The following is a 45662-nucleotide window of genomic DNA, read 5'->3' as shown; positions in this document are numbered from 1 at the left end:
GCACCCTTGGCACACGACTTTGGTACAAAGTCTAGTGTGTTACACCTTTCCAGAGGTGTATACGTTCCTGAAATGCAAAAAGCCCCATACCCAACACCTTAACGGTGCGGACATGGGACTTGATGCTTCCTCGGCCTAGCCGGGTACTCCGTAACCAATCCTGACAGGCAGTTGCCGTGTCATTTTTCGAAAACTGTTTTACGGATACCCAGCAAGTGGGAACTTCCTGTTTTTCGTTGTTTGCATGATGAGCTTGTTCCGCCTGCCACGCGGCAAACTCCCTCTGGCCTTCCTCGCTGTTCCAGCAGGCAAGGATGGCCGGGTAGAATGCCCGCGCCAGACGGTCAATGACTTCATCGGGATAAGGGGAAGCATTTGTGGACTTTTTCTTTTTGTTCAAACGCACGCTCCTTTGACTGTCCCACTGTGGCAAAGTCGGGCGAGAAAATCAAAGTTCCAATTTCATATCAGGCGCAAGGGCGCGGATGCTTTCCGCCCTGCACTTGCGGCTGGTGGCTCGTTGATGGCTTACAAGTGCCTGTCGTTATGCGATTTTTTCATCGTTCAGCAGTTCTTCAAACTGTGCCATATATGCCTTATGCTGTTTGAGAATCTTCGTGGTCTCCACTTTCACATAGGCATCATCAGGCACCTTAGGGAGATACTTCATCAGGAAATCAACATCCTGCTGGATTCGCCGGACAGCAGCTTCCAGTGCAGAATAGTTGATTCCGTAGATTCGTTTCTGCGGAGCAGAGCGGACCTCCGGGTGCAGAATCTCGTGCACGATCTGCTTGCGGTTCGGAAAATCGGCTCTGGCAAGGCGGTGCATATCAGCATCACGAACTTTGAACTGCCCGGACAGGATTTTCTCCTGCATACCGGGCACCATCTGTTCCATGATCTCTACGCCGCGCATGAATTTTTCAGAACGGGCAACGTAGGATTCGCTGACATTGTTCCGCTCCGCAATCTGCTTGCGGATGCTCGCTTCCGCAGAGGTGGGAGGAATTGTGTCAATTTGACACAATTCCTCCGGTGTGCTTTTCTTGGAAGCAGCTGTGTGCTGGTTGTTGCCGTTTCCACCGGGCTTTCGATGTTCCACACTGTACTGTTTTCCAATGAGGAACTTCTTCTGCTCCGGCGTGAGATTGCGCCGCCCCAACTGGTTCTTACAAATCCAAGCGAGGACTTCTTCCCGGTTTTCAAACGGGAGCGGCATCGTGGAGAAATAAATCTCTGGGTGCTTTTGGAGGATTGCATAACGATTGTGTCCGTCAACAAGTGTGTTGTTCCACACGATCAAAGGAGAAATCAGCTTGCCTTCCTTGAGGATATTTTCTTCAAGCTGCTTAAATTCATCATCGGTCAGAGGAGGAATCTGGGACTGGAACTCCGGATCGATTTTCAGATTGATCATACGCACACTCCTTTATCTCTCCTGCTGCGCCGGTTCTTCCTCCCGGAAAAAGGACGCAACATTCTGCTTTGCGGTTTTCAGTTTGAGCAGTTCGGACTTGGCTTCCTTGTACTGCTCGTAGAACTTTGCCTTTTCGGATGCCTGCTGCGCATACTCGGCTTCCAGTTTTTTCGGGCTGGGCAGCTTTGTGATGTTGTTTGCTTTGAAATAGGCTGCTGCCGCCCGGTACGCTGCCAGCTCTGCACGATGCTGTTCCTCAAAAGCTGTTGAGCAATCTTTTTTGTATTTCTATAAATAACAATCAAGAGGGCGACAACTTTTGTTGCCGCCCTCTTGATTGTTATTTATTCCCACGTTTTGGCTTTTTGTCGGACAACTATAATTTGGATCTGGTACAGAATGCTGGGAATTGCAGAAACCAATGAAAAAATACCCAAGGCGAGAGAATGTTTGATAAGGGCAAACAGTGCAAACAGGAGTAGTAGGAATAGCCATGGGTTACGCAAGTTTCGGTAGTATTTTTCTTTATCGGCATAGGAGGTGTGGAGTTCAAAAGGCTTTCCGTCGTTTGCTTTTTCTACGATCAATAGTTCGCGGTTAAAAGTTGTTGCGTTTGTTGCAATATAACCGCCTATTTCCGCCCATGGACGCAATCGAACTTTTCCGACAGAATAGTTTAGATTGATATTCTTGAAAAATACCTTGTAGCCCATATCCTCCAAAAAGTTAGCATAGTCTGTTGCGTTATCTTTTGATTTTTCTCCGATAAACTCTACACAATAGGTCACTTCGTCAGGATTACATTTTTCGAATTCATAGAGCATTCTTCCTGTCCGGACAAGTCGATAACCTTTTTCGGACATTTTGTTTAACCATTTTGCCTGTGCATTTAGCAATCCACCAAAGAAGCGATAACATTTTTTACTCATACTGCACCTCCAATAATTTCACTTGCAATGCTTACAAGTTCGGTTAGTCTTGCAAGCTCTTTTTCTGCAATTTCTTTTCCCTGTGCTGTAATGTGGTATTCTTTTTTTCTTCCCTCACTATCGCCATAAGGTTCAATCCACTTCTTGTCCTGCAAAGAGTTTAATGCTCCATATAAAGTGCCTGCGCCTAGGGAAAGCCGTCCGTCTGTTTTTTCTTCAATAAACTGCATAACAGCGTATCCGTGTTTTGGCGTATAAAGAGAAAGCAAAATATAAAAGGTGACTTCTGTAAGCGCACCACCTTTTGCATTATCGCGCATGGTTTGCCTCCTTGTTACGGTTACTGTAATAAATATATCACTAACCGTAATATTCGTCAAGCAGATTCAGGAAAATTATATAATGGGTGTGTGAAAGAAGAACAGTCTGCTCTCTATTTGTTTTGTTGTTCGGCGTGTCGTGGTGCTGAGAATTGCTAGGAATCGGTTGAACATTTGTTTTGGTCATTGTACCTCCTGTCTGTTCGATAACTTCTCGGTGAAGTTATGTAAGCACGACACGCCGTTCTTTCGCACCGCAAGGTGCGAATATGAGCAGGGTTTGGGGTGGGACCGCGTTTGCGAAGCGCAGCGCAGCAATGAAAGCCCCAGTGGAGCTTTTAAGCGGCAGCGCGGTCTGCGACAGCAGATGGAGGGGCGTTGCCCCGACAAGCGCTACCCCAACAAGATCACATCAAAACTCGCAAGAGTTTGAGAAGTGAAGTCCCGGATGGACAGGAAATTTTCAAGAATTGAAAATTTGTGGCCACGGGACGGTTCTTGCCCTCTACCGCTGCGCTCAAAACTGTTTCTGGGTAATTGTTTCCGAATTGTTAAGGCGTAAAAATAAGTAGAGGTTATGCTGCTCATGTATGTGGGTCACCGTTTGCTCCGAACGAAGTTTCTGCCCCTGTTTATGCAGCGGCGTTGACTGGAAAGCCGATATCACGTTCGGACGGCTCATGAAATTTTCAAGGTGCAATCTTCCCTAGAAAAGAAAAATACCGCCCAAGCAGCGCAGCGATGGATTTTGTCGGGGTGAAACGGCGGCAAAATGAATCGGGTGTGTTGCGGGGCGGTAAATCTTTCAGGGATAATCCACGGTGAGGCAGTGTTCAAAATGAACACGACCACATCTTGTAGATGGTTCCAGACTAATCCACAAAATCAGTGGGATTTACAAGAAAAATACCACGGTATGTAGAATGCGTCAAGAGGCTTTTGAAAAATTTGTTGTGCAAAATCGAAAAAAGTACGACGCATTCAATCTTTCTGCTGCCTTTACAGGCCGCGTCTGCGAACTTCTGCAAGTGAGCATGACCGAAATGATCCTCCGTATCAAGCTGCAGCTAACAATGTTAAAATCCATTGCCAACGCCCTGCAAAAGCGGGTGGGCAGCAATTACCGCTTTGTGCTCAGCTTCAACTCAGCGCTCATCCTTCTGGGCGCACTGGGCATCCTGCCCCCTGCTACCAGTGCGATACTGCATAACCTTTCCACCCTTGGCATCAGTCTGCGCAGCATGACAGACCTGTTGGAGCAGAAGCCTTCCCTGTAAAAATGACAAATCATCCCAGCCAAAAGGAGGCTGCTGCACAAATACCGTGCGGCAGCCTCCTTTTTTAGCTCAGATAAACCGGCAGAAACCCAGCCAGCAGCCCAGCAGGAAGAAGAGCAGCGTCTTCGCCAGCACAGGCAGCCACAGGCTCTTGCACAAGGCAAGATCCCACCGGTGGATGTTCTGCTTGGGACAGGTGCCCACGCAGGCCTCACAGGCGATGCACTCCCCGCTGCGCAGGCTGCTTTCCTCCAGCTTCAGGCACACCGGGCACTGCTGCTTGCAGGCATTACAACCCGGGATGCAGCCATCGTTCTGCCGGTGCAGCCGCGCAAAAGGCAGCACCGGCAGCAGGGCAAACACCGCTCCCATGGGGCAGAGAAATTGACAGAAGAACCGGGGCTGCACTGCCATACCCAGCAAGATGAGCACAAACAGCCCGATGCCAACACCAAAGCCCTCCGGCGGCAGACGCAGAGCCGTCAGGCGGGAAAACACCTCCCACGGGCTTGCGCCGGTCAGCAGCTTTTCTTGCCGGGTCACATACAGCGCCACCAGCCCCGCCAGCAGCAGATATTTGACCTTCTGCCCCCAAAGCACCGCCCGCTCCGGCAGACAGAGCTGCTTTTTGCGGTGGAACAGCTTTTTCTGGATAAGCCCGGACAGCGCCCAGACGGCATCGCCCAAGCTGCCAAAGGCGCAGGCGTATCCGCAGAAAAAACGGTCGAACAGCAAAGTGAAGCCGCACAGCCCCAGCAGAGAAAGCGTGAAGCTGTCCGCTGTGAGTACCTCGCCTGCGCCGATGTGCAGAAAGATCTGTTTTACCCCGGAAAAACCGGCTACGAATGCGCCCGGCATGGTCACAAAGAAGAACAGCTGTACCCCGGCGCGCAGCCATGTGCGGCGCTTTTTGTCCAACTGACGCTGCTGCGCCGCCGTTAAAGGCTTTGCTTGTGTTTTTTCCATCATCCTGCCGCCTTTCCCAGTGCGTCCTCTACTGCACCGATAAGTCCTTCTGCCGTGAGGGTAGCGCCGGAAACAGTGTCCACCTCGGCAGACTGCACATCCAGTATCTCGTCCAGCAAAGGCAGCGCCTGTTTATAGTAGGGCTTATCCTCACCGGAGGCATCCAGCACCGCAATATCGGTCATTTTGCCGTTCTGGATGGTCACCGACACCCGGATGACATCGCCAAAACCAAAGGCGCTGCCCTCATAGGTGCCGTCCCGGTAGCCGTTTTGGGTCTGCTCTGCCTGCGCTGCGCTCTGCGCCTGTAAAACGGAAGCATTGTAGGCTTCCACCTCAGCGATCTCCTGCTTGCGCTGGCTCACCGCTGCTGCCCGGACCAGCGTCACCTGCTGGTATTGCCATAGTACCCCCAGAATCAGCAGCAGGTTCACCGCCCGGAGAAGAAAATTCTTGTATTTCATTCCGCTGCTCCTTCCGTTTCGGGTTCGGCTTCGGTCTCTTCCGGCGGCAGCACCGCTTCGGATGCCGACAGCACTTCCTCAGAAGATGCCGGTTCCGGTTCGGGGGATGCCGGTGCCTCTGCCGGGAAAAGCTGCTGCCATATTTCTTTGAGCCATGGAGGAACGGCGCTTTTTTCCTCCGGCTGCACCACCTCCACGGTGGGCGCAGCGACCGGCGTTTCCTCGGATCCTGCTGCTTCAGACGGTGCGGCGGCTTCTTCTGCCGCTTCTTCCGATGCTGCCTGCTCCGGGGCGGCTTCCTCTGCCGGAGCAACAGCCGCCTTTGCCAGTGCCAGCTTGACCGCGTTCAGGATGCCGGTGGAGGAGTAGGTGGCGCCGGAAACAGCATCCACGTTGGGACTTTGCCCTTCCAGAATGGCAGGGATGACCTGTTTTGCCCGGGAGAGATATTCCTCCTCATCCTCAGCGCTCAGAAGAGTGATATCGGTGATCTTATCCTCTGCCACCGTGACCTGCACCGTGATCTCGCCCTCAAAACCCATAGCTTCGGCAGTGTAGATGCCGTCCAGATAGGTAGAGGGCGCGGTAAATTCCTCCACCACCAGCGGTGCGGCGGGCTCCGGCTGCGGCGGCAGGGGGTTGTTGACTACCTCGCCGGTCAGGGCGTTCTGCACTGCGCCCAGAATGCCCCGGCTGGTGTAGGTGGCCTCGGAAACGGCATCCACTTCCCAGCTCTGGGCTTCCACCACGGTGGTCAGAAGCCGCTTGGCGCGCCGCAGAAACTGCCTGGTCTCGTGGGAAGCGTCCAAGATCTCGACCTCCGTGATGCTGCCGTTTTCCATGGTGACCTGCACCCGGACGGCACCGCCGTAGCCCCGGGAAGAGCCAACGTAAACTCCATCGGCATAGGGCAGCTTGGGCAGCGCTTCTTCCTCCGCTTCGGAGGAAGCGGCTTCTGCCGGCTGCTCCACCACAGCCGTCAGCCTTTCCGGCACGGCGGCCAGCACCGGCACGGTGCGGGGCAGGGCAAAAAGCACGGTTGCCGCTGCCGCCACCGCCGGGAGCAGCTGCACCAGTGGCAGCAGTGTGTTGCATCGTTTTTTGTTCATTCCAACTCCTCCTGACACGGAAAAGCAAGGCCGCCTGCATAAAGCGACCTTGCTTTTTTGGTGTTCTGTTTTTTGCCGGATCAGGCAGCTTTCAAGTTCTGCACGGCATCGGTCAGGTGGGTCACCTGCTCCAGTGCAGCGGCCTTATACAGGGTCTCGCGGCTCAAAAGCTCCACGCTCTCGGCCAGCTCGGTCTCCAGATTGGCATAGCTGTCGGCGGTGTAAGCGGCCTTTGCCTTGCTCTGTGCTTCGGCGACCACAGCCTGCAGGGCGGCGCGGTCGGCATCGCTTGCCAGCTCGTGCTTGGCAAGGTTCTCGGCAGTGGTCTGGAACTTGACCACCGTGTCGGCGTAGCCCAGTGCACGGATGGTGACGGTCCAGTAGCCAGTGCCATCAGTGCCCTCCGGCAGCTGGCAGCGGGCAGAATTACTCAGACCAAGCTGGATGCCCATGGACTTGTGCATCCAGTTGTCGGCTGCAAACTTGGTGCCGTAGGAGGCCTTGGCGTGGGTGTAGGTACTGTCATCGCCGTAGTAGGTCCACACCACAGACTGCATCCGGGAGCCCAGCTCGCCGTAGTTGCCGTTCAGGTCCACACGGATAAACTCGCCAAAGCTGCCTACATCGCTGCCGCTGCGCAGGTTCACGGTAAGACCATCCGCAGCCTTCTGGGCGGCTTCTGCCACGCCGGAACCGGTGCCGGTGTGCGCGGCAGAGAAAGTGTAGCCATCGCCGCTCTTGGTTGCGTACTTCAGGCCGTTGGTGTTTTCGTCCACCGCAGCCGTTAAGGTATAGGCGGTCAGGTTCTTTTCAGAGTAGCCGCCCACCAGCTGACCGCCATTTTCCACCACGGTGTACTTGGAGCAGAAATCTGCAAGGTCGCTGGTGGCCACGCGCACCGGCACATACTTGGTGCCCAGCACCTCGTAGTGATCCATCTGCACGGTAGAACCGTCGGCCTTGGTAATGGTGCCCCGGTTCCAGCCCACGGTGGTGCCATCGGCCAGATAGATGGTCTTACCATCCTCCGACCAGTGGGAAACGGTGTAGCTGCTGCCGTCCTTGGCGTAGATCACAGCAGTGCTCTGGAAGCTGCCGCGGTGCAGACCGTGGTTGACGGTAGCGCGGGAGACTGCATCAAATGCGCCAAGGTCGTGCTCCTCGTGGCTGTCCAGCTGTGCAGAGGCGGCAGCGTTTCCGGCAGCATAGACCTTCTCGTTTGCCCAGTACTCATCCCAAGTCAGGGCAGCATAGAGATAGGTGTACTTTTTGCCCAGCAGAAAATCGAAAAAGTCGTTCTCCTCCTCGGCGGGGGCTGCTGCAAAGGCGGTAGCGGTCAACAGAGTGAACGCCATAGCTGCCGACAGCAGCAGGGAAAGAAATTTCTTCAGTTTCATGCAAAGTGCTCCTTTCATCGCAATGGCAGAGAATCACTGCCACATAGTTAGTTGATCCTAACATTTCGCGCAAAAAAATCTGTGGGGTAATGCCCCTCAGATGGTTAGGTTGAACTAATTTGACGAAATTTAAAATAGCACGCATACAGGGGCTTGTCAAGAAAAAACAGGGATGTTTATAGAGGCTAATTTTTCGGCAAAAGGTGCCGACAGCACCCGCTATACCGCAAAGCCATTGACCTTTTTGCCGGAGCCATGCTGTATGTTGTGGTGGAGGAACTGATCCCAGAAATGTCGCAGGGATAGCACTCCAACGTCGGCACGGTGTTTTTTGCGGTGGGCTTCAGCGTGATGATGGTGCTGGATGTGGCACTGGGGTGACGGTTGGGGGTTCCCGAAAGCGAAATCTTTTTCAAAATCTCCGAAAATGCCTAAACTTCTTGACAGAGGAGACGGCAGGGCGTATTATTTTGGCAGAAGGACCGCTGAGAAGCGGCTTTTTATAGAATGAAAAGTTAGTATTGTCTAACTCAAAACTCTGCCCTATACGAAGGAATATATCTCTTCTATTTACAGGTGGAAAATAAATAGAGAAGGAGCGTATCAGGATGAAGATCTACCATTTTGGTGCAGAGGATGCCCCGGTGCTGTTGCTGCTGCCGGGCACCTGTTGCCATTGGAAAAGCAATTTCGGTGCCGTGATCCCGCTTCTGGCTGACAGCTTCCGGGTGCTGTGCGTCAGCTACGATGGCTTTGATGAGACTGAACAGACCGAATTTCCCACCATGCTGGAGGAGACCGAAAAGATCGAGGCCTACCTCAAGACCCACTGCGGCGGTCACATCCGGGCAGCCTACGGCTGTTCTCTGGGCGGTTCCTTCGTGGGGCTGCTGGCGGCGCGGCAGAACATCCACATGGACTACGGCATTCTGGGTAGCTCCGATTTGGATCAGGCATCGCCGTTGACGGCAAGCTTGCAGACTGATTTTCTGCTGCCATTGATCTACCCTGTGGTGCGGGACGGAAAGTTTAAGGCAAAATTTCTCCAAAAGCGTCTGGATAAGCGTGCCAGAGAGTCGGGGGATTATGTCAAAGCCTTTCTGAAAATGTTCGGTGAGGCCCGCCCTTATGTGACCATGCAGAGCTGTAAAAATCAGTTCTACTCCGATCTTATCACTCCGCTGCCGGATAAGATCCATGTGCCCGGTACCGAGATCCATATTTTTTACGCCCTGAAAATGGGCGCAAAATATCGTGCCCGGTATCAGCAGCATTTTGCACATCCTGTTCTCCATGAGCAGAACTTGCAGCACGAGGAATTGCTGGCCTGTCACCCGGAGCAGTGGGCGCATCTGGTAAAAAGTATTGCATTGTGAACGGTAAAACGTATCTGGAGCAAGCAGGCTTTGGCAGGGTTCAGAGTCACAAAAATAAAAAGGGCTGGCTGTGCGTCACAGCACAGAAATGAGGTGCGATCATGTCGAAAAAGGCAACGGAATTTCAAAGAAAAGCAATGAGCTGGATGTACCGGGGCAAGGAGATCTTCAAGCCTTTGAACACCGGCTGGATCGACGAGAATGTTGCCTGCGTGCGCGAATGGGTGGCTAACATCTTCTTCTACCGCAAAGGCGATACGACCATTATGATCGATGCGGGATATAACTACGACCGCCTTGCCGAAAAAATGGGCTGGCTTGAGATTGATCCGAAGTCGATACACCATATCCTTATCACCCATCAGGACACCGACCATGTGGGTGCGGTGGAAGCAGACAGTCCGGGGCTGTTCCGGAATGCGAAGCTGTACATCGGCGAGATCGAGAACCGGTATCTGATCGGAGAAGCACGCCGCAAGGTTATTTATCATCTCTATAAGCTGCCGCAAGTGACCATCTACAACGAAAAGCAGCTGCTTCACGATGGAGAGGTCTTTGATATTGACGGCGTCAGGATCGAGTGTTTTCTGGTTCCCGGTCATACATGGGGACATATGGTCTACCTCATTGACGATAAGTACCTTTTTACCGGCGATACCGTCTGGTTCGGCGCGGACGGTGGATACAGCTTTATTTCCGCATTGGCAGAGGACAACAAGCTGGCGGTGAAGTCCTTGGCATTGCTGGAGAAAAAGCTGAAAAAACGTGGGCTGCATCCGCTGTTCATTACCGGACACACCGGCTGGACGGACAACATGGAGTTTGCCTTTGCGCACAGAAATGAGTTGAGCTCACCGTTCAAGAAAAAAGTCCACGACCCATCGGCACCCTATGATGCCTACGACGAATCGGACGACACCGAAGAAAATGCAAAGAGCGGTTTTCTGAAAGGCGTGGGAAGATGAAGGACAGCGAATTACAAATTGACCGTAGCTGCCATGTGCTATATTCCAAACCCTGCAAAAAGGAAATTCTGGCGAAAATCACTCTGCACTATCCGGAGGTGGAGCGCGAGGTGGTCTGGGAGCAGGTGCAGCTGAGATACGCAGAGCTTCTTTCCAAGTGGCGCACCGACCTCGGCGGTAAAAAGAATTTTCACAACGGCGTAGGCGGCACCTACGACTGCATCGCCATCATGTGCTTTTACGATGTGTGCCGGGATGTGGTCACATTCCGCGAAATGGAAGAGATAGAAGAAAATCTGATCCTGCCGTCCTTCCGGAAGCTGCGATTCGTTGACATCAACAAGCCATTCTGGAAAAAGCTGATGTATCGGGCATTCAGCACCGCCCAAAAGCACTGTGACACATGGCATGATTACGAGATGGATGTTGCGCCTTACGAAAACAGCAAGCCCATCTATTATGAATTTACGGCGTGTCCGGCGGCGGAATTTGCCAAGCGGTTTGGATTTGCGGACATTATGCCCGCCCTGTGCAATGTGGACTATGCGTCCATGGAACTGCTCCATGCCAAGCTCGTGCGGACGACCACCTGCGTGGACGGCTGCCGATGCGACTATACCATCTGCGGCGATAAGGATCCATACGTAAAGGAACATCCCGAATACCGGGATGAAAACGGATACAGGAGGAATAAGTAATGCTTTTACAGGTGATTCTGGAAGGTCTTGGGCTGGGGGCACTGCTGGTTCTGGTCTGCGCTGCGGGCATCCGCAAAGGGGCTGTTGGGATGGTGCATCTTTACAGCCCGGCGGTGAAGCAGCGGTGCGTGAAGCTGGGACTTACAAGCCCGGAACGCATCCGACGCAACAGCCTGCTGTTCAAAGCAGTCTGCATTCCCGGCTATATCGGCTATGTGCTGGTCTGTGTCTATGGGATAAACGGTGCAAAGGGCTTTGTTCAGGGTTTCTGGCAGTTACTCGTTATCTTGTCCGTTATGAATCTCATGGACCGCCTGTTGGTTGACGGCTATTGGGTGGGGCATACGAACGCATGGACGATCCCCGGAACAGAGGATCTGAAGCCGTACATTACCGCAAAAGACAAGCAGAAAAAATGGCTTTTTGGTACGGTAGGCATGGCAGTCATAGCGGCGGTGCTGGCGGCAATTATGACTGTTTTTCTTTACTGAGGGAGGTGCCTATGAAATATAAAATCGAGAAAAACACCGTGCAGGAGACGCTGATCCTCCCGCTGTATTCCCGGAAGCTGTGTACGGAGCTGTACCCGAACCTTTACCGGGATGAAACCGCGGTTCGTCTGCTCGACCAGATCGACTACGATTTTTCAGGGGCGGAGAAAAGCTCCCGCAGTCTGATGCAGCGGTTCGGTGCGCTGGAGGTGGCCATGCGGCAGAACGACCTTACCTTTGAGGTGCGGGCATACCTGAAAACGCACCCCGGCGCAGCGGTGGTCAATCTGGGCTGCGGGCTGGACAACACCGGCAGAGCCTGCGACAACGGCAGCTGCAAGATCTACAATCTGGACTTTCCCGATGTCATTGCCTTGCGGCAGCAGCTGCTGCCCGCCGGGGAGCGGGAGCAAAACATTCCCTGCGACCTGAAAGACCCCGTATGGTTTGACAAGATCGATACCTCCGGCGGGGCGGTGTTCTTTGCCTCCGGGGTGTTCTATTACTTCCCGACCCAGCAGGTCCGGGAACTGGTGCGGGGGATGGCAGACGCTTTCCCCGGCGGTGTGCTGGTCTTTGATGCCGCCAACCGTACGGCGGTGAAGATGATCGCAAAAACATGGCTCAAGACTGCAAAGATCAAGGATGTGGGAGCATATTTCGCCGTTTCGGATGCCAAAAGTGAGCTTTCCCCATGGGACAGCCGTTTGCAAGTGTCCAGCCGGGGCTATATGCTGGGGTACAACGATTTGAAAGACCCTTCTGTCAGCAGCTTTTTCCGTTTTCTTGCAAAGGTCGGGGATAACGGGATGAAAATGCAGATCGTGAAGATCGGATTTGGAGGGAGAGCATGAAACACCTGCACTTTGATGTGGAACTCAATGGCTTTTACGGTGCGTATTGGGCGTGTGCCGGCGGTTCAGATTGTGCGGTCATCACGATGATCGGGGATGATCCGGAGGATCGGCTTGCGCGCTCGGCAGTGAAATGGCTTTGCGGGTGCGGTGTAAACGTGCTCACAATGTCGCCCGCGAAAAAAGATTACGGACATCATAATTACCCGCTTGAGCGTGTGGAGACGGCAATTTCATGGCTGAAAGCTAACGGTAACAGAAAGATCGGCGTTGCCGGTGCATCGACCACCGGAACGCTTGCGCTGACAGCGGCTGCCATGTTCCCGGATATCACCCTGACCATTGCCATGACACCCAGCGACTTCGTGTGGCAGGGCTTTCTGCAGGGCAAAAGGGACGGCTGCAAGGAATGGCCGGTCGAGGGCGAGTCGTTGTTCTCCTACCGGGGCAAGCCGCTGCCCTATATGCCGTTTTGCTATCAGCATCCCGACTATTGGCACTGCATCGCCGCCGAGAGCAAACGCACCGGCGATATGGTAAACTCCCGCAAGCTGTTTGACGATTCCGAGACAGCTCATCCGATCGAGCCGGAAGAATACATTCCCGTTGAAAACATCCGGGGAAAGCTGCTGCTGATCGGCGCGGAGGACGATGCGCTGTGGGACACCGCAAAGTATATCCGCCGGATGGAAAAGCGCCTTGCCGAAAAACCGCATGAATGCGAGATCGAGACGATGGTTTATGCCCACGGCACCCACTTCGTTTTCCCGGAGGGGATGCTGAAAATCATGCTGCCGGTTGGCTCCGGTCTATTTGTGAAGTTCGCGTTTCAGGCAGCAAAAAAATATCCGAAGGAATGCCGCCAGACCCGGATAGACATCGAGAAACGGATGTGCCGGGTGTTAGCGGAATGGAAAGGAGCAAAGTGAGATGCGTTGGATGGGAATGCCCATGGCCATGTGGGCGGTGTTTGCCAGATCGTTTCAGACGCAGCTGACGGCGGTACTGGGCTATGATGCAGCTACCGCAAAAGCCATCACGAAAAAGGCAAAGCAGCAATACCGGCAGATCATCCGCAGGCTGCCGGAGTTTGAAAAGGCCGACCGCTTCCAATTGAACATCATTGGCTGCGCCATGCTGGGGGCGTTCGTTCTCTGTATGCCGAAGCGGCCGGATACAGAGGCGCTGACGGTATACTATGAGAACGCTCAGATGACGCCGCTGATGAAGTGGTTCTGCCGCAAGAGCGGAAAAAGCAAATTTACCCCAAAGGATATTGCCGCTATGAAGGCAACCGCCGCTCTGAAAGCCGCCGACCGCAATCCCTATTCGTGGAACATGGAGTTTTACGAATACCCGGACGGCAGCGGCTACGAGGGACGCTTTACAAAATGCGGCATCTGCGTGCTGATGAAGGAACTGGGTCTGTACGACCTGACCCCCGCCCTGTGCCATCTGGACTACACCATGAGCGAAGCAGGCGGTGTGACAAATTTTATGCGGCAGTATACCCTTGCTTCCGGCGGACCCTACTGCGACTGCGGGTACAAAAAGAAAGGGTAACGGACGATGAAGAGGAAGGAAACCTATCTCTCCCGTGATTTTCGGGAGACTGCGGCACTGCGCTTTCCCGCGCAGGCAAAGGAACTGAACACCGCTTTCGATATGCGCCTGAGTGCGCTGCTGGCTGAAAACGTGGGTGCAAGCAAGGAAAAGCAATACCACCTCAAGCGGCAGATCTTGCCGGGCATTGCGGCCTACGAGACCTTGCAGCGGGTCATGCCGAAAGAGGAGGCACTGCAAACCGTTCACGGCTATGTGGAGCGCTTGGCGAGAACGAGCCACAAACAGCTTGCCGCCCTGCTGTACATACCGGGGCTTTACCGCCTTGTTCCCGGCGTTTTCGTCAAATCCACCCGGAGCGTTTTCGGCCCGGCGGCGGGCTTTGCCCCAAAAGAACTGCAGACCGGCAACGGCGTCTGGCGTGTGGATATGATGAAATGCCCGTATCATGACACCTGTGCAGAATACGGCTGCCCGGAGCTGTGCCGCTGCTTTTGCGACAGTGATGACATCAGCTATACCGGGCTGCATCCGAAGCTGATTTGGCATCGAACGAAAACGCTGGGGCGCGGCAATGACCGTTGCGATTTTTGCATGAAGGTCAGATAATAGCGGGGAGGCATATTGGCATGGAGATCAAATGATTCGGTACATGGTATTTCTGGCATACTTTCTTGTTTTGTATGAACCACGATGGAAGACGAAGGAAATGAGAGCATATGCCCGATTCGCACGCAGACTGAGAGGAGAAAAACAATGATCGTACTGCAACTGCTGCTTTATTGTCTGCTGTTTACCGCAATGGTAAAAATCGCTGTGATCGGTGGTGCTGTCAATGGACTGTACTTTTATCCCAAGGAGGTGCAGGATCGCGCCATCGAACTGGGACTGATCGACCGCAATACGATGAACCGGAAACGAAAATGCTTTATGATACCGTTCTTTATCGTGATGCTTGCTGCTCTTGTGCTGATCATCGGTTTGTGGAACGAGGCTTCCTCCTTTGGTGAGGCCTATTGGCAGGCGCTGCTGTTTCTTGAGGTCATGAATATCTATGACGGCGTTGTAATCGACAAGCTATGGGTCGGGCACAGCCAGTTTTGGGTGCTGCCAGGGCTTGAAGATGCGCCGTTCGTGCAGACCTGGAGGCAGGTGCTGAAAAAGCGAAGCATACTGGCGCTGATCTGGGTTGCGGGAGCGGCAATTGTCGGCGGTATTGTCCATTTGATCTTCTAAGAAGTTGGAAATTGCCCAAATGAAAAGCAGAATCATGAACTGCAATCGGAGGCAAAAAAGATGAAGACGGAGAAACCGAAAAAGCTGATTCGATGGTACATTCTCGGTGCGATCGGGGCAGTACTGACGATCCTGGCGGCAGGCATTGTGGTGCCCGCTTTGTCCTATCTGCTCAGCTTTGCCGCCGGAGCCATGCTGTATGTGGTGGTGGAGGAGCTGATCCCGGAAATGTCGCAGGGGCAGCACTCTAACGTCGGCACGGTGTTTTTGCGGTAGGCTTCAGCGTGATGATGGTACTGGATGTGGCACTGGGATAGCGCATGGTTGAGAAAATTGCGATGCAAGGGGCGAAGAAAGGAAAAACATGAAAGACAGAGATCTGCCAGTTGACCACAGCTGCCATTCCAAGCCCTGCAAAAGACGGATTGTGGAGATCGGATTGAATAAACAGTATGATTGATATCATTTTTCATGACAAAACGGGGGTCACTCCCTATAATCCCGGACAAACAGGCGGCTTTGAAAATGCGGCCGGAAGTGGAGAAATTCACTATTACCGGCTGTTTGATGGCGTGGGGATCATGCTGCTGCGGCTGGAGATGGAGACCTATACGGAAATCCGCACGCAGATCGGTATGATAGAGATCAATTTCTGCATCAATGGCCGTTTTGAAACCAGCTTTTCCATGCGTGATAGCGTTCTGCTAAAGCCGGGGGATATGGCCGTCAGCTGCTACGACGGACGGCATGGAACACGTTCAGAGTCACGGTTCCCGCTGGGCTGTTACGAAGGGCTGTGTCTGGAAGTTGATCCAGCAGCCGCTCAGAACTGGCTTGAGAAGAACGCACCGGGCTTTTCGGTGGATTTTGCGGTACTGAAGCAGAATCTTCTGGGAAACCGATGGTTCATGTTCGGTACGGCAGGACCCCGCTGTGAGCACGTTTTCCGGGAATTGTACGAAAATGCGCCCTACATGGATCTCCGGTTCCTGCGGCTCAAGGTGGTGGAGCTGTTGATGCTGCTGAGCCGCATTCCGCAGGAGGAAGGAACGGACTTGTACTGTTCTACCGAACAGACCGAACTGGCACACCATCTCCGGGATCACCTTCTGACAAACCGGGAGGGGTATGTCTCCCTTGCGCAGCTGGCAGAAGAACACGGGATCTCGGTTTCGCACCTGCAAAAAATGTTCAAACAGGTCTACGGTGTGCCAGTATACCACTATATCAAGGAATACCGTCTGGAACAGGCTGCCGTAGAGCTTGTCCGGAGCGCAAAACCCATTACGCAGATCGCACAGAATGCAGGATATGACAACGCCAGCAAGTTTTCGGAGGCTTTCCGGAAACGATATGGAACGACCCCGTCGCAGTACCGCACCCACGCAAATGGACTCGCAAAACGGAGCAGGGAAATCAGAATGGAGTAGTCCACGGCCGAAAAATATGCTAAAGTACAGAGCGGTTAGAATAAACTTACTTTAAAACCGGAGGTACTTTCATATGATGATGAAAAAGAAATTTGTTGCAGTGGCCTTGTCTGCGGTCTGCCTGCTGTCTGCTGTCAGCTGCGGCCAGCAGAGCGCAAGCACAGCGTCTTCGGCATCCAGCGTTTCCTCCTCGGTGGCTTCTTCGGCTTCCGCAAGTCAGGTAATGGATGCGGAGGATTATCTGTCTGGTATCAGCGGGACTTATGTGGAACTGTTCCCGGAGATGGCAAAGAGTGAATACCGGAATTTGTGGATCGACGCTGCGACTCCGCTGGTAGGCGAGGACAATGCGGAATCGGCTACGGATATGCTGCTGGGAATGTGCATGGCAGAGCCGTATGGCGAGGAGGCTGTTGAAAAATATGCAGCAGATCCGGACAGCACGGCGTTCAACTGCTATTTTCTGGGCGGCGTGGAAAAATTCGTGATGAATGGCGACACCATCACCGGTCTGGATGCGCAAGGACAGGAAGTGTTTGCACACACCTACCAGAAACTGGATGTGGACAATGAAAACAGCTTCCTCTTCTACCAGAGCGAGGATGCGGATTCCGGGGAGTTTACCTACTTTGCCTTTGCGCCTGATACGATGGAAACGACGTATCATCTGGAATTCCGCTATGCAGAGGATCTCGACGACCTGCAGAGCTGGTATGAAGGAAATTATGCTTATTGGAATGCTGCCGCCATCGCAGAGGACTATGATCAGGCAACTATGGAAAATGTCATTGAACTTTTCGTCACGGAAAATTTGTCTGAGGCAGAATAAACGGCACATGCGCACCCGATCATGTCAGGCGGTACGCATGGCAATATTACGGTAAGGATGTGATTTGATTGAAAAAACGATCGGACTTTTCCCGGCTGATGGGCTATGCAGGCGGACATCGGGTATTCACCTATGCTTCACTGGTGCTCTCCGCTGTCAGCGCACTGATGGCGCTGATCCCGTTCCTCTATATCTGGATGATCCTGCGGGATGTGTTGAACGCCGCGCCGGACTATGCGCAGGCGGTGAACATCCCCCATTACGGCTGGATGGCAGTGCTGTTTGCGGTGCTGGCTTACCTCATTTACATTGCGGCACTGATGTGCTCCCATCTGTCGGCGTTCCGGGTGGCGACCAATCTGCGGCTGGCGGTGTCGGAGCATTTGGCGGTGCTGCCGCTGGGCTTTGCCGAGAACTTCGGCAGCGGCAAGCTGCGCAAGATCATCCATGAGAGCACCGGAGCCGCCGAAACCTATCTGGCCCACCAGTTGCCAGACCAGTACAACGCCATCGCCACCCCGGTGGGGCTGCTGGTTTTGCTGCTGGCGTTCGACTGGCGGCTGGGGCTGCTGAGCCTTGCGCCGGTGGTGTTGGCGTTTCTCATCATGGCGACCATGACCGGCAAGCGGATGGCCGAAAAAATGCGGCAGTACGGCAACGCACTGGAATCCATGTCCAACGAGGCGGTGGAGTACGTCCGGGGTATCCCGGTGGTCAAGACCTTCGGGCAGTCGGTATTTTCCTTCAAAAAGTTCAAGACCACCATTGATGAGTATGAAAAGTGGGTCATCTCCTACACCAAAGACCTGCGTCTGCCCATGATGTTCTATACCGCTGCCGTCAACGGCGTGTTCGCCTTTTTGATCGCGGGCGGGCTGCTGTTCACGACCCACGGCGTCACCCCGGAGTTTCTGCTGAACCTGCTGTTCTATATCATCATCACCCCGGTGATCTCCCTGACTTTGACCCGCATGATGTACATGAGCGAGAACAAGATGGTGGTGGCGGATGCGCTGGCACGCATCGACTCGGTGCTGGAGGCGGCACCCATGCAGGTGCAGGCTGTTCCGCAGTACCCGAAGGATTCCTCTGTCACGTTGCGGAATGTGCATTTCAGCTATGACGGAAAAACCGAGGTCATCAAGGGCGTTTCGCTGGAGATTCAGCCGGGGCAGACCGTGGCTTTTGTAGGTCCCTCCGGCGGCGGCAAATCTACGCTGGCAAACCTTGTCTGCCGGTTCTTCGATGTGCAAAGTGGCAGCGTCCGGGTGGGCGGAGCGGATGTGCGAGATATCCCCAAGGAAGAGCTGATGGATACCATCTCCTTTGTGTTCCAGAACAGCCGCCTGCTCAAGGGCAGCATTCTGGATAACGTCCGTCTGGGCAGACCGCAGGCCACCGAAGCCGAGGTGCAGGCGGCGCTGAAAGCTGCACAGTGCATGGATATTGTGGAGAAATTTCCGGCGGGCATCCATACCGTCATCGGCACCAAGGGCGTGTATCTGTCCGGCGGCGAGCAGCAGCGCATTGCCATTGCCCGCGCCATGCTGAAAAATGCGCCCATCCTGATTCTGGACGAGGCCACCGCTTTTGCCGACCCGGACAATGAAGCTAAGGTGCAGGCAGCCTTTGCCCGGCTTGCCAAGGGCAAAACCGTGCTGATGATCGCGCACCGCCTGTCCACCGTCGCCAACGCCGACTGCATCTATGTGGTGCAGGATGGGCAGATTGCAGAATCCGGCACAAAGGACGAACTGTGCGCGCAGAACGGCCTGTTTGCCCGGATGTGGCAGGATTATCAGGCCTCGGTGCAGTGGAAGGTCGCAAAGGAGGGGTAAAGGATGATCGAAAAAATTCAACACGCCACGGCCAGCTCCCCGGAGGGCGCAAAGGGGCTTGTAAAGGGCGTTCTGGCCTGTGCGTTCCAGAATATAGCGTTCATGCTGCCCACCGGGCTGCTGTATCTCCTGGTAAAAGATCTGCTGGCAGGCTCCGCGAGCGGGAGAACCGCCTTTTATCTGCTGGGGTGTGCGGCCTGCTTTGCGCTGATCTTGCTGACCACATGGTTCCAGTACAACGGCACCTATTTTACGACCTATAAAGAGAGCGGCACCCGCCGCCTGACCCTTGCGGAGCGGCTGCGCAAGCTGCCCCTGTCCTTTTTCGGCAAGCGGGACCTTGCCGACCTGACCAGCACCATCATGGCGGACTGCGAGGTGTTGGAAAAGACCTGCTCTCACTTTATTCCCGGCCTGTTCGGTTCCTTGATCTCCACCGTGATTATTGCGCTGAGCCTGTTTGCGTTCGACTGGCGGATGGCACTGGCAGCTCTGTGGGTCATCCCGGTATCCGCTGCCATCGTGGTGGGCAGCTACCGGGTGCAGGACAAGGTGCAGGGCAGGACCATGGCGGCGAAAATGGCCTGTGCGGACGGCATTCAGGAGTACATCGAGACCCTCCGGGACCTGAAAGCCAGCAATGCGGAGCAGCGTTATCTGTCCGGCCTTTCCAAAAAGATTCGTGCGGTGGAAAAACAATCCGTTGCGGCAGAGCTGGAAACAGCGCTGTTCGTGTCCTCTGCGGGCATGGTGCTCAAGCTGGGCATTGCATCGGTGGCGCTCACTGGCTCGGTGTTGCTGGTACAGGGCAGCATCGACGTATTGACCCTGTTTCTGTTCCTGATGGCGGCATCCCGGATGTACGACCCCATGCAGGGCGCTTTGCAGAATCTGGCGGCGGTCATCGCCATGCGTACCAATGTGGGGCGGATGAATGAGATTCTGGACGCTCCCCTGCAGACCGGCAGCGAGCAGCTGACCAATCAGGGCTGCGATATCGTGTTCGACCATGTGGGCTTTGCCTATAACTCTGGCGAGACGGTTCTGCGGGATGTTTCCTTTACCGCAAAGCAGGGCGAGGTCACGGCACTGGTGGGACCCTCCGGCGGTGGCAAGACCACCGTTTCCCGACTGGCGGCACGGTTCTGGGACTACCAGAAGGGCAGCATCACCGTGGGCGGCATGGAGGTTTCCCAAATCGACCCGGAAAAGCTCATGAGCCTGTATTCCATCGTCTTTCAGGATGTGACCCTGTTTGACAACACGATCCTGGAAAACATCCGTCTGGGGCGCAAAGGTGCCACCGACGAGGAGGTTCTGGCAGCGGCAAAGCTGGCAAACTGCGAGGAATTTGCCGAAAAGCTGCCGGACAAATGGAACACGAACATCGGCGAGAATGGCTGTGCTCTTTCCGGCGGCGAGCGTCAGCGCATTTCCATTGCCCGCGCCTTCCTGAAGGATGCGCCCATCATTCTGTTAGACGAGGCCACCGCCAGTCTGGACGTGGAGAATGAAACTGCCATTCAGGAGGCTCTTTCGCGGCTCATAAAACACAAAACCGTCCTTATCATCGCCCACCGGATGCGCACCGTAGCCGGTGCGGATAAAATCGTGGTGCTGTCGGGCGGTATCGTGGCCGAGCAGGGCAGCCCGGCAGAGCTGTACGCCCGGAAGGGACTGTATGCCCACATGGTGGATCTGCAGTCGGCAAGCCAGAATTGGACGATCTGAGAATGATGGCGGCTTTTATTTGGGAAAAAGTCTTGATTTTCCTATCAAAACATGGTATATACATTATACGAAACATTGCTTTGAAAGAACGCTCCACCGTTCAATGATGTATAAATGGGAGGTGCTTGCCGTGACCGCCGTAATCTACGCCCGTTATTCCACTGACAGCCAGCGAGAAGAATCCATCGAAGGCCAGATCCGGGAATGCACGGCCTATGCGGAGAAGAACGGATTCACGGTGGTCAAGCATTATATCGACCGTGCCGTTTCTGCAAAAACGGACAACCGCCCGCAGTTCCAACAGATAATCAAGGACAGCGAGCGGGGAATCTTTGATGTCATCATTGTCTGGAAGCTCGACCGCTTTGCCCGGAACCGTTACGACAGCGCACGGTACAAGACTCAGCTGAAGCGAAACGGTGTGAAACTGGTATCGGCAACGGAAGTCATTTCGGCTGGCCCGGAGGGTATTATTCTGGAATCGGTGCTGGAAGGCTACGCCGAATACTACTCGGCTGACCTGTCCGAAAAGGTCGTGCGCGGCATGACCGAGAACGCTCTCAAGGGCATTTATAATGGTGGCACGATTCCGTTCGGCTACATGATCGATGAGACCCGGCATTACCAGCCTGACCCGCTGCTGGCCCCGTATGTGGAGCAGACGTTCCAGAAATATGCAGATGGCGCGACCATGACTGATCTGCGGGATTGGTTAAAGGCACACAACATTAAAAATTCGATGGGCGGGGAGATGACCTACAATACGATTCAGCGGATGCTGAGTAATCGCCGCTGCTGCTGCAATTGTGCTTTTTGTACTACGCACTGGCCTTTGCCGGCCTGAGCCTGGGCGTGATCCGCACCGGCATCATCGCGCTGGGCGTTTATACCGGTGCGTATATGGGCGAGGTCGTCCGTGCCGCCATTGAGGCGGTGCCCAAGGGTCAGTTCGAGGCCGCACAGGCACAGGGCTTCAACTATCTGCAGCGGATGGGCTTATATCATCCTGCCCCAGAGCATTCCGGTGATGCTGCCTCCCATGGTGAATCAGGTGGTCAACCTGTTCAAGAACACCTCCTGCCTGTACATCGTGGGCGGTGCCGACCTCATCAGCGTGACTTACAGCTTTGTCACCGGTGCTTCCACCGGCGGCGCGTATGCACCGGCCTATATCGTCTGCGGTCTGATCTTCTTTGTGGTGTGCTTCCCACTGTCCACGCTGGCCACCCGCTGGGAGGCCTCGCTCAAGGAGCGCAAGGGCAAGGCAGATCCGGCTCTGCGCGCGGTCAAGCGCACGGCTCTGAAGGAGGCGGCATGATATGAGCACTTTGGCTTCCAGCTTTTCGATCCTGACGCAGCCGGGTGTGTTCCTGTACCTGCTGCGCGGCGTGGCCTTTACCTGCATCCTCTCGGTGCTGGGTGTCATTCTGGGCCTGATCCTGGGCTCTCTGCTGGCGCTGGCCCGCACCTACTGTAAAAAGGGCCCGGCCCGCATTCTGGGGTGGTTCTCGGCGGCGTATATTGAGCTTTTCCGCAACACGCCCTATCTGCTCTGGATCTTCGTGTGCGTGGTCTTCTGTCCCTGCCCGGCATTCTTTGCCCGGAAAATGTTCGGCCTGACCAGCGTGGAAATGAAGCTGCTGTTCAAGGCCGCGCTGGCTCTGATCCTGTTCAACTCTTCGGTCATTGCGGAGATCGTCCGCGGCGGCCTGAACGGCGTGGCAAAGGGCCAGTTTGAAGCCGGGTATGCACAGGGCTTCAACACTGCGGAGGTGCTGCTGTACATCATCCTGCCGCAGGCCTACCGCAACATCGTGCCCACCCTGCTCAGCCAGGTCATCACCACCATCAAGGATTCCTCCTACCTTGCCAACGTGGCGACCATTGAGCTGATGGCACGGATCCGCCAGCTGCTGAGCGCCGCAGGCACCTACAACGGCCTTGGCACCGTGAATGTTTCGGATGTGATGGTGCTGTTCGGCGCGGCCTGCGTCATCTATTTTGTCATCAACTTCACCCTGAGCTGCATCGTCCGTTCGATGCAGGCCTGGCGGAAGAAGGCACTGGTCTTTGCCCCGGCAAAGGCCGCATAAAACTGAAGTTCTCCTTTATCTCCCCTTTCCTTCCTATTCCAAACCTTATGCACAGAAAGCCCGTGCCCGGCGGCTGAAACGGCTGCCGGGTGCGGGCTTTCTGCCCCGTTCCGGGGGCTTTTTTGTGTCCGGGAGGCAGCGTTTTCTGAAAACGCAGCCAAACTGCAAAAAAAGTTACAATTTTCTCATCAAAAAAGGCGGTTTCCCATTGACAGCCTTGTTATAATAGGAGTGTAAGATTTTTGAGCCAGCACTCTGCGGCTCTGATTGCTGAACGGCCCTTGCGGGCTTTTGGAAAAAGAAAGAGGCATACAGCATTATGACGAATATCGATATTTTCTCCGGCTTCCTGGGTGCCGGCAAGACGACTCTGATCAAGAAGCTCATCAAGGAATCCTTTGCGGGCCAGAAGGTGGTCCTGATCGAGAACGAGTTTGGTGAGATCGGCATCGACGGCGGCTTCCTGAAGGAGTCCGGCATCCAGATCAACGAGCTGAACGCAGGCTGCATCTGCTGCTCTCTGGTGGGCGATTTCCGTGCCGCTCTGCAGCAGGTGGTGGAGCAGTACCACCCCGACCGCATCGTCATCGAGCCCTCCGGTGTGGGCAAGCTGAGCGATGTTACCCGCGCTGTGGAGGGTGTGGCTGAGCATCTGGATGTGAAGCTGAACAGCTTTGTCACCGTGGCCGATGTCAACAAGGTCAAGATGTATATGAAGAACTTCGGTGAGTTCTATGATGATCAGATCAGCCACGCAAGCTGCATTATCCTGAGCCGCACCCAGACCGCCAGCGAGGAGAAGATCGCCGCTGCGGTCGCCATGCTGCGCGAGAAGAACCCCACCGCTACCATCGTGACCACCGCATGGGATTCCCTGACCGGTGAGCAGATCCTGAAGGCCATGTCCTCCAAGGACGATTTCAAGGCAGAGCTGATCGCCATGGCTGCCAAGGCCAATGAGAAGCACGCCGAGGAGGACGAGGAAGAAGAGCACGAGCATCATCACCATCATTACGATGAGAACGGTGTGTGCAGCTGCGGCCATCACCACCATGATCACGATGACGATGACGACGATGATGAGGACGAGCACGAGCATCACCACGACCACGAAGAGGATGACCATGACCATGATGAGCATGAGCATCATCACCACGATGAGGACGGCCACTGCTGCTGCGGCCATCACCACCACCATCACCACGATCACGATGCCGATGAGGTGTTCACCAGCTGGGGTGTCGAGACGGCCAAGAAGTTCAGCAAGGCAGACATCGAGCATGCACTGACCGAGCTGGACGGCGGCAAGTACGGCATGATCCTGCGCTCCAAGGGCATCGTGGACGGCGGTGCCGACGGCTGGCTGGAGTTCGATTACGTCCCCGGCGAGTGGGAAGTGCGTCAGCGCGGTGCCGACGTGGGCGGCAAGCTGGTCGTCATCGGCTCCAAGCTGGACGAAAAGGCCATTGCCGCACTGTTTGGCTGCTGAGCTGCAAGTTGTGTAAGGAGAAAAACCGATTATGGCAAACGAGATCCCGGTTTACCTGTTTGTGGGCTTCCTCGAAAGCGGCAAGACCAAGTTCATTCAGGAGACCTTTGAAGACCCCAATTTCGACTCCGGCGACAAGACCCTGCTGCTGGTCTGCGAAGAGGGCGAGGAAGAATATAACGAGAAGAAGTTCGCCTTCCCCGGCGTGACCCTGAAGGTCCTCGAGGATAAGGCGGAGCTGAACCCCCAGAATCTGGCCAGGCTCGAAAAAGAATCCGGCGCAGGCCGTGTGGTCATTGAGTACAACGGCATGTGGCTGCTGCAGGATCTGGCCAATAATCTGCCCGAAAACTGGATCGTCTACCAGTGCATCGCCACGGCCGACGGCACCACGGCCCTGACCTACGCCCGCGACAACTCCATGCGCTCTCTGCTGCTGGACAAGATCGCCCGCAGTGAGCTGATCGTGTTCAACCGCGCCGAGGCCGTGAACAACGATGCCGCCCGTCAGGAGCTGCACAAGCTGGTGCGTCAGGCTTCCCGCAAGTGCGATATCGCCTATGAGTTCGCCGACGGCAGCGTGGCATATGATGACATCCCCGACCCGCTGCCCTTTGATCTGAACGCCCCGATCGTCGAGATCGGTGAGGACGATTTCGGCATCTGGTATATGGACTGCCAGGACGAGCCCCAGAAGTATGTGGGCAAGACCGTCCGGTTCCTGGCGCAGGTCTGCCAGACCAACCGCGCGGGCAAAAACAGCTTTGTACCCGGCCGTTTTGCAATGACCTGCTGCGTGCAGGATATCCAGTTCGTGGGCTTCCCCTGCAGCTATGATGGCTACAAGGCACTGGAGCAGCGCGCCTGGGTCACTGTGACCGCCAAGGTCAATTACAAGTTCCACAACATCTACCGCGGCAAAGGCCCGGTGCTGACCGCCATCTCGGTGGAGCCCGCCGAAAAGCCGCAGAACGATGTCGTAACATTCTCTTAATCCTAACTTATACAGGGAGGACTTCACCATGAAAACTCTGTTCCGTGTTCTGGGTGCCGCTGCCGCTGTGGCTGTTACCGGTGCCGCCATCGTCGTGCTGGACAAAGTTCTGAACGACAAGGACCCGCTCCACGTCGAAAACGTGGAGTTCCCCGAGGAAGCTGAAAAGGACCCCGCCGAGGCTGAAAAGACTGCCGAAGCCTACGCCGAGGGCGAGGCCAAGGAGACCGCTCCCGGTGACGCATGGCCCCCTGCCTTTGAAAAGGCTCCTGCCGAGCCCGAGACTGCGCCCGCAGCCCCGGTGGTGGAAGCTGCCCGGGCAGAGGAGCCTGCCGAGGAAAAGCCTGCGGCAGAGGAAACGACCGTGAATCCTGTGGAGGCAGGCCCTGCCGTTGCCCCCAGGGATAAGAACGGCAAGTTCGATGCCACCAAGATCGCGGAGGCCAGCGATTTCACCGGCATCGAAGAGGAATCTGGCTGCAAGAGCTGAGCAAAGCAATAAAAGGACGCTGTGCCGCAGGGCACAGCGTCCTTTTTCTGTCTGGGTCATTTCCGCAGGGCTTTGGCGGCTTCGGTGCCTGCCACGGCACCCTCGTACACGGCCTTGGCGACCTGCAGCAGCCCGCCGGTGCAGTCTCCGGCGGCGTACAGGCCGGGCAGGGAGGTCTGCATGTGGTCATCCACCACGATCCGGCTGCCGTTCACCTCGGCCCCCAGCTTGCGGGCCAGGGCGGTGCTGCCCGCCACGCCCAGCGCCACGAACACGCCGGAGACTTCCAGTGTCCCGCCGTCTTTCAGCTGCACGCCGGTGACCCGCTCTTCACCGAGGATGGCTTCCACGGTTTCCGTCCGCACGGCCACCTCCGGCGGGAACTGTGCCGTCAGCGGGGCCCCGCCCGTGAGCAGGGTGACGCTGTGGGCCACAGGCAGCAGGGCCTGTACCTCATGCAGGGCGTACTCTCCGCTGCCCAGCACGGCCACATCCCTGCCGCGGTAGAAAAAGGCATCGCAGGTGGCACAGTAGCTCACGCCGTGGCCCTCCAGCCCGGCAAGGCCCGGAATGCGGGGCGCTGCCCGGGAAGCCCCCGTAGCCAGAATGACGGCATCAGCGGGGAAATCCCCGGCCAGCGTCTCCACGGTCAGCTTGTCGGTGTAGGTCAGGCCCACGGCTTCTGTGGTGACGAACTCCACCCCCACGGCCTTGGCACCCTCGATGCCCCGGCGTTCCAGCTCGGCACCGGTGATGGGTTCGGCAAAGCCGTAGTAGTTCTGGATGAGCTCGGCCCGGTCCAGTGCGCCGGGGCCCTTGGTCAGAACGGTGGTCTGCACCCCGGCGCGCGCGGCATACAATGCCGCCGAGACACCTGCGGGGCCGGAACCAATGATCACAATGTTAGACATGGCAGTTTCTCCTTATGGTAGGTTTGCTTTTGTCCAACCTCTCCGTCATTGCTTCGCAATGCCACCTCTCCTAGTAGGAGAGGCCTTGGCAAAGAGGCAAGGCTTTACGCAATGCCAAGGGCTCCCCTACTAGGGGAGCTGTCGAGCGGATGCGAGACTGAGAGGTTGAGGACTGTTTGATCTTATGATAACTATTATACCTCAACTCCCCGCACTTTTCATCTCCGACGAACTGTGCTATACTGAAAATATCGCAAGAATCGACACCATGGAGGGGAAAAACCTATGTCCAAGCAGCGCCTGCTTTTTATCACCACCGGCGGCACCATTGCCAGCGTGCGCACCGCACAGGGGCTCAAGCCTGTTCTGACCAGCGAGGAGCTGCTGGCCCATCTGCCGGAATTGCAGCAGCTCTGCTGCCCGGAAACGCTCAACCTGTGCAGCATCGACAGCACCGACCTTGGCCCGGAGCACTGGCTGATGATGGCCAAGGCCGTGCAGGAAAACTATGCGCTTTACGATGGCTTCATCATCTGCCACGGCACCGATACGCTGGCCTACTCGGCGGCGGCGCTGTCCTATCTTATCCAGAATGCGGACAAGCCCATCATCCTCACGGGTGCCCAGCAGCCCATTTCCAACGAGATCACCGATGCCAAGAAGAACCTGCGGGACAGCGTGATCTGCGCCCTTGATCCGGGCAGCCGGGGTGTGATGGTGGTGTTTGGCGGGCACGTCATTGCGGGCACCCGCGCCAAGAAGAACAAGACCATCAGCTACGATGCCTTTGCGTCGGTCAACTTCCCGGCGCTGGCGCTGGTGCAGGGCGACCGGCTGGTACGGTATGTGGCTTCTCCCTGGCCCACCGGCCCGGTGGAGTTTGGCCGGGCGCTGAACCCCAAAGTGTTCCTGCTCAAGCTGACCCCCGGCCTTGGGCCGGAACTTATCCCGGCCATTTTTCAACAATATGACTGCGTCATTGTGGAAAGCTTTGGCGTGGGCGGCATTCCCCAGCGGCTCATGGATGCCTTTGCCGAGGAGCTGGGCGATTACGACAAGACCCACAAGATCCTGATCCTGACCACGCAGGTCACTTATGAGGGCAGCGATGTGGGCATTTACGAGGTGGGCAAGCGGGTCAAGAACCGCTTCCGCTTCCTGGAGGCCCACGATATGACCATTGAGGCCGTTGTCACCAAGGTCATGTGGCTGCTGGCCCAGAACTGCGAGAACTTTGACCAGCTCCAGCAGCGGTTCTACCGGCAGATCAATTTTGATACATTCTATCATTGAAACAAACGGGAGATGCCCCACCGGCACCTCCCGTTTCTGTTATGCGAACACCAGCTGCACCAGCAGCACATAACACACCGGAGCCCGGTACAGCCTGTATGGTTTTGGATCCTTTCATATACACTAACCCCCTGGATTGGTAGTATAACAGATTTCCGGGATTTTGCAAGAAAAATCCCGGGGCCGGATGTTTCCGGTCAATTTGAAAACTTTTTGTCCGTCACTCGTGGACTTTTGGCGAATCAGGACAAAGTTTTGCCAAAAGACTTGCACTTTGATGCTTTACTGTGGTAAAATCGAAGCGTACTTTCATTTGGAAAGACAAGGGGGAAAAAGTATATGACCAACATCTGCATCATCGCCACCATCATCATCTATCTGGTGGCAATGCTGTTGGTTGGGTTTGCATACAGCAAGTCCAACAACGACAGCACCGATTTCTACCTCGGCGGCCGCAAAATGGGCCCGCTGGTCACGGCCATGAGCGCCGAAGCCAGCGATATGTCCAGCTGGCTGCTGATGGGAATGCCGGGCCTTGCCTACCTCACCGGCATCGCCTCGCCCGGCTGGACCGCCATCGGCCTGGCGCTGGGCACCTGGCTGAACTGGCTCATCGTGGCCCGGCGGCTGCGGCGGTACTCGGCCAATCTGGAAGCCATCACCGTGCCGCAGTTCCTGTCCCTGCGCTTCCACGACCAGCGCAATCTGCTCAACGCACTGGGCGCGGTGATCATCATCGTGTTCTTTGTGCCCTACACGGCTTCGGGCTTTGCCGCCTGCGGTAAGCTATTCCACAGCCTGTTCGGCGTGGATTACATGGCAGCCATGGTGGTCTCGGCCTGCGTCATCGTGGGCTATACCATCACGGGCGGCTTCCGCGCCGTTACCACCACCGACCTCATCCAGTCCATCGTGATGAGCCTGGCCCTTGTGGCTGTGCTGGTGTATGGTATTGGCGCGGCAGGCGGCTGGGATGCCGTTGTGGCCAACGCCCAGAGCCTGCCCGGTTACCTGACCATGATGGCCAGCCATAACGCCGCCGAGGGCACGGCCACCTCGTACAGCCTGCTGGACATCGTCTCCACCATGGCGTGGGGCCTGGGCTACTTCGGAATGCCCCACATCCTGCTCCGCTTCATGGCCATTGAGGAGGAAAAGAAGCTGGTACTCAGCCGCCGCATTGCCAGCTTGTGGGTCGTCATTGCCATGACCGCCTCCATCATCATCGGCATGGTGGGCCTTGGCATGACCAAGGCAGGCGCGCTGGAGTACCTGAGCGGCTCCTCCAGCGAGACGGTCATCGTCCGCATTGCAAACCTCATTGCACAGCACGGCATTCTGGCAGCCGTTCTGGCGGGCCTGATCCTGGCGGGCATCCTTGCCGCCACCATGTCCACCGCCGACAGCCAGATGCTTGCTGCCGCGTCCAGCGTCTCCCAGAACATCCTGCAGGAGTTCGGCCACATGAAGCTGACCGAGCGCCAGAGCCTGTTTGCCGCCCGCCTGACCATCATCTGCGTCAGCGTGGTGGGCGTGGTGCTGGCCCGTGACCCGGATTCCAGCGTGTTCGGCATCGTCAGCTTTGCATGGGCCGGTTTCGGCGGCGCATTCGGTGCAGTCATGCTCTGTGCGCTCTTCTGGAAGCGCTGCAACTGGCAGGGCGCGCTGGCCGGAATGCTCGCCGGCGGCCTGATGGTCTTTGTCTGGAAGTACCTCGTCAGCCCTCTGGGCGGCGTGTTCGGCATCTATGAGCTGCTGCCCGCCTTCCTGACCTCACTGCTGGTCTGCGTGGTGGTCAGTCTGGTCACCCCCGCCCCTTCGAAGGAGATCGAAGCCGAGTTTGAGGCGGCGAAATAAGAAACAATAGAAAGCAAGGGCCATTGCACAGATTCTCGTGCAATGGCCCTTGCTTTATACCCGGCGCACAACGCCGTTCTCAACAAAGAAAAGATTCGGCTAAGAAAAAATATTTTGCATACAAAAAAAGAAAAGATTGCTTGTGCAGAATCACGAAAACGCTGCACGAATTAAAGAATACAACAAGAAATACTTTTAAATCGTAAATTCTTCAGGCGGAATCGTAAAAAAATTCTAACATTTTGGAAAGAGATGCCGTATCATGGATTCATAAATATGCATACGGCTTGCGGGCGGTGTGCCAAAATTGTCCGGAAATTTGAGGAAGGAGTATTTTCATGGGAAAATCAACAGTGGATGCGTCTGCAGGGTTTGGATTGCGTGATAAACTTGCATACGCAGCGGGTGACTTTGGCTGCAATATGAGTTTTGCGCTCAAAGGCTACCTGACGATTTATTGGACGCAGTTTATGGGGATCGACAACTACCTGATGGCATCCCTTCTGCTGATCGTGCAGATCTGGGACGCAATCAACGATCCGATTATCGGAGCAATGGTAGATGCGGATACGCACAAATACCGCCGGAACAAGTTCCTTGCCTATATCTGGTTCGGTGCAATCGGACTGACCGTGGCTGGTGCACTTTGCTATCTGCCGTTCCCGCAGGCTCCCGGTATGGTCAAGAATATTCTGTTTGTGGCAGGCTATATGATCTGGGATGCTTTCTACACCGTTGCAAATGTGCCGTATGGCTCGATGCTGTCTCTGATCTCGGATGACCCGATCCAGCGTGCACAGCTGTCGACTTTCCGCTCCATTGGTTCTATGGGCGGTGCGCTTCTGACCGGTATGCTGATTCCGGTGATCATTTATGATAACCAGAACAACCTGCGTGGTGAGCAGATGTTTGTCATTGCTCTGATCATGGGTGTGATCGGTCTGATCTGCTTCCGCTTTATGGTCACGAACACAAAGGTGCGTGTGGACACCACGATCACTCTGAAAGAGGATGCACCGAAGTTCAACATCGTGAAGGCGTTCAACAACTTTATCCATAATCGCCCGGCTGTGGGCGCAACGCTGGCACCTATAGCAACGTTTATTGGTATGTATGGTGCCTCTACTGCAGGTCAGATCCTGTTCCAGGCTTATTTCAAGAATGCAAAGATCTCCGGCCTTGTGGGTATGATCTCCTACTTTGGCGTTTTCATCTTCAGTCCTTTTGTGAGCCGTATCGTCAAGCGCTTTGGCAAGAAAGAAGCCGTGACCTTTGGTTCGGTTGTCTGTGCGCTGGCATACGTCCTGATGCTGGTTCTGCCCATTACACCGGACAGCCGGGGCCTCGGCCTTTATGTCCTGTGTCAGGTCATTGCAATGCTGGGCGGCGGTATCGGAAGCTGCCTGAGCTGGTCTCTGATGGCAGATGCGATCGATTATAATGAGTGGAAATTTGGTGTGCGAGAAGAAGGCACTACCTATGCACTGCACTCCTTCTTCCGTAAGCTTGCACAGGGCATCGGACCTTCTCTGGGCCTTGTTCTGGCAACCAAACTGGGCTATGATGCATCTCTGAAGGCTGCACAGACGATCGAAGTGGCAACCCGGATGCGCTATCTGGTGCCGGTCATGTATCTGGGAAGCTATATCGTGATGATCATTGCGTACGGCGTGGTGTTCAATCTGGACAAAAAGACGCTGGCGCAGATGGAAAGCGATCTGAAAGAACGCCGGGCAAAGAACGAAAAGTAAATGGTCTTAAAATCAGAGGAATAGAAGAACGGGAAAACTTCTGATAAGATGATAGAAAGCCCTCCTTTCGCTTGTGCGATGGGAGGGCTTTCCTTTTTTTCAGTTGATCAGAATCGCCATCATCTCAGCGCAGGGGATCGCGAAGCCGAACCCGAAGAAGAACAGCAGGTCGAGCACAAACTTCCAGAGCCGGACAGCAGGGGAGCAGAAGTTCATGGAGCGGGTGACGGAGGCACCTATCTCACCCCAGTGTCGGTAGTAGCCGGTCTGCTCAAAGTTGTTCCAGAGCTCCAGCGAGAGAAATTCTATCCCGACGAACAATGGGAAAAACACCCAGGAGGGAAGCCAGCCGTCTGCCTGCAGGTTCCCATTGCTCAGGGTACGCCAGTGGACGGCCATCCGGCCCGGGCAGGCGAGGATGCCCCAGATGGCCAGTGCGGCACTGAGCCAAAACAAAACTGCCCGTACCGAGCGCCAGTCAATGGATTGTTGACGGCGCAGCAGAGTAAAGAAATCTTTCAGCGGGACTTCCGGTGCAATATCTGCTTCCTGCGGGTCACGGCAGTGCATCAGGTCGGCAAGGGTCAGCCCCAGCGCGTCGGCCAGTGGTTCCAGCGTGTTGATGTCCGGCAGGCCGACCCCGCGTTCCCATCGGCTGACAGCCTTATCTGTTACATGCAGCTGCTGGGCCAGCTCTGCCTGTGTTAATCCCTGTGACTTGCGCATCCGGGCGAGAAATGCCCCGAACGTTTTCGCATTCATTGTGCTCACATCCTTTGGAAAAAGGATAGCATACCACGCACCAAAAGGCAATCGACGCTTTGTTTACCTGCTCCAAAACACAAATCCCCCACCGCCTGTTCGGTCAATGGACAGGCGGTGGGGGATATTTTATATGGAGTTCAGAAGAAAAATGCTGGGATCAGAGCTTACAGCTGGGGGCCGGCAGAAACCAGAGCCTTGCCGTGCTCGTTACCCTCGTACTTCTTGAAGTTCTTGATGAAGCGGCCAGCCAGATCCTTGGCCTTCTCCTCCCACTGGGAAGCGTCGGCGTAGGTATCGCGGGGATCCAGGATGCCGGTGTCAACACCGTTCAGGACGGTGGGAACCTCGAAGTCGAAGTAGGGGATCTTCTTGGTGGGCACGTTGTTGATATCGCCGTTCAGGATAGCATCGATGATACCACGGGTGTCCTTGATGGAGATGCGCTTGCCGGTGCCGTTCCAGCCGGTGTTGACCAGGTAAGCCTTAGCGCCGCTCATCTGCATCTTCTTGACCAGCTCCTCAGCGTACTTGGTGGGGTGCAGCTCCAGGAAAGCCTGGCCGAAGCAAGCGGAGAAGGTGGGGGTGGGCTCGGTGATGCCGCGCTCGGTGCCAGCCAGCTTTGCGGTGAAGCCGGACAGGAAGTAGTACTGGGTCTGCTCGGGGCTCAGGATAGAGACGGGAGGCAGAACGCCGAATGCGTCAGCAGACAGGAAGATGACATTCTTTGCAGCAGGTGCAGAAGAGATGGGGCGGACGATGTTCTGGATGTGGTTGATGGGGTAGGACACACGGGTGTTCTCGGTGACAGACTTGTCAGCGAAGTCGATGTGGCCCTCGGCATCCAGAGTGACGTTCTCCAGCAGAGCGTTGCGCTTGATGGCGTTGTAGATATCGGGCTCAGAGTCCTTGTCCAGGTTGATGACCTTTGCGTAGCAGCCGCCCTCGAAGTTGAACACGCCGTTGTCGTCCCAGCCGTGCTCGTCATCGCCGATCAGCAGACGCTTGGGATCGGTGGACAGGGTGGTCTTGCCGGTGCCGGACAGACCGAAGAAGATGGCAGTGTTCTTGCCCTCCATATCGGTGTTGGCGGAGCAGTGCATGGAAGCAATGCCCTTCAGCGGCAGGAAGTAGTTCATCATGGAGAACATGCCCTTCTTCATCTCGCCGCCGTACCAGGTGTTGACGATGACCTGCTCCTTGCTGGTGATGTTGAACATAACAGCAGTCTCGGAGTTCAGGCCCAGCTCCTTGTAGTTCTCGACCTTGGCCTTGGAAGCGTTGTAAACAACGAAATCAGGCTCAAAGTTCTCCAGCTCCTCAGCGGTGGGCTTGATGAACATGTTGGTGACGAAGTGTGCCTGCCAGGCCACTTCCATGATGAAACGGACAGCCATGCGGGTGTCCTTGTTTGCGCCGCAGAAAGCATCCACAACGTACAGGCGCTTGTTGGACAGCTCCTTCTTTGCGATCTCCTTCACGGCAGCCCAGGCTTCCTCAGAAGCGGGGTGGTTGTCGTTCTTGTACTCGTCGCTGGTCCACCAAACGGTGTTCTTGGAGTTCTCGTCCATCACGATGAACTTGTCCTTGGGGGAACGGCCGGTGTAGATGCCGGTCATAACGTTCACAGCGCCCAGCTCGCTGACCTTGCCCACTTCGTAGCCTTCCAGGCCGGGCTTGGTCTCTTCCTCGAACAGCTGCTCGTAAGAGGGGTTATACACGACCTCGGTCGTGCCGGTAATGCCGTACTTGCTCAGATCTACCTTTGCCATAATACTTATACCTCTTCTTTCGTTCAGATCAATTCTGATCGCGCGACGCACATGCCCTTAGCCAATGGACAGCGCGGGCGATGAAGAAATACAGATGCGTATTCTCCTGTTTACCATTATACATAAAAACGTTCCAAAATCAACCAGAGGGAACAAAAGGTTCTTATAAATGTAACAAATTTTATTCAGAATCTTAGCTGTTTGAAGTGATTTCATAAGAAGAAAGGGGAACCGCGGCGAACAAAATAAAGAAAAGAGACCCAAAACACAACTTTGATAATATTTTGTCGATTCTGGATGCAAGCGGGTATCCCAGAGCGGAAAAACCGGGGCGGGAGGCCCGCAGCACAAATTTCTGAAAAACTTGAAATTTCCTGTTGACAAAGTACGACTGCTATGCTAAAATAATCGAGTCGGGAGCGAAACCCCGATGCGAAAATGGACGTATGGCCCGTTGGTCAAGCGGTTAAGACAGAGGCCTCTCACGCCTTTAACATCGGTTCGATTCCGGTACGGGTCACCATTTTATAGTAGTAAAACGGCTGTATGCCGTTTTATATAGATGCCTCTTTAGCTCAGTCGGTTAGAGCACCTGACTGTTAATCAGGGTGTCGCCTGTTCGAGTCAGGCAAGAGGCGCCAGCAAAGCGATGGAAATGTTCCATCGCTTTTTTCTTTTTGTTGACAGCGAATGCGGCGGGGGATATACTGGGGAGTAAGAAATATCACGATAGCGGCATCCTTGTGGTCAGCGTCCTCACCCTCTCAGGCGCTTGAGCGCCAGCTCTCCCAAAGGGAGAGCTTCTGACGAAACGGTGAAGCTGCCCAAGGCTCCCCCTTTGGGGGAGCTGGCATTGCGAAGCAATGACTGAGAGGGTGAGCTGCCTGAAAAGGAGAAATCACAATGAAACAGATCATTCTGACCGGCGACCGTCCCACGGGCCGCCTGCATGTTGGCCACTACGTTGGCTCTTTGAAGGAGCGCGTGCGCCTGCAGAACACCGGCAAGTTCGACGAGATCTATATTATGATCGCTGACGCGCAGGCCCTGACGGACAACGCCGATAACCCGGAGAAGGTCCGCCAGAACATCCTGCAGGTGGCACTGGACTATCTGGCCTGCGGTCTGGATCCCAACAAGGTCCACATCTTCATCCAGTCCATGGTGCCGCAGCTGACAGAGCTGAGCTTCTATTATATGAATCTGGTCACGGTGAGCCGCCTGCAGCGCAACCCCACCGTGAAGAGCGAGATCCAGATGCGGAACTTCGAGACCAGCATCCCGGTGGGCTTCTTCACCTACCCCATCAGCCAGGCAGCGGATATCACGGCATTCGGTGCCACTACTGTGCCGGCCGGTGAGGATCAGATGCCCATGCTGGAGCAGTGCCGCGAGATCGTGCACAAGTTCAACGCCGTCTACGGCGAGACCCTGACCATGCCTGAGATCATGCTGCCCCAGAATGCCGCCTGCCTGCGCCTGCCCGGCATCGATGGCAAGGCCAAGATGAGCAAGAGCCTGGGCAACTGCATCTACCTGTCGGATGAGCCCGAGGACATCAAGAAGAAGATCATGTCCATGTACACCGACCCCAACCACCTGCGGGTGCAGGACCCCGGCAAGGTGGAGGGCAACCCCGTGTTCATCTATCTGGACGCTTTCAGCCGCCCCGAGCACTTTGCTGAGTTCCTGCCGGAGTACCAGAACCTCGATGAGCTCAAGGCCCACTATCAGCGCGGCGGTCTGGGCGACGTGAAGATCAAGAAGTTCCTCAACGCCGTCATGCAGGCCGAGCTGGAGCCCATCCGCAACCGCCGCAAGGAGTGGGAGCAGCGCCTGCCCGAGGTCGTGGAGATCCTGAAGGAAGGCAGCGCCGTGGCTGAAAAGACCGCTGCTGCCACCCTGGCCAATGTCCGCAAAGCCATGCGTATTGACTACTTCGCGGATAATAACCTGCTGAAGTAACTGCTTGTAAAACAAAATAAGCATAAAACAAGCGCCGCGCTCCCGGTTTGGGAACGCGGCGCTTGCTGTTTATTTCAGGCGAAATCAGTTGTTATATGCGCGGGTCTTGATCTCCTCGGTGACCTTTGCGATGAATTCATCCACTTCCATCGTGGTGGTCTCGCCCTTGCGGTCACGGACAGAGAGGTTGCCGGCCTCGGCTTCCTTGGCACCCAGAACCAGCATGTAGGGCACACGGTCCACCTGCTGTGCGGCACGGATCTTGTAGCCGATCTTCTGGTTGTCGTCGTCCAGAGCCACGCGGACACCGGCCTCCACCAGCTTCTCGGTGATGCTCTCCGCATACTCGAGGGTCTTTTCGGAAACGGGCAGGACCTTGACCTGAACAGGTGCCAGCCAGGTGGGGAACTTGCCCTTGGTCTCCTCGATCAGGTAGGCCATGAAGCGGTCCAGAGAGCCCAGGATCGCACGGTGCAGGACAACGGGGGTCTTTTCGGAGCCGTCCTTGTCCACATAGGTCAGGTGGAACTTTGCGGGCAGGCAGAAGTCCAGCTGGCAGGTGGACAGAGTATACTCAGCACCCACGGCGGGCTTGACGTTCACATCCAGCTTGGGGCCGTAGAAGGCGGCCTCGCCGATCTCCTCGGTGAAGTGGATGCCCAGCTCGGTCAGCACCTCGCGCAGAGCGTTTTCGGCGTGGTTCCACATGGCATCGTCGTCGTGGTACTTCTTCTTGTCGGCGGGGTCACGCAGAGACAGAACGCAGCGGTAATCGGTGATCTTGAAGTCCTTGTAGGTCTCGAAGATCAGGTTGCAGACATCGGCGACCTCGCTCTTGATCTGCTCCGGAGTGCAGAACAGGTGGGCATCGTTCTGGCAGAAGTGGCGGCCGCGCTCAATGCCCTTCAGGGTGCCGGAGGACTCGTAGCGGAAATCGTGTGCGATCTCACCGATGCGCATGGGCAGGTCACGGTAAGAGTGGGGACGATTTGCGTAGATCATCATGTGGTGGGGGCAGTTCATCGGGCGCAGGACATAGCTTTCGCCCTCCATCTCCATGGCGGGGAACATGTTCTCGCGGTAGTGATCCCAGTGGCCGGAGGTCTTGTACAGGTTCACGGTACCGATGCAGGGGGTCATCACGTGCAGGTAGCCGCGTGCACGCTCCTTCTCCTTGATATAGTTCTCCAGCTCCTGCCAGACGGTGTAGCCTGCGGGCAGGAACATGGGCAGGCCGCGGCCCACCAGGTCGTCGGTCATAAACAGGCCCATCTCCTTGCCGATCTTGCGGTGATCGCGCTCACGGGCCTCCTGCTGCTCCTTCTCCCAGGCTTCCAGCTCTTCCTGGTTGTGGAATGCCACACCGTTGATACGGGTCAGCATCTTGTTTTCCTTGTCGTTCTTCCAGTATGCGCCGGACTGCTGGGTGATCTTGAAGGCCTTCAGCGCCTTGGTGTAGGTCAGGTGGGGTCCGATGCACATGTCAACGTACTCGCCCTGCTGGAAGAAGCTGAACTCGGTCTCGTCGGCCAGATCAGCCATGTGCTCGATCTTGTAGTGCTCCTGGCGCTCCTCCATCAGCTTCACAGCCTCGTCACGGGGCAGGATGAAGGGCTTGATGGCCAGATTTTCCTTGCAGATCTTGCGCATCTCTTTTTCGATGTTGGCCAGATCGTCATCGGTGAGCTTGGTGTCGCCCAGATCGACATCGTAGTAGAAGCCGTTCTCGGTGGCGGGGCCAAAGGCAAAGTCAGCCTCGGGGTACAGGCGCTTGATGGCCTGCGCCATGATGTGAGCAGCGGTGTGGCGGATAACATGCAGTTCCTGGTCCTGCGGGCACTCGTCCACATGGCCGTCTTTGTAGATGATCTTCATAGTGGTTCTCCTTTTGATGAAAGTTAAAACAAAAAAGCGCTCCATCCCGCTCAAATTTACGGGATGAAGCGCCTGAAGATTTCACGCGTTCCACGGTTCCACCCGAATTGCGTGCCCTTAAGAACACGCCACTCGCTGTGCTGTAACGGGCGCACCCGGCAGAGGTTCTCCTCTGCGCTCTGCGGTGGTAGAAGCCCGATGCACGGCAGGCTGCTTGCAGCACCCGGTATCCGGGGCAGCCCTCTCTGCGTCATGGGGAACGAGCTTCGGTTTGTCCGCATCATCGCTTTGGTCAGGATGAAACTACGCTGATTGTAGCACGATGGCGGCAAAAAATCAAGCTCTCTGCGGCGAAAATCTGCGAAAAATCATTCTTCTTTTTTCTTCAGCTTGACCCGCCACTTGTGGGAGGCGTACTCCGGCCGCAGCTTGTTGGTGACAAAGGTCTGGCTGCTGTAGAGGCCGTGGTGGCCCGAGAGCATGTAGCACACGCCGCAGCCCAGCGCAATAAGCTCCAGCCCCTGCCCGCCAAACAGCTCGAATCCCAGCAGGATGGAGGGGATCAGGGCGTTTGTGGCTCCGCAGAACACGCAGACCAGACCGATGGCACCGGCAAACCCGGCGGGCAGGCCCAGCCATGGCCCGGCGATGCAGCCAAAGGTCGCCCCGATGTAGAAACTTGGGACCACCTCGCCGCCTTTGAAGCCTACTGCCAGGGTCAGGGCGGTCAGGAAGATCTTGCACAGAAAATCCCAGGGCAGCGCGGCTCCCTGCTCCACGGCATCGGCAATGACGGCCATTCCGGCCCCGTTGTACCGCCCGACACCGAACAGATACGAGAACGCTACCACGGCTGCACCGCCCGCAAAAGCCCGGAGCCAGGGATTCGGGATCCGTTTGGGGATCCCGTGTTCCAGGGTGTGAAGCGTCCAGCAGAACAGCCGGGTCACGGCGGCACAGGCAATGCCCAGCAGGGCGGTCTGAAGCGCGGTTTCCAGCGTCAGGTGCGGGATGGAATTGAGCACAAAATTGGTCGGGGCGATCCCGAAGAACAGGGATACGCCGTAAGCAATGAGGGCCGAAGTGAACGCGGGCATAAAGGCCGAAGTGAACGTCAGCCCCACGTCCTCCACCATCATGGCGAAGAGGGCGGCGGTCAGCGGGGTGCCGAACAGGGCGGAGAAGAACGCGGCCATGCCGCTGATGGTGGCGGTGCGGCGGACGTAATCGCTCAGGTGGAGCAGTTTGCCCACGTTCCAGCCGATGCTGCCGCCCATCTGCAGGGCTGCACCCTCGCGGCCGGCAGAACCGCCGCACAGGTGGGTGAGCACCGTGCCCAGAAAGATGGCGGGCACCAGCAGCAGGCTGACCGGCTCGCCGCTCTGCACGGCGCGGATGACATTGTTGGTGCCCACGCCTTCGCACTTTGTGACCTTGTAGAGTGCCACGATGGCAAGGCCCGCCAGCGGCAGGCAGAGCAGCAGCCAGCTCTGCGCGGCCCGCAGCTCGGTGACGTACTCCACGCTCAGGTGGAACGCTGTGCCGACTGCGCCGCAGACCAGACCCGTGGGCACGGCCAGCAGCAGCCATTGCAGGGCCACCCACAGGGCGGCTTTGGCCTCGCGGTTAAAATCATTCAAGTTGCTCATAGAAACTCCTGATACAAAAAAACTGAAAATTTTACACTCCAAAATAACACGCCCGCACAGGGATGTCAACCCGGAACCATTGCAGGGAGGCTCACATCGTGGTGACAACGACAAACCCCTGCTTCCTTGTGCGGAGGAAGCAGGGGTTCTGCCGAATGGATTTCAGAAAAAGGAAAAGGAGAACAAGGAGAACAAATATCGTCACGCTTTCAAAGCGGGACAGCGGTTGAAATTGTGCGGAGCGTTACTCCACATCCTGCAGGGCGGCGAAGTCCTCTTCGCCGGTGCGGATCTTGACCACGCGGGTCACGTTGTAGACAAAGATCTTGCCATCGCCGATGTGGCCGGTGTACAGGGCCTTCTTGGCGGCATCCACCACAGCGTCCACGCTGATCTTGGAAACGATGACCTCGACCTTGATCTTGGGCAGCAAGGTGCTGTCCACAGGCACGCCGCGGTATTTCTCGGTGGTGCCCTTCTGGATGCCGCAGCCCATCACCTGGGTCACGGTCATGCCGGTCACACCCAGATCGTTCAGCGCGGTCTTGAGCTGATCGAACTTGGAGAGCTTTGCAATGATGGACACTTTGTGCATACCGGTGTCGTAGATGCCATCGTGGATGACGGCAGGCTCCTTGACCACAGGCACGGCAGCGTTCATCTGCACGGCGCTTGCCTTGGAGGCATCATCCTCGCCCAGATCGGTGTTCTCGTTGGGCACCATGGCAGCGGCGTTGGCATCGGAGATGGAGAAACCGGCGTAAGCGGAAGTCAGGCCGTGCTCGTGGATATCCAGGCCGTCGATCTCCACCTCAGCGGGGACGCGCAGGCCGATGGTTTTGTCGATGATCTTGAAGATGATGAACATCACGACCACAACGTATACATCAACGGTGATAAGGCCCAGCAGCTGGGTGCCCAGCTGTGCAAAGCCGCCGCCGTAGAACAGGCCCTTGCCCACGCCGTCGCCGCCGTTGGAGAACAGGCCCACGGCAATGGTGCCCCACACGCCGTTTGCAAAGTGAACGGAGACAGCACCCACGGGATCATCGATCTTTGCGATCTTATCAAAGAATTCAACGCTCAGGACCACAAGGATACCGGCCACAAAGCCGATGAGGAAGGCACCGAAGGGAGAGACCGCGTCGCAGCCTGCGGTGATGGCGACCAGACCGGCCAGAGAGCCGTTCAGGGTCATGGAGACATCGGGCTTGCCGTAGCGCAGCCAGGTGAAGATCATGGTCACACAGGTGGCAACGGCAGCGGCCAGGTTGGTGTTGAAGCAGACAAGACCCGTCAGGGTCATGGCCTCATCGGTGGCAAGGCTCAGGGAAGAGCCGCCGTTGAAGCCGAACCAGCAGAACCACAGGATGAACACGCCCAGCGCACCGGCGGTCAGGTTGTGGCCGGGAATGGCGTGGGGGTTGCCGTCCTTATCGTACTTGCCGATACGGGGGCCGAGCATTGCGGCACCCAGCAGGGCGATCACACCGCCCACATTGTGAACGGCTGCGGAACCGGCAAAATCATGGAAGCCCATGTTCTGCAGCCAGCCGCCGCCCCACATCCAGTGGCCGCAGATGGGGTAGACCACCAGCGAAATGGCAGCGGAATAAACGCAGTAAGCCTTGAAGTTGGTGCGCTCGGCCATGGAGCCGGACACGATGGTGGCTGCCGTGGCACAGAACACGGTCTGGAACACGATGTACACCCACAGCGGGATATCAAGCCCCAGGTGGCTGTAATCGCCCTGAATGAACGGATCGAACCCGCCGATCAGCGCGCTTGTGCCGCCGAACATCAGGCCGAAGCCGATGACCCAGTAGCACGGTGTGCCGATGCAGAAGTCCATCATGTTTTTCATCAGGATGTTGCCGGTGTTTTTGGCGCGGGTAAAGCCCGCCTCACACAGCGCAAAACCGGCCTGCATAAAGTAGACCAGGAATGCCGCAACCAGCACCCAACAGGTGTTTATGGAACTGAACATTATAATACCTCCCCGGTTTGTAATGCGCTCCCCGCACCGAATGTGCGCGGGAGCCTTGTTCAGGAGGCCCTCTATTCCTCCCGAGCAATATCCAGCGAAAACACAAAAGGCGCTGGCGGAATCACTTCCGTCAGCGCCTTTGCTTTCGATGGCACGAGTATAGCCCCTTTGTGCAAAACTGTCAAGAGCCGGGGCATGATTTTTACGTTTTACACAACACAGAACCGAGAAAAAAGAGGAAAGCTTTACAAGTCATTCTTTTTTCTCGGCCTCACCGGCGGGCGTTTCTTCCTTTTTGCGGCCGGAGCGGTGTCCGCCCTCCATCTCCCAGTGGAGCATCAGGCTCATCATGGCTCGCAGGGCAAAGGTGGCCGCCAGCGGTACCACCGATTCCAGATTCTGCAACAGGAAGGTCTTGGCGATCTCCGCCGACATCAGAAACTCCAGCGCCGTGGTCAGGCCGCTGGACATCTCGTGGAGGAAATCGTGCTGGCCATGGAAAAAGGTGACCCGCACATAGTGGTAGGTGGCCTTGACAAGGCTGGTGACGATGATGAACAGGCCGATGATCTCAGCCAGCCCGGAGATCAGCGGCACCGCCGTCTCCAGAAACCCCTCCATGCCGTGGGTGACGATCTGATTGAAATGGTACAACCATGCCATATTAGACTTCCTCGTGTTTCGTATCATAAACCGCCCTTTTCAGGGTGAGCAGGATGTGTTTGGATAAGATTCGTATATCCTGCCGCTTCTGCTTACAGCAGGGTCTTGATGTAGGCGGCCAGCTGCTCATCTTTGCAGGAGGCGAAGAACAGCTCACTGAACTTTTCGCCTGCAATGGCTCCCTTGAGCAGGTCCTGGTCGATGCTCTGCAGGCACTCGATCAGGGGCTTGAAGGTGGCAGCGCGCACATCATCCAGAATGGCCTTGTTCCGCATCTCAGGCACAACGCGCTCCTTGGGGTAGCCCTGACCGTGGCCAAAGCCGAACAGCTTCTCGAAGCAGTACTCGAGGTTCAGCTCGCCGCCCCAGCCAAAGCCCTTGGCAAAGGGCATGGAAACGGCGTTGCCGTCGTTGACGTGGGCAAAGGTGTAAGCGTCCACGGGGTCCTCCACATGGCCGCAGATCACGCCGGGGAAGCTGTTCAGGGCCAGCATGGCACCCTCGCCGGTGCCGCAGCCGGTGATGACGTAGTCGGCCGCGCCGCTGTTCAGCAGGATGGCGGCCAGAATGCCGCACTGAACATAGGTCAGCTGGGCGGCATCCTCGGCGGTGTACATGCCGTAGTTGACCACCTCGTGGCCCATGGGTTCCACCACCTTTTTCAGGGCGGTTTCAATGATGCCGTTCTTGGCGGCCTGACTGTTTTCGTTGATGAGTGCAATTTTCATGGAACATTCCTCCTGTTTTTTCGGATACCTCTAAGATACATGAGCGGCGGTGCGCTGTCAAGCGGCCATCAGCCCAGCTTCTTTTTCTGCTGGCGTGCCACGATGGGCATGAGCAGGGGCGTGGGAACGAGCTTCTGGGCCGTGGTGGCAAGGCGCATCAGGGTGCTGGGCACGATGATGGTCTTGCGGCGGAGCATCCCGCGCATGGCCTCCTCCACGCAGAGCTCCGGGGTGATGCCCTTAAGGGCGAATACCACGTCGGCACGGTCGTTGAACTCGGTGTCCACGGGGCCGGGGCAGAGGGCACAGACATAGACCGGGCTGTGCTGCTCCCGCAGCTCCTCAGCCACGCCGCGGGTCAGGCTGACAACGTATGCCTTGGAGGCGTAGTAGCCCGCCATATAGGGCCCGCCCGGCAGCAGGCCCGCCGAGGATGCCACGTTCAGGATGGTGCCATAGCCCTGTGCTTCCATCTTGCGCAGGGTGAACTTGAACAGCCGGTGCATGGCCAGCACGTTCACCCGCAGCATGGAAAGCTCCTTGCCCTCGTCTGTTTCGGAAAAGGCACCGCAGGCACCAAAGCCTGCGTTGTTGATGAACAGGTCGATGCGTTCGTCTGCCAGTGCTTCGCACAGGGCGGTGACCTGCGCATCCTGCTCAAGGTCGGCGGGTACGATGCGGCAGAGGGTGCCGTGTTTCGCCCGGAGCTCGGCGGCAAGGGTCTCCAGCCGGTCGCGGCGGCGGGCGGTCAGAATGAGCCGGAAGCCCAGCCGGGCATAGCGGCGGGCAAACTCCCGCCCGATGCCGGAAGAAGCGCCGGTGATCCAGACAGTTTTGGTTGACATAAGCATTCTCCTTTTCTGCGGAAACTCCATTGCCTCTATTCTATCACGGCAGTGGGTGAGAATCCATGCAAAAATTCAAGAAAAAGCTATCCCTTGTTGCCCGGGAAATTTTGGAGTATAATAGACTCAAAGAACAGCGCACTGACGCAGGAGGAAAGAAAAATGAACAAACCGGTATTGGTGGTCATGGCTGCCGGCATGGGCAGCCGTTACGGCGGCATGAAGCAGATCGACCCGGTGGGCCCCAAGGGTCAGCCCATTGTGGAGTACTCCCTGTACGATGCCCACCGCGCAGGCTTTGAGACTGTGATCTTTGTCATCAAGCACGAGATCGAGGATGCCTTCAAAGCCGCCATCGGTGACCGCGTCTCTCAGGGCATGAACGTGAAATACGCTTTCCAGCAGCTGGATGAGCTGCCCGCAGGCTTCACCATCCCCGAGGGCCGTGTCAAGCCCTGGGGCACCTGCCACGCCGTGCTGGCCGCAAAAGACCTCATTGATGGGCCCTTCGCTGTCATCAACGCGGACGACTACTACGGCCCCGAGGCCTTCAAGGTCATCTATGAGTATCTGTCCACCCATCAGGACGGCGCAGTTTACGATTACTGCATGGTGAGCTACCTGCTCAAAAATACTGTCTCCGAGAACGGCACCGTCTCCCGCGGTGTCTGCGTGGTGAACCCGGACGGCACCCTGCACAGCGTGACCGAGCGCACCGGCATCGAGACCTATGAGGGCGGCATCCGCTGCACCGCTCTTGTCGGTGAGGGCACGGATGACCTGCCGGTGGAAGCACCTGTCAGCATGAACCTGTGGGGCTTCGGCAAGAGCTTCCTGGACGAGGCCGACCGCCGCTTTGCAGGCTGGCTGCGTGAGAATCTGCCCAAGAACCCCCTCAAATGCGAGTATTTCCTGCCCACCGTGGCCAGCGAGCTCATCGATGAGGGCAAGGCGGCAGTCACCGTGCTCAAGAGCACCGATAAGTGGTACGGCGTGACCTACCGTGAGGATAAGCCCACCGTGGTGGCCGCCATCGCCCAGAAAACCCAGGAGGGCCTGTACCCCGAGGATCTGTGGGCGTGATAAGCTGAAACAGGCGCAGATGCGAAACAAAATCTGTGGCGGCCCTCTTGACTTTTTGCGCAGGAGTGCATATACTAAAGTTGTAGATGAGACTACGGAACCATTCCATGGTTCCACCAAAGCAACAAGAAGCCCCCTCGGTACTGCGAATACCAAGGGGGCTTCCTGCTTGCTAAGGGTTAGTGCTTACCGGCCTTGAACTGTTCCTCAAGCCACTTGCAGATGTAGTAGCTGACCACACCCGCTGCGACGGACAGTATAAATGAGACTACCATTTCCATGGTTACCACCTCCTTCCCACATCAAATGGGTCGGAAGGCCGACAGGTACAGTATAACAGAAAATTCGACACATTACAACGCAGAAGCGCCCCATCCGGTGAAGGATGAGGCGCTTCTACGTATATTTGGGAATATTCGGGGATGGCGTTAGTTGTTCTTGAGCTCCTGTGCCTTCTGCCATGCATTCAGCACATCAAGCTTGCTTACGGGATTGGCCGGGAAGAACTTCATCTCTTCCGGAGCCGTGCCCTCATCGTTCAGGTCAGGGATAAGCTCGTTTT

General features: G+C 56.1%; 40 protein-coding genes, 2 tRNA genes and 3 pseudogenes. 28 read left to right on the top strand and 17 right to left on the bottom strand.

Going from position 1 to position 45662, the window contains the following annotated elements:
• Window positions 1-31 precede the first annotated feature (31 nt).
• The 4 genes from J3353_RS16335 to J3353_RS10835 form a co-directional block, all read right to left on the bottom strand.
• Window positions 32-406 (bottom strand): hypothetical protein, encoded by a 375-nt coding sequence (locus J3353_RS16335; RefSeq protein ID WP_370569195.1) that lies wholly within the window; start codon window positions 404-406, stop codon window positions 32-34.
• A 138-nt stretch (window positions 407-544) separates the two neighbouring features.
• Window positions 545-1420, bottom strand: a complete 876-nt coding sequence (locus J3353_RS10845) for a hypothetical protein (protein ID WP_156074787.1) — start codon at window positions 1418-1420, stop codon at window positions 545-547.
• A 344-nt stretch (window positions 1421-1764) separates the two neighbouring features.
• Window positions 1765-2349 (bottom strand): DUF2812 domain-containing protein, encoded by a 585-nt coding sequence (locus J3353_RS10840; RefSeq protein ID WP_156074789.1) that lies wholly within the window; start codon window positions 2347-2349, stop codon window positions 1765-1767.
• Window positions 2346-2669 (bottom strand): PadR family transcriptional regulator, encoded by a 324-nt coding sequence (locus J3353_RS10835; protein WP_117506180.1) that lies wholly within the window; start codon window positions 2667-2669, stop codon window positions 2346-2348. Before J3353_RS10835 ends, J3353_RS10840 begins: the two co-directional genes overlap by 4 nt.
• 1064 nt (window positions 2670-3733) lie before the next feature.
• Between J3353_RS10835 and J3353_RS10830 the strand changes: the two are divergent.
• Window positions 3734-3946, top strand: a pseudogene (locus J3353_RS10830) (heavy metal translocating P-type ATPase); the annotation flags it as partial.
• Window positions 3947-4015: 69 nt separating this feature from the next.
• On the opposite strand, the gene J3353_RS10825 reads toward J3353_RS10830, so the two are convergent.
• The 4 genes from J3353_RS10825 to J3353_RS10810 form a co-directional block, all read right to left on the bottom strand.
• Window positions 4016-4915, bottom strand: coding sequence for a 4Fe-4S binding protein (locus J3353_RS10825; RefSeq protein WP_156059608.1), 900 nt, complete (start codon window positions 4913-4915; stop codon window positions 4016-4018).
• Window positions 4912-5376 carry an FMN-binding protein gene (locus tag J3353_RS10820; protein WP_156059607.1) on the bottom strand — a complete coding sequence of 155 codons (465 nt, stop codon included), beginning with the start codon at window positions 5374-5376 and terminating at the stop codon, window positions 4912-4914. Before J3353_RS10820 ends, J3353_RS10825 begins: the two co-directional genes overlap by 4 nt.
• Window positions 5373-6485: an FMN-binding protein gene (locus tag J3353_RS10815; RefSeq protein ID WP_156059606.1), complete on the bottom strand. Its 1113-nt coding sequence runs from the start codon at window positions 6483-6485 to the stop codon at window positions 5373-5375. Before J3353_RS10815 ends, J3353_RS10820 begins: the two co-directional genes overlap by 4 nt.
• 80 nt (window positions 6486-6565) lie before the next feature.
• Window positions 6566-7882, bottom strand: coding sequence for a penicillin-binding Tp47 domain C-containing protein (locus tag J3353_RS10810; RefSeq protein ID WP_156059605.1), 1317 nt, complete (start codon window positions 7880-7882; stop codon window positions 6566-6568).
• A 608-nt stretch (window positions 7883-8490) separates the two neighbouring features.
• Between J3353_RS10810 and J3353_RS10805 the strand changes: the two genes are divergently transcribed.
• The 20 genes and pseudogenes from J3353_RS10805 (at window position 8491) to J3353_RS10710 (ending at window position 25959) form a co-directional block, all read left to right on the top strand.
• Window positions 8491-9258 carry an alpha/beta fold hydrolase gene (locus J3353_RS10805; RefSeq protein ID WP_207684846.1) on the top strand — a complete coding sequence of 256 codons (768 nt, stop codon included), beginning with the start codon at window positions 8491-8493 and terminating at the stop codon, window positions 9256-9258.
• Between the two features lie 101 nt (window positions 9259-9359).
• Window positions 9360-10223, top strand: a complete 864-nt coding sequence (locus tag J3353_RS10800; RefSeq protein ID WP_207684845.1) for an MBL fold metallo-hydrolase — start codon at window positions 9360-9362, stop codon at window positions 10221-10223.
• Window positions 10220-10921, top strand: coding sequence for an L-2-amino-thiazoline-4-carboxylic acid hydrolase (locus J3353_RS10795; RefSeq protein WP_207684844.1), 702 nt, complete (start codon window positions 10220-10222; stop codon window positions 10919-10921). Before J3353_RS10800 ends, J3353_RS10795 begins: the two co-directional genes overlap by 4 nt.
• The gene (locus tag J3353_RS10790; protein ID WP_207684843.1) at window positions 10921-11412 is read left to right on the top strand and encodes a hypothetical protein; all 492 of its coding nucleotides are present in this window, start codon (window positions 10921-10923) and stop codon (window positions 11410-11412) included. Before J3353_RS10795 ends, J3353_RS10790 begins: the two co-directional genes overlap by 1 nt.
• 11 nt (window positions 11413-11423) lie before the next feature.
• On the top strand, window positions 11424-12266 hold the full coding sequence (locus J3353_RS10785) for a class I SAM-dependent methyltransferase (protein WP_207684842.1): 843 nt from the start codon (window positions 11424-11426) through the stop codon (window positions 12264-12266).
• Window positions 12263-13195, top strand: a complete 933-nt coding sequence (locus tag J3353_RS10780; RefSeq protein WP_156060225.1) for an acyl-CoA thioester hydrolase/BAAT C-terminal domain-containing protein — start codon at window positions 12263-12265, stop codon at window positions 13193-13195. The genes J3353_RS10785 and J3353_RS10780 overlap by 4 nt, the downstream gene beginning before the upstream one ends.
• 1 nt (window position 13196) lies before the next feature.
• Window positions 13197-13829, top strand: a complete 633-nt coding sequence (locus J3353_RS10775) for an L-2-amino-thiazoline-4-carboxylic acid hydrolase (RefSeq protein ID WP_156060224.1) — start codon at window positions 13197-13199, stop codon at window positions 13827-13829.
• A gap of 6 nt (window positions 13830-13835) precedes the next feature.
• A complete protein-coding gene (locus tag J3353_RS10770) occupies window positions 13836-14438 on the top strand; it encodes an L-2-amino-thiazoline-4-carboxylic acid hydrolase (protein WP_156060223.1) in 603 nt (200 codons plus the stop codon).
• A 147-nt stretch (window positions 14439-14585) separates the two neighbouring features.
• Complete coding sequence (locus J3353_RS10765) at window positions 14586-15065, top strand: hypothetical protein (RefSeq protein ID WP_156060222.1); 480 nt, start codon at window positions 14586-14588, stop codon at window positions 15063-15065.
• 99 nt (window positions 15066-15164) lie between these two features.
• Window positions 15165-15382 (top strand): annotated as a pseudogene (locus J3353_RS10760) (zinc transporter); the annotation flags it as partial.
• A gap of 135 nt (window positions 15383-15517) precedes the next feature.
• Entirely contained in the window at window positions 15518-16495 is a 978-nt protein-coding gene (locus J3353_RS10755; protein WP_005935772.1) for a helix-turn-helix transcriptional regulator, read from the top strand.
• Between the two features lie 73 nt (window positions 16496-16568).
• Window positions 16569-17324, top strand: a complete 756-nt coding sequence (locus J3353_RS10750) for a hypothetical protein (RefSeq protein ID WP_156060221.1) — start codon at window positions 16569-16571, stop codon at window positions 17322-17324.
• Between the two features lie 68 nt (window positions 17325-17392).
• The gene (locus J3353_RS10745) at window positions 17393-19162 is read left to right on the top strand and encodes an ABC transporter ATP-binding protein (protein ID WP_197036977.1); all 1770 of its coding nucleotides are present in this window, start codon (window positions 17393-17395) and stop codon (window positions 19160-19162) included.
• Window positions 19163-19165: 3 nt separating this feature from the next.
• Complete coding sequence (locus J3353_RS10740) at window positions 19166-20893, top strand: ABC transporter ATP-binding protein (protein ID WP_207684841.1); 1728 nt, start codon at window positions 19166-19168, stop codon at window positions 20891-20893.
• 130 nt (window positions 20894-21023) lie between these two features.
• Window positions 21024-21686 (top strand): annotated as a pseudogene (locus J3353_RS10735) (recombinase family protein); the annotation flags it as partial.
• 234 nt (window positions 21687-21920) lie between these two features.
• On the top strand, window positions 21921-22211 hold the full coding sequence (locus J3353_RS16470; protein WP_255536600.1) for a hypothetical protein: 291 nt from the start codon (window positions 21921-21923) through the stop codon (window positions 22209-22211).
• A gap of 1 nt (window position 22212) precedes the next feature.
• Window positions 22213-22986 carry an amino acid ABC transporter permease gene (locus tag J3353_RS10725; RefSeq protein WP_207684840.1) on the top strand — a complete coding sequence of 258 codons (774 nt, stop codon included), beginning with the start codon at window positions 22213-22215 and terminating at the stop codon, window positions 22984-22986.
• Window positions 22987-23305: 319 nt separating this feature from the next.
• On the top strand, window positions 23306-24475 hold the full coding sequence (locus J3353_RS10720; protein ID WP_207684839.1) for a GTP-binding protein: 1170 nt from the start codon (window positions 23306-23308) through the stop codon (window positions 24473-24475).
• A 31-nt stretch (window positions 24476-24506) separates the two neighbouring features.
• Window positions 24507-25469, top strand: coding sequence for a GTP-binding protein (locus J3353_RS10715; RefSeq protein ID WP_098924119.1), 963 nt, complete (start codon window positions 24507-24509; stop codon window positions 25467-25469).
• 28 nt (window positions 25470-25497) lie between these two features.
• Window positions 25498-25959, top strand: coding sequence for a hypothetical protein (locus J3353_RS10710; RefSeq protein ID WP_207684838.1), 462 nt, complete (start codon window positions 25498-25500; stop codon window positions 25957-25959).
• A 56-nt stretch (window positions 25960-26015) separates the two neighbouring features.
• On the opposite strand, the gene J3353_RS10705 is transcribed toward J3353_RS10710, so the two are convergent.
• Window positions 26016-26870: an NAD(P)/FAD-dependent oxidoreductase gene (locus J3353_RS10705; protein WP_207684837.1), complete on the bottom strand. Its 855-nt coding sequence runs from the start codon at window positions 26868-26870 to the stop codon at window positions 26016-26018.
• Window positions 26871-27155: 285 nt separating this feature from the next.
• On the opposite strand from J3353_RS10705, the gene J3353_RS10700 reads away from it, so the two are divergent.
• The 3 genes from J3353_RS10700 (at window position 27156) to J3353_RS10690 (ending at window position 31771) form a co-directional block, all read left to right on the top strand.
• Window positions 27156-28163: an asparaginase gene (locus J3353_RS10700; protein WP_005934824.1), complete on the top strand. Its 1008-nt coding sequence runs from the start codon at window positions 27156-27158 to the stop codon at window positions 28161-28163.
• A 339-nt stretch (window positions 28164-28502) separates the two neighbouring features.
• On the top strand, window positions 28503-30020 hold the full coding sequence (locus tag J3353_RS10695) for a sodium/proline symporter (protein WP_207684836.1): 1518 nt from the start codon (window positions 28503-28505) through the stop codon (window positions 30018-30020).
• 338 nt (window positions 30021-30358) lie between these two features.
• Complete coding sequence (locus tag J3353_RS10690; protein ID WP_097773155.1) at window positions 30359-31771, top strand: MFS transporter; 1413 nt, start codon at window positions 30359-30361, stop codon at window positions 31769-31771.
• A 99-nt stretch (window positions 31772-31870) separates the two neighbouring features.
• On the opposite strand, the gene J3353_RS10685 is transcribed toward J3353_RS10690, so the two are convergent.
• Window positions 31871-32533 (bottom strand): helix-turn-helix domain-containing protein, encoded by a 663-nt coding sequence (locus tag J3353_RS10685; protein ID WP_207684835.1) that lies wholly within the window; start codon window positions 32531-32533, stop codon window positions 31871-31873.
• 167 nt (window positions 32534-32700) lie between these two features.
• A complete protein-coding gene (pckA, locus tag J3353_RS10680) occupies window positions 32701-34305 on the bottom strand; it encodes a phosphoenolpyruvate carboxykinase (ATP) (RefSeq protein WP_207684834.1) in 1605 nt (534 codons plus the stop codon).
• Window positions 34306-34753: 448 nt separating this feature from the next.
• Between pckA and J3353_RS10675 the strand changes: the two genes are divergently transcribed.
• The 3 genes from J3353_RS10675 to trpS all read left to right on the top strand — a co-directional run bounded on the left by J3353_RS10675 (window position 34754) and on the right by trpS (window position 36270).
• A tRNA-Glu gene (locus J3353_RS10675) sits at window positions 34754-34828 on the top strand.
• A gap of 41 nt (window positions 34829-34869) precedes the next feature.
• Window positions 34870-34946 (top strand) — tRNA-Asn (locus J3353_RS10670).
• 262 nt (window positions 34947-35208) lie between these two features.
• The gene (trpS, locus tag J3353_RS10665; protein ID WP_005934814.1) at window positions 35209-36270 is read left to right on the top strand and encodes a tryptophan--tRNA ligase; all 1062 of its coding nucleotides are present in this window, start codon (window positions 35209-35211) and stop codon (window positions 36268-36270) included.
• An 84-nt stretch (window positions 36271-36354) separates the two neighbouring features.
• Here the strand turns inward: trpS and thrS are convergent, their stop codons facing one another.
• The 6 genes from thrS to J3353_RS10635 all read right to left on the bottom strand — a co-directional run bounded on the left by thrS (window position 36355) and on the right by J3353_RS10635 (window position 44017).
• Entirely contained in the window at window positions 36355-38145 is a 1791-nt protein-coding gene (thrS, locus tag J3353_RS10660; protein ID WP_097771397.1) for a threonine--tRNA ligase, read from the bottom strand.
• 368 nt (window positions 38146-38513) lie between these two features.
• Window positions 38514-39794, bottom strand: coding sequence for a chloride channel protein (locus tag J3353_RS10655; RefSeq protein ID WP_207684833.1), 1281 nt, complete (start codon window positions 39792-39794; stop codon window positions 38514-38516).
• Window positions 39795-40038: 244 nt separating this feature from the next.
• On the bottom strand, window positions 40039-41781 hold the full coding sequence (locus tag J3353_RS10650) for an ammonium transporter (RefSeq protein ID WP_207684832.1): 1743 nt from the start codon (window positions 41779-41781) through the stop codon (window positions 40039-40041).
• Window positions 41782-42033: 252 nt separating this feature from the next.
• A complete protein-coding gene (locus J3353_RS10645) occupies window positions 42034-42444 on the bottom strand; it encodes a DUF1622 domain-containing protein (protein ID WP_154277096.1) in 411 nt (136 codons plus the stop codon).
• A 92-nt stretch (window positions 42445-42536) separates the two neighbouring features.
• Window positions 42537-43172, bottom strand: a complete 636-nt coding sequence (locus J3353_RS10640; RefSeq protein ID WP_207684830.1) for an RpiB/LacA/LacB family sugar-phosphate isomerase — start codon at window positions 43170-43172, stop codon at window positions 42537-42539.
• A gap of 68 nt (window positions 43173-43240) precedes the next feature.
• A complete protein-coding gene (locus J3353_RS10635) occupies window positions 43241-44017 on the bottom strand; it encodes an SDR family oxidoreductase (RefSeq protein WP_242700924.1) in 777 nt (258 codons plus the stop codon).
• Between the two features lie 162 nt (window positions 44018-44179).
• On the opposite strand from J3353_RS10635, the gene J3353_RS10630 reads away from it, so the two are divergent.
• On the top strand, window positions 44180-45100 hold the full coding sequence (locus tag J3353_RS10630) for a sugar phosphate nucleotidyltransferase (protein ID WP_207684828.1): 921 nt from the start codon (window positions 44180-44182) through the stop codon (window positions 45098-45100).
• Window positions 45101-45662 lie beyond the last annotated feature (562 nt).

Origin of the sequence: Faecalibacterium sp. Marseille-Q4137 (assembly GCF_017377535.1) — a bacterium.
Classification (GTDB): domain Bacteria; phylum Bacillota; class Clostridia; order Oscillospirales; family Ruminococcaceae; genus Faecalibacterium; species Faecalibacterium duncaniae.
Note: the sequence above shows the minus strand (reverse complement) of the source record. Positions and strands in the feature narration are given on the sequence as shown.

What these genes read in the sequence shown, in the direction of transcription:
- J3353_RS10705 (WP_207684837.1), bottom strand. Translation starts at nt 26,870, where the DNA reads ATGTCTAACATTGTGATCATTGGTTCCGGCCCCGCAGGTGTCTCGGCG.
- J3353_RS10640 (WP_207684830.1), bottom strand. Translation starts at nt 43,172, where the DNA reads ATGAAAATTGCACTCATCAACGAAAACAGTCAGGCCGCCAAGAACGGC.
- J3353_RS10650 (WP_207684832.1), bottom strand. Translation starts at nt 41,781, where the DNA reads ATGTTCAGTTCCATAAACACCTGTTGGGTGCTGGTTGCGGCATTCCTG.
- J3353_RS10820 (WP_156059607.1), bottom strand. Translation starts at nt 5,376, where the DNA reads ATGAAATACAAGAATTTTCTTCTCCGGGCGGTGAACCTGCTGCTGATT.
- J3353_RS10655 (WP_207684833.1), bottom strand. Translation starts at nt 39,794, where the DNA reads ATGAGCAACTTGAATGATTTTAACCGCGAGGCCAAAGCCGCCCTGTGG.
- J3353_RS10685 (WP_207684835.1), bottom strand. Translation starts at nt 32,533, where the DNA reads ATGAATGCGAAAACGTTCGGGGCATTTCTCGCCCGGATGCGCAAGTCA.
- J3353_RS10825 (WP_156059608.1), bottom strand. Translation starts at nt 4,915, where the DNA reads ATGATGGAAAAAACACAAGCAAAGCCTTTAACGGCGGCGCAGCAGCGT.
- J3353_RS10720 (WP_207684839.1), top strand. Translation starts at nt 23,306, where the DNA reads ATGACGAATATCGATATTTTCTCCGGCTTCCTGGGTGCCGGCAAGACG.
- J3353_RS10740 (WP_207684841.1), top strand. Translation starts at nt 19,166, where the DNA reads ATGATCGAAAAAATTCAACACGCCACGGCCAGCTCCCCGGAGGGCGCA.
- J3353_RS10750 (WP_156060221.1), top strand. Translation starts at nt 16,569, where the DNA reads ATGATGATGAAAAAGAAATTTGTTGCAGTGGCCTTGTCTGCGGTCTGC.
- J3353_RS10635 (WP_242700924.1), bottom strand. Translation starts at nt 44,017, where the DNA reads ATGTCAACCAAAACTGTCTGGATCACCGGCGCTTCTTCCGGCATCGGG.
- J3353_RS10715 (WP_098924119.1), top strand. Translation starts at nt 24,507, where the DNA reads ATGGCAAACGAGATCCCGGTTTACCTGTTTGTGGGCTTCCTCGAAAGC.
- J3353_RS10805 (WP_207684846.1), top strand. Translation starts at nt 8,491, where the DNA reads ATGAAGATCTACCATTTTGGTGCAGAGGATGCCCCGGTGCTGTTGCTG.
- J3353_RS10710 (WP_207684838.1), top strand. Translation starts at nt 25,498, where the DNA reads ATGAAAACTCTGTTCCGTGTTCTGGGTGCCGCTGCCGCTGTGGCTGTT.
- J3353_RS10790 (WP_207684843.1), top strand. Translation starts at nt 10,921, where the DNA reads ATGCTTTTACAGGTGATTCTGGAAGGTCTTGGGCTGGGGGCACTGCTG.
- thrS (WP_097771397.1), bottom strand. Translation starts at nt 38,145, where the DNA reads ATGAAGATCATCTACAAAGACGGCCATGTGGACGAGTGCCCGCAGGAC.
- J3353_RS10770 (WP_156060223.1), top strand. Translation starts at nt 13,836, where the DNA reads ATGAAGAGGAAGGAAACCTATCTCTCCCGTGATTTTCGGGAGACTGCG.
- J3353_RS10800 (WP_207684845.1), top strand. Translation starts at nt 9,360, where the DNA reads ATGTCGAAAAAGGCAACGGAATTTCAAAGAAAAGCAATGAGCTGGATG.
- J3353_RS10690 (WP_097773155.1), top strand. Translation starts at nt 30,359, where the DNA reads ATGGGAAAATCAACAGTGGATGCGTCTGCAGGGTTTGGATTGCGTGAT.
- J3353_RS10780 (WP_156060225.1), top strand. Translation starts at nt 12,263, where the DNA reads ATGAAACACCTGCACTTTGATGTGGAACTCAATGGCTTTTACGGTGCG.
- J3353_RS10645 (WP_154277096.1), bottom strand. Translation starts at nt 42,444, where the DNA reads ATGGCATGGTTGTACCATTTCAATCAGATCGTCACCCACGGCATGGAG.
- J3353_RS10755 (WP_005935772.1), top strand. Translation starts at nt 15,518, where the DNA reads ATGATTGATATCATTTTTCATGACAAAACGGGGGTCACTCCCTATAAT.
- trpS (WP_005934814.1), top strand. Translation starts at nt 35,209, where the DNA reads ATGAAACAGATCATTCTGACCGGCGACCGTCCCACGGGCCGCCTGCAT.
- J3353_RS10725 (WP_207684840.1), top strand. Translation starts at nt 22,213, where the DNA reads ATGAGCACTTTGGCTTCCAGCTTTTCGATCCTGACGCAGCCGGGTGTG.
- J3353_RS10700 (WP_005934824.1), top strand. Translation starts at nt 27,156, where the DNA reads ATGTCCAAGCAGCGCCTGCTTTTTATCACCACCGGCGGCACCATTGCC.
- J3353_RS10815 (WP_156059606.1), bottom strand. Translation starts at nt 6,485, where the DNA reads ATGAACAAAAAACGATGCAACACACTGCTGCCACTGGTGCAGCTGCTC.
- J3353_RS10840 (WP_156074789.1), bottom strand. Translation starts at nt 2,349, where the DNA reads ATGAGTAAAAAATGTTATCGCTTCTTTGGTGGATTGCTAAATGCACAG.
- J3353_RS10775 (WP_156060224.1), top strand. Translation starts at nt 13,197, where the DNA reads ATGCGTTGGATGGGAATGCCCATGGCCATGTGGGCGGTGTTTGCCAGA.
- J3353_RS10695 (WP_207684836.1), top strand. Translation starts at nt 28,503, where the DNA reads ATGACCAACATCTGCATCATCGCCACCATCATCATCTATCTGGTGGCA.
- J3353_RS10765 (WP_156060222.1), top strand. Translation starts at nt 14,586, where the DNA reads ATGATCGTACTGCAACTGCTGCTTTATTGTCTGCTGTTTACCGCAATG.
- J3353_RS10795 (WP_207684844.1), top strand. Translation starts at nt 10,220, where the DNA reads ATGAAGGACAGCGAATTACAAATTGACCGTAGCTGCCATGTGCTATAT.
- J3353_RS10845 (WP_156074787.1), bottom strand. Translation starts at nt 1,420, where the DNA reads ATGATCAATCTGAAAATCGATCCGGAGTTCCAGTCCCAGATTCCTCCT.
- J3353_RS10810 (WP_156059605.1), bottom strand. Translation starts at nt 7,882, where the DNA reads ATGAAACTGAAGAAATTTCTTTCCCTGCTGCTGTCGGCAGCTATGGCG.
- J3353_RS10785 (WP_207684842.1), top strand. Translation starts at nt 11,424, where the DNA reads ATGAAATATAAAATCGAGAAAAACACCGTGCAGGAGACGCTGATCCTC.
- pckA (WP_207684834.1), bottom strand. Translation starts at nt 34,305, where the DNA reads ATGGCAAAGGTAGATCTGAGCAAGTACGGCATTACCGGCACGACCGAG.
- J3353_RS10835 (WP_117506180.1), bottom strand. Translation starts at nt 2,669, where the DNA reads ATGCGCGATAATGCAAAAGGTGGTGCGCTTACAGAAGTCACCTTTTAT.
- J3353_RS10630 (WP_207684828.1), top strand. Translation starts at nt 44,180, where the DNA reads ATGAACAAACCGGTATTGGTGGTCATGGCTGCCGGCATGGGCAGCCGT.
- J3353_RS16470 (WP_255536600.1), top strand. Translation starts at nt 21,921, where the DNA reads ATGCTGCCTCCCATGGTGAATCAGGTGGTCAACCTGTTCAAGAACACC.